We start from the raw sequence: 56,452 nt of genomic DNA on the forward strand, positions 1-56,452 counted from the left end.
CATTTCCCTTGCACGTCCGGGCAAGGAGAGGCAATAGTCCGAATCGTACTAAATAATAACAGGCGCTCTCATGACCTTAGCAATTTTCTTCTGGCTGGCGGTGTTCGCACCGGCCGCGGCAATCCCCAACGGAATGCTGATCTCGATCCCGATCGTCATCCTGATCCTTATCTTCGTAAAGCGAACCCGCGGGCCGACATTCGCCGCCGTTTTTCGCAGCGTACCCGTTTCCCTCGCCATCGGCATCGCCGCGGGCGCCGTGATGCATTTCGCACTGAATCCTCTCTTCGGTTTTCTTGCCGAGCAGGCCACCGGTGAGGCTGCGGACCTTTCGTCGCTCGCCGGAATCGAGGGCAATCTGGGCAATTATCTGGCGATGCTGGCGCTGGGGGTGCTCTTTGGCGGCGTTATCGAAGAGGTCATCGACCGCGGCTTCCTGATCGGCTGGGGCACCGCCGAGTTCGGCGCCAAATGGGCCGTCCCGCTGCTATTGATTACGTCATTGGGCTTTGGCCTTGCCCACGCCTGGCAGGGGATGAGCGGCATGATAACGACCGGGCTGAGCGGCCTTTGTTACGGCACAGTCTATCTGCTGTGCGACCGGAAACTGCTTCCGGCGATCATGATGCATGCCACAAGCAATGCGATCGCGATCACGGCAATCTATCTTTACGGAATGTAGCCGCCGATCGGTGGCACATCCGGCTTCCTGAAAAAACTGCCGGCAGCGGCAGAGGGGAGGTTGGGACCGCTGCCGGCAGGTGCAGCTCCTAGCGCGCCGCCTGACGCGCGGCCGCGGCTTCGCGGAGGGCTGCCATCTCTTCCTGGTCGATCACGCCATTGCGATCCTTATCGCCATAATCGAACAGGATATTGGGGCCGTTGACGACTTCGTCGCGGGTCACGCGGCCGTCGCCATTGCTGTCCAGATGTTCGGCCAGCTGTTTGAACTTGTCGCCGCCACGGCGCATCATGCGACGCTTAGGCGCGTCCTCCTTGTCGATGACGCCGTCCTGGTTGCGATCCATCTTGTCGAACATGCGCGCGCGCATTTCGGTATGTTCGGCGCGGGTAATCTGGCCATCGCCGTTGAGGTCGGCGCGTTCCAGCATTTGCGTGGGATCGCGCTGGCCTTGCGCAAGCGCCGGGGCCGATGCGGCGACGGCGCCGACCGCCGCCACGATGAGAGTGAATTTGCGATTCATGTTGTCAAACCTTGCTTATTGAGGGCGCGGATAGGTGCGCGAGCTGCTGACGCTGCGGCCCGAATTGGTCGTGGCGTTGCGGTTGATCTGGACGCTGTCGTCGGAAACCGAGACGTCACGCGTCGCGGTATAGCCCCGCCCTTGCGACGTCGACGCGCCGCGCGAACGCTGATAGCCGTCGTCGGTGCGATAGATGGTGCTCCAGCTGTTCTGGCTGTTGCCCGACGCGCCCGTGCGGCTGCGCTCGCGGCTGACCGAGCCATCGCCATTGCGGGTCACCGAACCGTTCCGTTCGACCGTCTTGCCGTTGCGGTACTGGCGTTCGACATGGTTCGACACGGTGCCGTCGCCGCGCTGGGTCGTGCGTTGTTGCACATAACCGCGGCCATTGGCGTTCGCGCGACCGCGCGTCACGGTCGCCGAGCCGGGCTCACGCGAAACGTGACGGCCGGCAATGAAGCCACCGCCTGGACCGTGGCCGCGAACGATGCGCCCATGATCGCGGGCCTCGGCGGGCGCCAGATTGGCTGCGGCGACACCCGCGGTTACGATGGCAGCTATGCTCATCAGGGATCGAAAGGTCGTCATTTAAAAGCTCCTTGGGGGATATTTGACGACGACAGAAATGCCCGGATCGCGTAAGAGACCAATGACCCGCCGGTAAGCTTTGGCAACGAAATGTAACGCCGCCCGATTAAAGCTTGAGATGGAGGAAGCGCTCGGCTGTCATGCGAGGATGAGCGAAACTGCACAGCGCGCGGCGGCCTTTGTCGCCATCGTCGAGGATGACGAGCATATTGCCGAACTCGTCGCCGAACTTCTCGCGCGCGAGGGATATGAAACCGCCCATTGTCCCTCGGGCACAGAACTCGACCGCCTGCTCGACCGGCGACGGGTCGATCTCGTCCTGCTCGATCTCATGCTTCCCGGCGAGGACGGCCTCAGCATTTGCCGCCGCCTGCACGCGGCCGCGATCCGCGTGCCCGTGATCATGATCACCGCAAAAGGCGACGACATCGACCGCATCCTGGGCCTCGAGTTCGGGGCCGACGACTATCTGCCCAAGCCTTTCAACCCCCGCGAGCTTGTCGCGCGCGTCCGTGCCGTTCTGCGCCGCACCCGCGAGATTCACCGGCCGGCGCCGCTTGCCGGGCAGGTCTATCGGTTCGCCGGCTGGTCGCTCGATGGCGGGTCGCGCGAATTGCGCAGCCCCGAAGGCGAAGCGGTGGAGTTGACGGGCGGGGAATTCGACCTCCTCCTCGCGCTGCTCGACCATCCGCAGCGCGTGCTATCGCGCGACCAGCTGCTCGACTGGACGCGTGGACGCGATGCCGGCCCTTTCGATCGCACGATCGACGTGCAATTGAGCCGGCTGCGGCGCAAGCTTGGCGACGATCCGAAAAAGCCCGCGATGATCCGGACGGTTCGCGGCGGCGGCTATCTGTTCGCGCCCGCCGTCGAACGCGGCCTTTAAGATGCGCCGCTGGATCGGTAGCCTGCGATTCCGGTTTGCCGCACTTTTCATGCTGGGCCTTTTCGCGTTGCAGGCGGCGATCCTTGTTATCGCGCTGTGGCCTGACGGGCGGCCGTTGATCTTTCGGCTGATCGATCCGCAGGACGCGCGCGAGATCGCCGAGGCGATCGAAAGTGCACCGCCGTCACTGCGCCCGGCGATCGCGGCGGCCGCCAGCACCAGCGGAACGACGGTCGAAATCCTCGAGGGCTTCCCCGTTGACGATGCGGCCCCTTCCGCGCCCGCGGCCCGCCCTGCGCCGCATCTCGAGGAACGCTTCCGGCGCTTCGCCGAAGAATTGCAAGGACGCCCGCTGCATGTCCAGACACGCGAAGGAACGCTCTTCGCAGGTCCGCTGCGCAAGGGCGATCCGCCGCGCGGGCCAATTCGCGTCCTGATCGGGCTGCAAACCGGCGAGGTGGTGGCGATCGAACGCGCGCCGCTGCTGCTGCAGATTCTCGCCGAACGGTATGTCTTCGTCGCCGGGGTCGGCGCCGCGGTCCTGCTCAGCATTCTCTTCATGCTGTCGCGGCAGATATTACGGCCGGTCGAACGCTTGGCCAAGGCGACGCAGATATTGGAACGCGACGCGAGCGTGCCCGACGTTACGCCCAGCGGCGCGCGCGAACTGCGCGCGCTGGCAACCGCGTTCAATTCGATGAAAGCGCGCATCGGCGGCCTGATCGGCGAACGCACGCATATGCTGGCGGCGATCGCGCATGATCTGCGCACCTATTTGACGCGGCTGCGGCTGCGCGCCGAACAGATTGGCGACGACCGCCACCGCGCCCGCGCGATCGACGATATTCGGGAAATGGGCCAACTGCTCGACGACATCCTGTTGTTCGCGCAGAGCGACAGCAACCGCACGGAGACGGCGGTCACGATCGACGCGCGCAGGGAGGCCGCCGACTATGTTGCGCTTCGTCAGGAGGCGGGCGATCCGGTCGCGATCTCAACCCCCACCGTGCCCGTTCCATGCAGCATCGCGCCGATCGCCTTCCGGCGCATCATGGGCAATCTGATCGACAACGCGATACGCTACGGCACCTACGCACGCGCCACGCTGCGCCAGGAAGACGGCGGGGTGATACTAGAAGTGATCGACAATGGGCCGGGCATTCCGGCGGAATTGCTCGATCGGCTGACGGCGCCGTTCGAACGGCTCGAATCGTCGCGCACGCGCAGCACCGGCGGCGCCGGGCTGGGGCTTTCGATCGTCAAGGCGCTGGCGGAGGCGAACGGCGGAAACCTTACGCTCGGCAACCGCGATACGGGCGGGCTGCGCGCGACCGTCAGGCTTCCTGCGCCACCGACCACCTGACCGTACTCCACCGATTCCGCTCACCTCGTTCTTCGCTTTGCGATCGTGCGAAGCACGTCCCCGATTGACCTTGTCCAAAAATTTTTACATTGAGTATGTATAAATGGGAAAGGATGCGGGCACATGAGCTGGAATTGGAAATCGGGGACGGTCGTCGTCACGGGCGCCGGGAATGGCATTGGCGCGGCGGTCGCGCTGGAACTTGCCACACGCGGCGCATCGCTCGCGCTGGTCGATGTCGATGCCGCGGCGCTGGAAGTGACCAAGGCGCGCGTCGAGAGCCATGGCGTTCGCGCGCGGACCTATCAGGCCGACCTCGGCCAATCGAACGAAGTCGAAACGCTGGCCGAGCGCCTGCTCGCCGATCATGGCGATATCATATGCCTGATAAACAATGCCGGCGTCGCAATGGTCGGGACAATCGAACAGGTCGATCCCGCCGAATTCGAATGGCTTTTCAACATCAATTTCTGGGCACCGGTGCGGTTGACGCGGGCGCTGCTTCCCGAACTCCGTCGCCGCGAGTCCGCGCGCATTGCGAACGTGTCGAGCATTTTGGGAATCATTGCGGCCCCCGGCCAAGGGCCCTATGTCGCGTCGAAATTCGCGCTGCGCGGTTACAGCGAAACCTTGTCGATCGAGCTGGCCGACAGCGGGATCGCGCTCAGCACCGTCTATCCGGGCGGCATCGCGACCGACATTGCGCGCTCCGCCAAGATGGCGTCGGGCGTCGATCAGGACGTCGCAAAGGACGACCTCGCGCGTTATGAAAAGGGGCTGACGACCAGCCCCGCCGATGCGGCCAGGATCATCGCCGACGGGATCGAACGGCGCGATTCGCGCATCCTGATCGGCAGTGACGCCCGGCGCGCGGACATCATCCAACGCATCTGGCCGTCGCGTTATATGAAGATTATTGCGCGCAAGATGGCGCGTCCCTGAACGTTCGCCGGGGGCCGGACTTCAATAGGGGCAGAGAGGGTGCGAAACCGCGCCGAGACGGCTGAGGTCGGCCGGTAACAAGGTCCGCTTGCCGTCGTCGGCAAACACATGCTGGACGAAAAGACGCGCCCCCCCGGCAAACGGATATGTGCCGACCATATTGTGGAGCAGCCGGAACCGTCGGCTGCGTCCCGCCCCGAACTGCATATGCACGCGGAAATCCGGCCCCTGTTCGGACAGGGCAGCGCCGCGCCGCGCCCAGTCCACCGGAATGCCGGGCAATGACAATATCGAACGGAGGGTACGGCTTGCCGCGGCATTCTGGCCGACCAGCGCTTCCTGTTGCAGCGCGGTGAGCAACAGGCTGGCGACGTCGCGCCAGCCCGGCACGAAACGCCGCCAGCCATCTTCGTGCAGAAAGAGCATCAGCGCGTTGAGATCGTCGCCCTCGGCGATCCCGCCCAGATGGCGGCGGTGCGTCGCGACCCACGCCTTGTTGACGAGGCGGATCCGGCCGCACGGTGCAAATATACAGGCCGGCTCGGGATCGGCCTGCCGGAGGAGCAGCGCAAGCGTATCGTCAAGGTCTGCCCCCGGCGTCGCAGCGAGCGCGAGCGGCGAAGGAGCGTGGCCGGCCGCCAGCAGAAAGGTGGCGGTGTCCTGCGCCCCCAACCCCAACGCGCGCGCAAGGCCGTGCGTTACATCTTTTCCCGCGCGGGTCCGCCCATTTTCCAGGAAGCTGACATGACGCGGCGAAATTCCCGCCCGTTCGGCCAGTTCCTCCTGACTCAGCGCGAAAGAGGTGCGCCAGAAGCGCAGCATCGAACCGAAGCCCGGCCCCTGTCCGTTTTCAGGACGGGGCCGGGCCGTGGCGGCGCCGGCATATTTGACCGGCGTCACTGACCCTCGATCGGTTCGACCGCCGGCGGCATCCATTGGTGCTCGAGCATTGCCTTTTCGGGCCAATAGGCGCGGAGCGACAGCGCCAGCTGACCATCGCGCGGCGACGGCAACCAGTTCGAACGAAGCGCCTCACCCGGATCTTCCGGCTGGATCAGGATTTCGAGCGATCCGTCGGCGCCGAGTTTGAGTTTGTCGAATTGCCGGATGGCATAACGATTGTAGGGATTGGCGATCAGATAGCCTTCGCGGTCGTAGAGCGTGACCGACCAGAAGCCCTTGACCGGCGGAAACTGCCCCGGCGCAAAGCGGATGCGATAGCGCTTCCCGCCAAGCAGCGGCTGACCTTTGCCGTCGACGCTCGCGTTCAGATAAACGGCATCTTCGGGCAGGTTCGCGCCGAGGCCAAAGGCCGCCACACCGGCGCGGATCTTATAATCGGTGCCATAGCTGCCGATCTTGTCCACCGCCTCGAACCCGGCCCAGCCCGTCGGGGTGCGCGACCGTTCGACATCGGCGCGCGCAGTCAATACTTCCCACACGCTGTCCATCCCGCGCTGAAGCGCCGACTGCTCGCCCGACGAGCGGGCGTCCCAGGCGCGGATCTTCGAGGGCGCCAGACCCAGGGGGGCAAGCGTGGTGCGGATGAAAGGTTCGTCAGCCTTGGCCGGCGGGTTCTTCTCGATCAGCTTTGCAAAGCGCGCATAGAAGGTCTTTGCGTCCATCTTGCGAACGATTTCCAGCGGCTCGGTGCGTTTGCCGTCGCGGCCGCTCGGATCGGGCATGGCGGGGAGGAAGGTCTCGTCACCGACCCGGCTGAGCGGGCGAAGGTCGATCCGCCGCTGGAAAACTTGCGCCGGATACAGATCGTCGTCACCGCGAGCATGAATGCGCCCCAGAACCCATACCATGTCGGTCGGCGCGTCGATGCGTTCCATCCCTTCGGGCGTCGGCCCCGAATAATCGGGTCCTGCGATCAGGAAAGTCCGCGGCTTATTCCCGATCGTGCGAATGCCGGGCGCGGCAAAGACGTTCGTCCACGCGTCCATGAACTGGATGACATGATAGCGCCCGTCGTTTTCGGGGATGGTGAGGACCATCGGCTCTTTCCCCAGCGACAGCCACGCCGTCGAATAGAGCGTATCGACGTTGGGGCGGATGACGGTGCGGAAGCGCGCGTCGGCCAGGATGGGGATCGTGTAGAAGCGGTTCGGTTCGGCGTTGACCGCCGCCGGATGCTTGAAGGTTTCCTCGCGCGTGACATCCATCAGCACGAGCGGCATCGCATAAAGATAGGCCTCCGCAGCCGCGGTGATCTCCGCTTTACGCTGCTGATAGCGATACGCGGCGAATCCGCCGATACCGAGGGCCAGAATGACCAGTCCGATTATGATCTTCATGCGGCGCGTCATGGCTCGCTCCTTCCTGGATATTATCCGTAAATCTCTAGCAGCGCGTTGCGCAGCGTGCGTTCTTCTTCGGAGATGCGGCGCAGCCGGTCCTTTAAGAAGATAACGCCATGCAGCCCGCTTTCGCGGTCGACCCACGGATAGGTGCCGTAAAGTCCCGGGCTGGTTTCAAAGGTGCAGCGATCCTCGATCCGCCGTTCGCACCAATGGGCGAGCAGATAATCGACGTCTTTCCCCTGCGCACCGGGGGCGGTAAAACCTTTTCGCAGACCTAGCGTCATCACGCGGCCCATGCGTGCGACCGCATCGGCCGACAGGACCTGCCGTCCCTGAACACGCCCGTTCTGCGCGATCATCGTCAGAAATACCGCGTAATCGCTTGCCGTGGTCCAGGCCCCGCCCTGCAGCATCGGATTGGCGGGCACATTATCGCGCGCGGGCGCCTGAAACGCCCCGCCCCACAGCGTGTTCACCATGCCGGTTGGCACCGCGATGCGTTCGTCGAAAATCTGCTGCCAGCGCTTGCCTGTGACCTGTTCGGCCGCTGCGCCAAGAAACTGGAGGTTGGCGCCGCCATAATCGAACTGGGTGCCCGGCTGCGAGGCCAGCGGAACCTGCGCGGCGAGCTGCGCCGAGCGCGTCAGCGAAATCGTCGGCGGCTGCTTGAATTCGACAAATTTCGTCAGGCTGGGAAGACCGGCGGTATAAGACAGAAGCTGCGAGAGGCGCAGCGCGCCATATTCGGGCGGCAGATCGGGCACGTAGCGCGAAATCGGCGCTTCGAGATCGAGCAATCCGTCGTCCACCAGCGACATGATCGTCGCGCCGACGAGCCACTTCGACGCCGACGCGATCGGCAATATTGTCCGGTCGTCGAAACCGCCGTGGTGGTGGTTGAGCAGCTTGTCTTCGCCGCGCATGACGACGACGGTGAACTGTTCCACCCCGCTCGCGCGCGCGAACGCCGCGATGGCGGCGTCCGCGCGCGTATCCCCCGTCGCTGGCGCCGGTCGAGAGGGCGACGCCAGCGACGGCACGCTGTCGCGGGCGGCAATGCCGCACCCTGCGAGCAGCGCGGCGACCGCGATGGAAAAGATCATTTGCCGGGTCATGACCGCTCCTTCGGCGGCTGCGAGAAGGGGATCAAAACTTCACCATCGCATCGAGACCGATCACGCGCCCCTGACTCCAATAGGCGTTTCCGCCGATCTCGTTCAGCAGATAGCGCTTGTCGGTGAGGTTCTTGACGAAAGCCGTGAGCCGCCATTTTTCGTTGCGAACGCCGATACGCCCATCGACAAGCGCATAGCCTTCATAATCCTGCGTCGCGAACGGGTTCTGCAATCCACCGTCGGCGAGCTGCACGCTGCCGCTGATGAAGCCGTCGAGCCCGCTGCCGATCGGATGCTGATAGGCAAGGTTCAGCCCGACCTGATAGTCGCGCAGCCGCGGCACTTCATTTCCGCTGATGTCGACGATCTCGCCGTTCGCCGGGACCTTCGAACCATCGTGGAACTTGCCGTCCTGAGTCGAGAAGCTCACGCTTGCGATCAGATCGCCCGCGCCGATCGGCTGCCGACGGCTCACCGTGGCTTCGAAGCCATAAGTATGCGCATCGCCTGCATTGACGAGCAGGAAGCCGCGCGCCGCGGCCGCGGTGATCGTCGCGACCTGGACGTCGGTGGTCAGCTCGTAGAAAAGCGCCGCTTCGGCTTTGAGGAAACCGCCGAAAAGCGATCCTTTCCAGCCAATTTCGCCCGAATAGGCATATTCGGGATCATAGAGCAGCAGCGTTTCCAGCGCCTGGCGCGTCGCGCCAGCGAGCAGCGCGGTGTTGAAGCCGCCCGGCCGATAGCCGGTCGCAAAGCGCAGATAGATATTCTGTCCCGCCGACGGTTCCCAGCGCAACGTCGCCGCGGGCGTGACGAACGACCATTTACGCTCGGCATCGATCCGAACCGTTTCGAGGCCAGGCGCGCACGCGGGCGCTTTAAGCGTCGGCGGACAGAATTGCGCCGGCGCGGCGGGCAGCGGCCCGGCACCGTCGGGGTCGACCACGACGGGCGCCATCAGACCTGCAGGCACGGGTCCGGTGCCGAAATAAACGAGCGGGTCGAGCGAATAGCGCTGAAAGTCAAACCGCTTGCGGTCGAACTGCGCACGCATCTCGGCGCCAAAGGTCAAGCGTTCTGCGATCGGAAATTCCAGCGAGCCGAAGATCGAGAAGGAGGTCAGCCGCTCGCTGAAATCATCCTTGCGCATCGACAGGCGCGCGGTGGTCCGGGCCGCGTTGGAAAGGACCGATGCCGGAGAGGTCGCCGGTAGAAAGGCACCCGCCGCCCCCACGATGCAACCCGACCGCTGTTGCTGCGCTGCGCCCGTATATGCGGGGCAGTTGTCGGGGGACGACGAAACGTCGCTGTCGGTGTCGAGCACTTCGGCGCCGATCAGCCATGAAACCGCCGATCCCTTGGGCGAGGCGAGATAGATTTGCCCGCCGGTACGGCGATAGCGTTCGGTCTGGCCGCCGCTGTAATCGAGGAAGAGCTGCGGGGTGCCGGGCGCGACGTCGATACCAGTCACGCCGTCGAAATGGTCGCCATCGTCGCCGGAGCGACCGCCGTCACGCACACCGTGCAGCACACGAACCGACAGATCCGCAAAAGCCAGGTTGGCGTCGGCCGCAAACTGGACCGTGCTGTCCTTGATCCTGGCATAACCGATCGTGTTCAGCTCGACCCGCTCATAGGGGGACGGGTCAAGCGGCCTGTTATCAAGCCGCGAAACGCGCTGCCCGATCGCGGTAAAGGACGGCGACAGGCTGTTGTAATGTTCGAAACGCAGGTCGAAACGCAGCCAGTCGGCGGGCTCGGCCATCGCGCTGACGCGGACGCCCTTGAAATTCTGCGTGTCGATGGCTTTGCCAGTGTCGAGATTGGTGATGAAACCATCATTCTGGTCGCTGTAAACCCCGCCGACCCGCACACCGGCGTGGGCACCGAGCGGCACGTTGAGCACGCCCTCGATCTCGACCTTTTCGGGATCGGAATAGCGCGCCATCAACTGGCCGCCGAGTTCGCTTTCGGGACGGTTCGAAATGATGTTGATCGCACCGCCGACCGAATTGCGGCCGAACAGCGCGCCCTGCGGCCCGCGCAAAATCTCGATCCGCTCCATGTCGAACAGGTCCATCCGGCTGAGCGTGCGCCCGCCGAAACCACCGCCCGCGCTGAACACGCCGTCGCGGAAAATGCCGGTCGCGGTTTCCGAAAAGCCAAGGCGCCCACCGCCCTGCCCGCGGATCGTGATGTCGTTGAGGAAATCGGGGCCCGAGGTGACGAGCGTCGCGCTCGGAACCTGGCGGAGATAATCGTCGACGTCGTCGAGGACGAGCAGTTCGCGCTCAGCCTCGCCCAGCGCGGTTATCGCGGCGGGCACGTCGGAGAGGCTTTCGGCACGCCGCCGCGCGGTGACCAAGATTTCGGCGTCGCCGGCGGTGCTGGCGCCGCTTTCCGACTGCGCCAGCGCGGGCGTTGCCAATGATGCCAGCCCCAGGCCGAACAGGCTGCCTGCCAGACAAGCGCCAAACCGTCGATCCATGCTCAATCCTCCCCATCTCAGCGCGCAGCTTGCCGGAGGCAAAAGGCCCCCTGCCGCGACTCTGTTTCTTCACGGTGTGGCTATGCGACGGACCGACCCGGCGTCAACAATTTTTTTACTTCAAGTATGTCTCACACTGTCGGCGCGCCCTGGCGCAACGCCCGACTTGCCAATGTCCGGTCGGGCAGTATGGTACGGCGCCACAGGACTGATGATGGCCACGTTGATCGAAAACCCTGCCGCCGCGAGGCGCACACCCGCCCCGGCGCGAAGCTCCCGGCCCACGCGTTATACGCCGCGCAAGCACGACCGGCGGCGCGACGAGCTGGTGGCGATCGCCAGTGCGGAACTCAACGAACATGGGGTGCGCGGACTGGTCATGGCCGACGTCGCGGCGAAGGCCGGGATGAGCAAAGCCAATCTGACCTATTATTTCCGCCGCAAGGAAGATCTGGCCGAACGCTGTTTCGACGCTGCGATCGACGCCTATCGCGGCATGATCGCGGGCGCCTCGGAATCCCCCTCCCCGCGCGAGCGCGTCACCTCCCTGATCGCGCGCTACATCGACAGGGCCTCGGCCGCGATTACCGAAAAACTGCCGCCGCTCGCGATCCTCAGCGACATTCGCGCGCTGGAGGATGCGTATCAGACGCGCGCCGTCGAACGTTATCGCGAGATGCTCCACGAGGCCGCGGCGCTGATCGAGCGCTCCGACAGCGAAGCGCCCCATATTTACCGCACCGTGCCGCGTGCGCAGCTGATGCTCGTCCAGCTTTTCTGGTCGGCGGCCTGGCTTCCCAACTACGCGCCCTCCGATCACCTTGGCGTCGCGCGCCGGATGACCGACATCGTTCTGGGGGGCATCAGCCGCGGCGAACCCAAGTGGGAAAGCGAATGGAGCCGCGACGCCGCGCGCGTCGCCAGCCGCGATCATTCGGACGGCGATCGGCCGGAATTTTTCCGCACCGCGACGCGCCTCATCAACCAGCTGGGCTATCACGGCGCCTCGGTCGATCGCATCGCCGCCGAAATGCAGCAGACCAAGGGTGCAATCTATCATCACTTCGAATCGAAGGATGCGTTGCTGCTCGCCTGCTTCGAGCGCTCCTTTGCCCAGATGTGGGGCGTGATCGGCGACGTGGCGGCGATCAGCGACGATCCGAAGCGCCGCCTTCACACCACCGTCGCCGCGCTGATCGCCTTTCAGGTCGGCGAGCACGGTCCTTTCCTGCGCGACACCGCGCTGACCGCGCTGCCCATGGATACGCGCCTTCAGATGCTGGCCGAATGGAACCGCATCACGCTGCACCTCGCCTCGCTCGTCACCGACGCGATTGCCGCCGGCTGCGGCCGGCCGGTCGACGCGCTTCTCGCCGCGCAGGCGATCGCCGCGGGCATCAACGCCGCCGAAGAAATCAACCGCTTCATTCCCGAAGGCATCGTGGTTGACGTGGCCGAACTGTGCGCCCGCCCGCTCCTCTTCGGACTGTTGTTCGACGACCCCACTGCCGCCGGCTGACATTTCCTTACCTGTCAGATCATGGTGCGGCGACGCTGCGCGCGCGAAAACTCCCGATCGGTAATCATCACCGCAAAGGAGTTTTTCATGTCCGCATTCGATCGCGACATTCTGGTCCAGGGGCCGTTCGACGACGACACGGTCCGCCTGATGCCCCCGTTTTTCGGCGGCCTTCCCTATCCGCTGCCGCCCGCGCACTATCATGATACGAGCAATCTGACTTTCACCTACCAGACCGACGGCGACGCGCTGGCCGCACTGCTTCCTCCGCCCTTCCGGCTCGCCGAGCCGAAGCTGATGATATCGCTCATCAACAACCGCCGCGTCGACTGGCTGGCGGGCGCCGATTACAACCTGCTCGCGGTCAACGTTCCCGTCGTCTTCGAAGGCACCGGGGGGCCCATCGAAGGGGTCTTCGGGCTGGTCGTGTGGGAAAACAAGACCGCGCCGATCCTGATGGGCCGCGATGTTCAGGGCGTCCCGAAACTTTTCGCCAGCATCGACAATCTGCGCGAATTTCCCGCAACCATCCTGTCGGCGAACGCCCATCTCGAAGGATCGCGCTTTGCGCGCGTCATCATGGGGGTAAGCGAGACGCTGGAAGGCGAAGCGCTCGATGCGATAAAGCGCGATAATGCGACGACCAACTGGTTCGGCTGGCGCCATATCCCCAACGTCGGCGCACCGGGCGCGGCGCTCAGCCATCCCGTCCTGTTCCCGCAGGAGTTCGAGATTCACGCGGCGCGCGTCGGCAGCGCCAGCATCGAGTGGACCGTTCCCGACTGGACGAGCAATCCGACGCAGTGCCGCATCATCGAAGCGCTTGCGAACCTGCCCAATCTGGGCGGCGGCGAAGCGATCTTCATGCATTGCGCGAATATCCTGCGCGCCGATCTGGCGCATATTCCGCGATAAAAAAAGGCGGCGGGCTTTTTGGGCCCGCCGCATCGGCACCAGGGAATGGTCAGCCGGAGGAGTTTGGTCAGCCGGACGGTCAAGCGATCGTCCGGCCAAACCCGTTCGGGTCACGCCCGCATTTTCGCGGTGACCGACTGAAACTGCAGCGCGACTGTCATGTCGCCATCGACCTTCAGCTTGCCCTGCATGAACGCCATCGCGCCGTTGAGCTTGCCGTCGGCCATCGCCAGAAAATTGGCCAACGACACGCGGATCGTCGCGTCGGCCGGGCCGTCTTCGTTGTTGATCACATTGTCGCGCCCGTCGAGCATGATGATCCCTTCATCGCCAAAGTCGAGCTTCACCCGCTTGCCCGGAACCAGCGCGCCCTTTTCGGACATCACGCGCGTTACATCGCCCACATCTGCCAATTTTCCAGCCTCCTTCGCCATGTTGCCGACCGACTATCGCACCGCCTTGTAGCGCGAGTGTTGGCGATCGTGACGATTTGTAACGCCGAAGGGTCGGCAGGTCGCTTCACGCGCCCGCGTTGAATTCGGCAACAAGGTCGAAACGGTCGCCGCGGAACAATTGCCGGACATGCGTCACGACGCGCCCCGCGCGCCAGGTCGTGCGGTCGAGTTCGAGGCAGGCGGCGCGTGTGCCGAGGCCGAGCTGCGCCGCCTCGCCCCGCGCCGGCGTTACCGCGCGGATGACGTGGCGCGCCTCGGTCCACGGAATATGGCCGAGCAGCCAGGTGCCTGGCGCCTCGGCCCGGAAGTCGGCATGTGCGGCATCGGGCACTTCGCCGAGCGCGATGAAGCGCGTTTCGAGGGCGAAGGGTTCGCCCGCCGCAAAATGGACACCCTCGACGCGCAGCGTGGGGCCAGGGCACAATGGATCGCCATCGGCTTCGATCCGCGTCGTTTTCAGCGCCCAGCGATAGGCCTCACCGCGCGCCGCGATCAGTTCGGCGAGGTCGGGCACCGTCATCACCGCCGAATGGACGGGCGGGTGCGCCACGAACGTGCCCGCCTTGCGCCGGCGCTCGACCAGTCCCGAGGCCGCGAGTTCGCCGAGCGCCTTGCTGACCGTCGCGCGCGCGCAACCATAGCGCGCGGCGAGTTCCTGTTCGGTCGGCACACGGTCGCCGGGGCGCCACTCGCCCGAACGGATCGCGGTGGCAATTTCGTCGCGAATACGCCGCGCGGGGTTCATGCGAGCAGCCGGTCGAGACAAGCGCGATAGGCAGCGGCGATGGCGTCGGCGGCAAGATGGCGTCCCTTCTCAACGCGCTTTTCGCCCGCGCGCCACACGCAATCGATCGCCCCGCCGCGCGCGGCGAAGATCCAGCGGTCGAGCAGGGTCGCATCGTCGGCTCCGGCGAAGGAAGAATGGTCGAGGTCGAGCGACACGATGTCGGCGGCATGGCCGGCCGTGAGCCCCGGGGACACGCCCAGCGCCTGCGCACCGCCGACGATCGCGCGGCCGAACAGGTTGGCACCGACGAAGGGCGCGGCGTCATTCGCCAGCAGCGCCCGCGCGCGCTGCGCCAGCCGCTGCGAATATTCGAGCGCGCGCAATTCGCCCGCCGCGTCGATCAATATATTGCTGTCGGTGCCAACCCCGAAACGGCCACCCGCCGTCAGATAATCGACCGCCGGAAAGATGCCGTCGCCGAGGTTGGCTTCGGTGACCGGGCACAGCCCCGCCACCGCGCCGCTCGCCGCGAGGTGCTGGGCTTCGCTGTCGTCGAGGTGCGTCGAGTGGATCAGGCACCAGCGTTCGTCGACCCCGGCGTGGTCGAGCAGCCACTCGACCGGCCGCGCGCCGCTCCATGTCACACAGTCGGCGACTTCCTTTTCCTGTTCGGCGGCGTGGATATGGACCGGGCCGGTGGGCGACAGCTCCAGCAGCGCCGCCAGTTCATCGGGCGTCACCGCGCGGAGCGAATGCGGCGCAATGCCGATATTGGCATCGCCGACGAGCTTCGCGCGCGCGGAGTCGAGCAGCGCGGCAAAGCCGTCGAGGTCATTGAGGAAGCGGCGTTGTCCGGCGCTCGGCGGCACGGCGCCGAAATTGCCGTGCGCGTAAAAGACCGGCAGCAGCGTCAGGCCGATGCCCGTTGCCGCGCTTGCCTCGACAATCGCCGCCGCCATTTCGGCCCTGTCGGCATAGGGTGCGCCCGCCGGGTCATGGTGGAGATAGTGAAATTCGCCGACGCGGGTGAAGCCGCCCTCGAGCATTTCGGCGTAGGCCTGCGCGGTGATCGCCGCGACATCCTCGGGCGTCAGCCGGTCGAGGAAGCGATACATGATCTCGCGCCAGCTCCAGAAATTATCGTCGGAGCGGCTGCGGCGTTCGGACAGCCCCGCCATACCCCGCTGAAAACCGTGGCTGTGGACGTTGCACAGACCAGGAATGCCTGTGCAATGACGCTCGTCGCCGGGCGCCGCATCGACATCGGTTTCAAGCGCAAAAATCTTCCCGTCCGCGATCTTCAGGCGCACGTGGTGCTGCCACCGATTGCCGATCCACGCGCGTTCGAACCAGAGCGAAGCCATCATCCGTCCTCATATTATGTCTAGACATAATGACGCAGCGGCGCGAGACTGTCCAGATGGAGAGAAGCTGGACGAACGCCCGACTCGCGACAATGGCCGGGGACGACCTCGGCCTGATCGACGATGGCGTGGTGGCGGCAAGGGATGGCCGGATCGTCTATGCGGGCGCCGCCGACGGTGCGCCTGCAACGCAAGGTGCGGTGCATGACTGCGGGGGACGGCTGATCACCCCCGGCCTGATCGACTGCCACACGCATCTGGTCCACGGCGGCAACCGCGCGAACGAATGGGCGATGCGGCTCGAAGGTGCGAGCTATGAGGAGATCGCGCGCGCGGGCGGCGGGATCGTCTCGACGATGCGCGCAACGCGCGACGCGAGCGAGGCCGAACTGGTCGCAAGCGCCCTCCCCCGCCTCGACGCGCTGATTGCCGAGGGGGTCACGACGATCGAGATCAAGTCGGGTTACGGCCTCTCGACCGACGATGAATTGAAGATGCTGCGCGCCGCGCGGGCGCTCGGCGAGCATCGCGCGATCCGCGTCGAGCCGACCTTCCTCGGCGCGCACGCGCTGCCCCCCGAATATAAGGGCGACAGCGACGCCTATATCGACCTCGTTGTGGCGGAGATGATTCCCGCCGCTGCGCCGCTCGCCACCGCGGTCGATGCCTTCTGCGAAGGCATCGGCTTTTCGCCAGCGCAATGCGAGCGGGTCTTTGCCGCCGCGCAGGCACATGGGCTCAAGGTCAAGGTTCACGCCGAGCAACTGTCGGCGCTCCACGGCAGCGCACTCGCGGCGCGGCACGGCGCGCTGTCGGCCGACCATCTCGAACATGCGACCGACGAGGACGTCCGGTCGATGGCGGAGGCGGGTACGGTCGCGGTGCTCCTCCCCGGCGCCTATTATTTCATGCGCGAGACGAAACTGCCGCCGGTGAACGCGATGCGCCGCCACGGCGTGCGCATCGCGCTCGCGACCGACAACAACCCCGGCACCTCGCCGACGAGCTCGCTGTTGCTGATGCTCAACATGGGCGCGACCCTGTTCGGGCTGACGGTGGTCGAGGCGCTGCGCGGCGTGACGGTCAACGCCGCCGCCGCGCTCGGCCTGTCGCACGAGATCGGTACGCTCGAAACCGGCAAGGCGTGCGACCTCGCGATCTGGGACGTCGGCGACCCCGCCGAGCTCGTCTATCGCATCGGCTTCAACCCGCTTCACCAACGCATCAAGGACGGACGATGATCATCAACGCCGGCGCCATGACGCTCGCCGACTGGCGCGCGATTTACGAAGGCGCCAGCGCCAAGCTGGACGTCGGCGCGTGGGATGCGATCGATGCGAGCGCGGCAGCCGTGGCGCGCATCGTCGCCAAGGGCGCGCCCGTCTACGGCATCAACACCGGTTTCGGAAAGCTGGCGAGCGTCCGGATCGCGAGCGACGATCTGGCGACGCTCCAGCGCAACATCGTGCTTAGCCATGCCGCGGGCACCGGCGCGCCGTCGCCCGTTCCCGTCGTCCGGCTGATGATGGCATTGAAGCTCGCGAGCTTTGGCGTCGGCGCATCGGGCGTGCGGCGCGAGACGGTCGCGATGCTCGAAACGATGCTCGCGAAAGGCCTGACCCCTGTTGTGCCGTCGCAGGGATCGGTCGGTGCGAGCGGCGACCTCGCCCCGCTGTCGCACATGGCTGCGGCGATGATCGGCGTCGGCGAAATCGAGGTCGGCGGCAAGGCGCTGCCCGCCGCTGAGGCGCTGGCGCAGGCGGGCCTCGCGCCCCTCGACCTCGGCCCGAAGGAAGGGCTCGCCTTACTCAATGGCACGCAGTTTTCGACCGCCAATGCGCTCGCGGGCCTGTTCCGCGCCGAGACCCTGTTCCAGTCGGCGCTGATCACGGGTGCGCTGTCGACCGAGGCGGCTAAGGGCTCCGACGCGCCGTTCGATGCGCGCATCCACGCGCTGCGCGGCCACGCCGGACAGCGCGCGGTCGGCGATGCCCTGCGCGCGCTGATGGCGGGATCGGCGATCCGCGCGTCGCACGCGGTCGACGATCCGCGTGTACAGGATCCTTACTGCCTGCGTTGTCAGCCGCAGGTGATGGGCGCCGTGCTCGATCTGCTGCGGCAGGCGGGAACGACACTCGGCGTCGAGGCGAATGGCGTGTCGGACAATCCGCTGATCTTCGCCGACACCGATGAGGCGCTCTCGGGAGGCAATTTCCATGCCGAACCCGTCGCCTTTGCCGCCGACATGATCGGATTAGCGCTCTGCGAAATCGGCTCGATTGCCGAGCGCCGCATTGCGATGCTCGTCGATCCGGCGCTGTCGGGCCTCCCCGCTTTCCTCACCCCGCGCCCCGGGCTCAACTCGGGCTTCATGATCCCGCAGGTCACCGCCGCCGCGCTGGTCAGCGAAAACAAGCAGCGCGCCTATCCTGCGAGCGTCGATTCGATCCCGACCAGCGCCAATCAGGAAGACCATGTGTCGATGGCCGCGCATGGCGCGCGCCGCCTGCTCGACATGGCCGACAACGCCAGCGCGGTGATCGGCATCGAGCTGCTCGCGGCGTGCCAGGGCATCGACTTCCACGCCCCGCTCAAATCAAGCGACGCGCTGGAGGCCGCGCACCAGCATCTCCGCGCCGCCGTTCCGACGCTTGAGGACGACCGGCATTTCCATCCCGACATGGAAGCCGCGACCGCGCTGATCCATTCGGGCAGCCTGGTTGCCGCGGTTCCCGCCAGCCTGCCGGGCGTCGGCTGATGGACTGGCTGCGCGTCCACCGCGGCGACGCGCCGCTCGTCATCGCCTTCCCGCACGGCGGCACAGGTCTTGCGGGGCTCGACGAGCAGTTCGTGTCGCCCTGGCACGCGCAGATCGACACCGACTGGTGGATCGCTGACCTCTACGCCTTCGCCGCCGACATGGGAGCGACGCTGGTGGCGACCGACATCTCGCGCAGCGTGATCGACATGAACCGCGACCCGTCGGGCGCCTCGCTCTATCCCGGACAGGCGACGACCGAGCTGTGCCCGACGACGACCTTCGATGGTGAGCCGCTTTACCGTTTCGACCCGCCCGACGAGGCCGAGATCGTGCAGCGGCTCAACCTCTATCACCGCCCCTATCACGACACGCTGACCGCCGAACTCGACCGGCTGCGGGCGGCGCATGGCAAGGTCGTCCTTTACGACGCGCATTCGATCCGCAGCCATGTCCCGCGCCTGATCGACGGCGAATTGCCGCAATTCAACATCGGCACCAATGGCGGCGCGACCGCGGCCCCCGAACTCGAAACGATTGTCGCGAATATCTGCGCCGCGAGCGGCCACAGCCATGTCGTCAACGGCCGCTTTAAGGGCGGCTGGACGACGCGCCATTACGGCCGCCCCGACGATGGCGTTCACGCGATCCAGATGGAACTCGCGCAGCGCGGTTATATGGCCGAACCCGACGCGATCACCCACGCCAACTGGCCCTCCCCCCTCGACCTCCATACCGCGATCCGGCCCGTGCTGGAGCAAGTGATCGCTGCGACCCTCGATTTTGCGAAAGGACGTTCATGACTCGTCTCGACAACGGCCGTGTGATCCGGCCGGCGACCGGCCCCCAAATCACCGCAAGGAGCTGGCTCACCGAAGCGCCGATGCGGATGCTGATGAACAACCTGCACCCCGATGTCGCCGAGGCGCCGCACGAGCTGGTCGTTTACGGCGGCATCGGCCGAGCGGCGCGCGACTGGGAAAGCTATGACCGGATCGTCGAGACGCTGAAGCGGCTGGAGAATGACGAAACCTTGCTCATCCAGTCGGGCAAGCCGGTCGGCGTGTTCCGGACCCACGAGAACGCCCCGCGCGTGCTGCTCGCCAATTCGAACCTCGTCCCCCAATGGGCGAATTGGGATCATTTCCATGAGCTCGATAAAAAGGGCCTCATGATGTACGGTCAGATGACCGCGGGCAGCTGGATCTATATCGGCAGCCAGGGCATCGTTCAGGGTACCTACGAAACCTTCGTCGAAATGGGCCGCCAGCATTATGGCGGCGACCTCAAGGGCCGCTGGCTGCTCACCGCCGGGCTCGGCGGCATGGGCGGCGCGCAGCCGCTCGCAGCGGTGATGGCTGGTGCAAGCTGTCTCGCGATCGAGTGCCAGCCGAGCCGTATCGAAATGCGCCTGCGCACCGGCTATCTCGACAGGCAGGCGGGCAGCATCGACGAGGCGCTGGCGATGATCGAAGCGAGTCATGCGCAAGGAAAGCCGGTATCGGTCGGCCTGCTCAGCAACGCCGCCGAGATCCTGCCCGAAATGGTCGGCCGCGGCATCCGCCCCGACCTGCTCACCGATCAGACCTCGGCGCACGACCCGGTGAACGGCTACCTCCCCGCCGGCTGGACCCTCGATCAATGGTTTGCGAAGCGTGAGAGCGATCCCGCTGCGGTCGCTAGAGCCGCCAAGACATCGATGGCGGTGCATGTCCGGGCGATGCTCGATATGCAGGCGTCGGGCGTACCGACGACTGATTATGGCAATAATATCCGTCAGATGGCGAAGGATGAGGGCGTCGAAAACGCTTTCGACTTTCCGGGCTTCGTCCCCGCCTATGTCCGCCCGCTCTTCTGCCGCGGCATCGGCCCGTTCCGCTGGGCGGCGCTGTCGGGCGATCCCGAGGATATTTACAAGACCGATGCCAAAGTGAAGGAGCTGCTTCCCGACAATGCGCACTTGCACAACTGGCTCGACATGGCGCGCGAGCGCATTCGGTTCCAGGGCCTGCCAGCGCGGATTTGCTGGGTCGGGCTCGGCGACCGCCATCGGCTCGGCCTTGCGTTCAACGAGATGGTCGCGTCGGGCGAGCTGCAAGCCCCCCTCGTGATCGGCCGCGACCATCTCGATTCGGGATCGGTCGCCTCGCCGAACCGCGAGACCGAGGCGATGCGCGACGGGTCGGACGCCGTTTCGGATTGGCCGCTCCTCAACGCGCTGCTCAACACCGCGTCTGGCGCAACCTGGGTGTCGCTCCACCATGGCGGCGGCGTCGGGATGGGTTATTCGCAGCACGCCGGCATGGTGATCGTCGCCGACGGCACGCCCGAAGCGGCAAAGCGGATCGAGCGCGCGCTGTGGAACGATCCAGGTACGGGCGTGATGCGTCACGCCGATGCGGGCTATCCCGACGCAATCGCCTGCGCGCGCGACATGGGCCTCGACCTTCCGGGCATCTGACTCACATCGCTATACTCAATCCGCTCGTGCTGAGCTTGTCGAAGCACCGTTTTTCCGCAACGCTGAAAGAAAAGGGCGGCCCTTCGACAAGCTCAGGGCGAACGGATTGAAAGGGGCGCGATAGGGCTTGGCGCCCAAAACTTCGCATCCTAAGGCTGTCCCCAACGATCAGGGGAGAGCCAGAGGCCGATGTCCGAAGTTCAGCCGCAAAGTTACCCCGAAATCCGCGAGGCGGTGCGCCGCCTGTGCGCGGATTTTCCCGGCGAATATTGGCAAAGGCTCGACCGCGACCGCATCTATCCGACCGAGTTCGTGCGCACGCTGACCGAAGCGGGCTTCCTGTCGGTGCTCATTCCCGAACAATATGGCGGCTCGGGGCTTGGCCTCGGCGCCGCGACCGCGGTGCTCGAGGAAATCCACCGGTCGGGCTGCAACGGCGGCGCGTGCCATGCGCAAATGTATACGATGGGGACGCTGCTGAAACATGGGTCGGAGGCGCAGAAACAATCCTACCTGCCCGCGATCGCGGCCGGCGACCTCCGCCTGCAGGCGTTCGGCGTCACCGAACCGACCGCGGGCACCGATACCACGCGCATCCGCACCTTCGCAAAACGGGTCGGCGACAAATATGTCGTCAACGGGCAGAAAATCTGGATCAGCCGCGCCGAACATTCGGACCTGATGATCCTGCTGTGCCGCACCACGCCGCGCGACGAATGCGCCAAGCCCTCGGACGGGATGAGCGTGCTGCTCGTCGACATGCGCGACGCGGTGGGCAAGGGTCTGACCGTCCGCCCGGTGCGAACGATGCTCAACCATGCGACGACCGAGCTGTTCTTCGACGATCTCGAAGTCCCCGCGGCAAACCTGGTCGGCGAAGAGGGGAAGGGTTTCCGCTACATCCTCTCGGGCATGAACGCCGAACGCATCCTCATTGCGTCCGAATGCATCGGCGACGGCCGCTTCTTCGTCGACCGCGCGGCCGCCTATGCCAAGGACCGTTCGGTCTTCGGCCGCGCGATCGGCGAGAATCAGGGCGTCCAGTTCCCGATCGCACGCGCCTGGGTCCAGATCGCCGCCGCCGCCGAGATGGTCGACAAGGCGGCGCGGCTGTTCGATGCGGGCGCCGACTGCGGGACCGAGGCGAATATGGCGAAGATGCTGGCGTCCGAAGCAAGCTGGTACGCCGCCGACATGTGCGTCCAGACGCACGGCGGCTTCGGCTTTGCCGAGGAATATGACATAGAGCGCAAGTTTCGCGAAACGCGCCTCTATCAGGTCGCGCCGATCAGCACGAATTTGATCCTCAGCCATGTCGCGACGCACGCGCTCGGCCTGCCCAAGAGCTTCTGATGGAGGACTATTCCACCTGGGTTGGCCGCAGCGAAACGCGCGAGGATGTCGCGAGCGCAGCGCCGCTCGCCAGCCTGGCCGCGCTGCTCGATCACGATGTCTCGCCATGGGCGCCGGGCATGGTCCCGCCGCTCGGCCACTGGCTCTATTTCCTGCCGACCGCACGCCAGTCGGCGATCGGCGAAGACGGTCATCCGCGCCGCGACGCGCACGGCCTGTTGCCGCCCGTGCCGCTGTCCCGCCGCATGTGGGCAGGCAGCCGGATCGACTTTCTGGCCCCCGTTCCGCTCGGCGCTGCGCTGGCGCGCGTGACGACGATCGACGCGATCAAGCCCAAGCGCGGCGCGAGCGGCGACTTGTTGTTCGTGACCCTGTGCCACGAGATTTCGGCGGATGGCGCCCCCGCGATCCGCGAAGAACAGGACATTGTGTTTCGCGGGGCGGCGGGCGCGGCGCCTGTCCCCGGAGCGGCACCTGCCGCCGTCGTCACCCCCGAACCGGCCGACGCCGTCCGCAGCATCACACCCGACCCGGTGTTGCTTTTCCGCTACTCGGCGCTGACCTTCAACGCGCACCGCATCCATTACGACCGCGATTATGCGCGCGATGTCGAAGGTTACGCCGGCCTCGTCGTCCACGGCCCGCTGATCGCGACGCTGCTGATGGATCACGCCTTGCGCGCCGGACTGAGCCCCCGCCACTTCGCTTTCCGCGCCGAAGCGCCGCTCATCGACGGTGCACCATTCGACCTCTGCCTCGCGCACGATGCCGAAGGTGCGCGGCTATGGGCACGCGATGCCGCCGGACGCACGACAATGCGCGCAACGCTGGTGTGAGCCGACTGATCGTCGCGGTTGCCGCCCTCCCCAACCCGCTCGCGAACTGGACAAGGATATCAAAGAGCGACCGAAACTATCCGTTGCCCCCGCGAAGTCGGGGGCCGCAATCGGCCTTTTCCTGCGTCGCTGCGTAAACCGACAGCGGCCCCCGCCTTCGCGGGGGCGACGGCCGATTGGAACGGCCGCCAACCACCCAATTCCGGACTTCAAAAAACGCTGTCCTACATGACCTAACTGTGCCAGCTTTCGTCTGGCTCTTTCAGACATATGGAAAATCGTCGCCGACAGATTGCCGACGCGGGCAAGAACCCGAACATGGAATTGTCCACCGGACACGCCAAACCGGGCGCCGCGTAGGGCTGACTTTTCCTGACCTTTGGAAAAATGGTGCACCCGACTGGATTCGAACCAGTGGCCCCCAGATTAGGAATCTGATGCTCTATCCTGCTGAGCTACGGGTGCATCGGCGTGCGTGTAGCGGGGCAGCGCGCGCAGCGTCAATCGGCTTGGGTCAATTAGCGGCTTCGGGCGGCACAATAGGGACGAGCAGCGGCATGGCAGCGATGCCGTCATCGCGAAGCGCTTCGGCTTCCTCGGGTGACGCCTGGCCGTGAATCAGGTCCTCGGGTGCGCGCCCTTCGTGCATCGCGCGCGCTGCGGCGGCGAAATCGCGGCCGACCCAGCGCGAATGCGGCAGCATTTCGGCCTGTTTCGCCGCGATTTCGGCGATCGCTCTGCGCACAAGGTCGGGCGATGGATCATTGTCGATGGGTGTAGCAGCAGCAGGTTTCGTCACCACCAGCTGATTCGATTTGGCCCCTACGCGCGGAGCCATGACGGCTTTCTGGACGTTGCTGTCACCGCAGATCGGACACGCAATCAGGCCGCGCGCCTGCTGGTCGGCAAAGCTCTCGCTGCTGGCAAACCACGCTTCAAACCGGTGCCCCCCGGCGGCGCAGCAAAGGTCGAAAACGATCAACGGCGTGGCTCCTATGCCGATCCGATCAGCGCGTCGAGCTCACCCTTTGCCTCGAGCGCAGCGAGGTCGTCGCTGCCGCCGACGTGCCGGCCGTCGATAAACACCTGCGGCACCGTCCGCCGCCCACCCGCGCGCGCCACCATGGCGTCGAAGCCAGCGCGATCCATCGTCACGTCGATTTCGCTGAAATCGGCGCCCTTGCGGTCGAGCAGCATCTTTGCCCGCGTGCAATAGGGGCAGAACGCCTTGGTATATACTTCGATCTTGGCCATTCGCCTATCCTGTCATCCTTTGGTCCATATCGGAATCCAACGAGGCAATGTCAATTTCGTTGCCGGTTACCACATCGGGCACAACGCGCGCCCAGGTCAGCGCCGACACGCGCGCCGCGCCGCTGCGGCGCAGCGCCCGCGCCGCAGCCCGCAGCGTTGCGCCGCTCGCATGGACGTCATCGACCAGCACCAGGTGGCGACCTGCCGCGCGCACCTTGGCATCGGCGGCCAGCGCGAACGCCCCCGCCACGACGCGCTCGCGTTCGCTTCGTCCCTTGCCGCGCAGCGAGGCGGTCGCCTTGACGCGCCGTAGCAGATGATGATCGCGCGGCGCTCCGGTCAGCCGTGCGAGTTCGTCGGCGACCAGCCCCGCCTGATTGAAACCGCGCGACCAGAGCCGCCAGCGGTGGAGGGGCACCGGGACGAGCAGCATCGCCTCACTCGGTCCCAAAGCCGCCAGCTGCCGCGCCATCAGCCGCGCCATCAACCGCGCGTGCCCTGTGCGCCGCCCATATTTGAGCCGCAGCGCCACTGTTCGCGCCACCGGACCATATGCGACGGCCGCTGGCGCCCCGTCAAACGGCGGCGGCTCGGCCAGGCAGGCGCCGCACCGGATGCGCTCGCCCAGCATCGCAGAGGGCAGCGGCAGCGAGCAGGACGCGCAGCAGGGACCATCCAGAAAATCGAGCGACGACCAGCAGGCGAGGCAGAACTGGCGATCCTCGCCGACGACCGTCCCGCAACCGGGGCAGCGCGGCGGCAGCGCATAGTCGACGACCGCGCGCGCGGCGGCCTGAACCAGCCGAGGCGCGGCACGGCGCGGCGTGCCTGTTTTTTCCCTATTCCCCATCGCGCCCACCATCGCCCGCTTGTGAAGCATCGCCGGGGACGGCACAAGCGGCGCATGTCGCAGCCTCCCCGCCCGCTATTTTCCTCCGCTCGTCACCGTGCCCAGCGCGATCGTCTGGCGCACATGCCCGAACATGCCAATTTCCTCGCGCCCATCATCGCCGAAACGCTGCTCGACCGGCTGGCGATGGTCACGCGCCGCTTTTCACGCACGCTCGTCGTCGGAGCGCACGACGCGGCGCTCCTCCGCGACCTGCGCGCGACCGGGACCGACCTCAGCATTGTCGAGGCGGCGCCACGGCTCGCCGCACGAACCGGCGCAATCGCAGTCGAAGCCGATGCGATCGACCTGCCGTTCGAGAGCTTCGACCTCATCGTCTGGCCGGGGGGGCTCGACAACGTCAACGATGTGCCCGGCGCGCTGCTGCGGCTGCGCGCGCTTCTCGCGCCCGACGGGCTTCTGCTCGGCGCCTTCGTCGGCGACGGCAGCCTGTCGCGGCTGCGCCGTGCCGTCGTGGCCGATCGCGTGCGCCCGGTCGCGAGGATGCACCCGCAGATCGACCTCGCCGCAATGGGCAATCTGCTTCAGCGCGTCGGCTTTGCGCTCCCCGTCGTCGATGTCGAGGCTTTGAGCGTGCGCTATGGTGATTGGCGCACGCTCGTGCGCGACCTACGCGCCGCGGGCCTGTCGAACCGCCTCGATCCCGCGCCGCCGCCGCTGACGCGCGAGGAGGCGGCGCGCATTGCCGCCGCCTTCGCCGCGGGCGCAGACCCCGATGGACGCACTGCAGAAACCTTCCGCATCGTCCACTTCAGCGGCTGGGCGCCGCACCCCGATCAGCCGCAACCCGCGCGGCGCGGCAGCGGTACGGCCTCGCTGGCCGACGCGTTGAAACCGCGGGAATGAACGTCAACCGCGCGCGGAGGCGGGGCGACGCCCTGTTCAGATCAGCGCCTCAAGCAAGCCGATTAACGGCTTGTCGGCGGGCGGCATGGCAAGGCCGTGAAGCTCGACCGGCCCCACCCAGCGCAGCGCGCTCGCATGGTGCGCAACCGGGGTCCCGCGCCATTTGCGGCAGACGTAGAGGAGGAGCAGCAGGTGCCGGTCGCCGAGCATGTCGCTCGCAAAGCAGGCGGGAGCGAGACACGCCTGATCGACGTCGATCCCCAGCTCCTCGTCGAGCTCGCGAATCAGCGCCGCCTCGGGTGTCTCGCCGGGTTCAACCTTGCCCCCCGGAAATTCCCATAATCCCGCCATTGCCGTTCCTTCCGGCCGCTGTTGGACTAGCAATCTGCCGTCGCGGTCAACAAGCGTTGCCGCGACCACGACAAGCGATGTTTTTGGCGGTTTTTCGGGGATAAACTCGGGCAAATTGTTAACCTTCCTGTGCAAGTGTCGGCATCTCGGGAACTATATGCCAGTCAGGGGCGGAACAATGCGCACTCTTTGCAGGCTGATGCGGTCGACCAGAGCCGCAACAGCCGTCGAATACGGGTTGATCCTGGCCCTAGTCTTCTTGGCGGCCGTCGTCGCCGTAGGCAATGTCGCCGACGCTACCAATATGATGTGGGGCAATGTGTCAGCGGCGGCCGAAGCGAATATGTAGCGTCGCGGTCGGCGTCCCATATTGGGCCGTGGCAAGCGCCGGATCGCTCAGCACCATTAAGCTTTTCAAAACCTATAGGCCCTAAACCGCCAATGTTGACCCAGACCAGACCGTCAACAGGGTAAGTGAAATCAGGAGACCAGTCATGAAGTTCATCAAGAAGTTCGTCCGCGACACCAAAGCCGCCACCGCCATCGAATATGGCCTGATCGCGGCGCTCATCGCCGTCGCCGGCATCACCGCGATGAGCGCGGTTGGCGACAGCGTCGGTAATACCTTCAACGACGTTGCTGAAAACCTCGACAACTAATATCCGATCGAGAATCGCTTGCCGCTTCGCGGCAAGTAGTCAAATCGGAAAGGGCGGTGGGTCCCCCACCGCCCTTTTTTGTGCGCGACCTTCTACCGCCCGGAATAGACGACGATTTTTACCTTTTGCCCCGGCATCAGGCGGCTCGACGCGCTCAGCCGGTTGAGAACCTGGAACCGTTCGGCCTGGTAATTGTTGTACGCCATCCTTCGAGCGAGGCTGGCGACCGTGTCGCCGCTGCTTACCGTGACAACATCGACGCGCCGCGGCCGGATCGCGGTCGCTTCCGCAGTGCTCAGCCGCCGCACGCTGCTGAACATCGAATTGAACACGCTGCTACGCCCGGCCTGGGTCAGCGTGACGAAATGAAACGCCTGGCTGCGCGAAAATTCATAGGCGAAGACGGTGACGTCAACTTGGCCCGACTGGCTGTTGACGCGCGCGGTCGAATAGGAGGCCGGGATTCCGTTCACGGTCGTACGCTGGATCGTTCCGGGGCTGATCGCAGTGTTGCCCGCCACTGCACGGAAAACCGACGCGATATAGGCATTCATGTCGCCGCTGTAGGGCGCGGTGGAAAACTGCGCCTGCCCGCCGTTGCCGCTGATCGACACTGCGTCGGTCCCGTTCTGCATTCCATAACCGCTCGGGACCGTGAAGCGAAGGCGAAGGTCGGGATGCAGGAAATCGCGTCCCTCGACGACGCCCTGCGCGGGATCGTCGCCGTAAAGCACGCCATCGACCGAAGCGAGAAAGGCGGCTGCGTTTCGATTGCCACCCGCGCCGCCGGCCCGGCTTGCCAGCGCCTCGGCATTGCGCACGCGCGAAGCCGGGTCGGGGTGTGTACTCGCCCATTCCGGAAGCGAGCGCGCGTCGCCGCCGGAAAGGCGCGCGTCGAGGCTGGTCTGGTTGGCGAGGCTCGCAAGCATGGTCGACAATGCCATCGGATCATAGCCCGCGCTGCGCAGATATTGAACGCCGAGCTGGTCAGCTTCCAGTTCCTGGCTGCGCGAGAATCCGAGCGTCGCCAACTGAGCGACACGCATCGCATTATTCTGGAGCAGCCCGCCGAGCCCCCCCAAAAGCCCGCCACTGTCCCCAATCGCGCTGCCCAGCACCGCGCCAAGTACGCCGAGGATCGAGTTGCGCGTCGCCGCCGATTGACGCTTCTTGCTGTGCTGCGCGGCGACGTGGCCGACCTCGTGACCCAGCACACCGGCCAGTTCGGCCTCGTCGTTCATTAGCGCCATCAGCTGGCGCGTCACATAGACATAACCGCCGGGGATCGCGAAGGCATTGTTCACCGGCGAATTGAGCAATGTCACCGTGAAGTCACTTGGCGAGCGCGAGAGACCCGACTGGACCGCGATATTCTGTCCGACGCGGTTCACATAGGACGCCTGCGGTCCGTTATAGGCGCCGCCAAATTCCCGCAGCAGCTGCGGATGTGCCTCGTCGCCCTGTTTGCGCTCGGCAGCTGAAATGCTGGTGGCGGTCTGGATCGGTTTAGTCCGGGCGTCGGCGGTGTCGTTCATCCCGCCGCCGCCAGCCGCCGCGCAGCCTGCCAAAATCGCCGCAATTGCCGTCACCGTCGTCAACCGACCCATGATCGCGCCTCCCATTATTGTCATGTCCAGAATATACCAATCTTTTCAGAGGGCACACGGCGAGCGCGACGCTGCGCCGACCGGTGTTCTGAAAAGGGAACGCTGTCAGGAAGGATGGGGTTCCAAGGGTATTAAGCGCGTCCCATCGCCAAGAATTTTTCCTCGCGCGACGCCAGCAAGGTGTCGCGCGGCAGGCCCGTCAAGGCGCCCAGCTCCTGCTCGATGGCATCGCTGAGCGCCGCAATGGCGACTTCAGGCGCGCGGTGCGCGCCGCCAACGGGTTCGGGAACGATGCGGTCGATGATCTTCAGCCCCAGCAGATCCTGCGCCGACATCTTCATCGCCGCCGCCGCATCGGCCGCCTTGTCCGACGTGCGCCAAAGGATCGACGCGCAGCCTTCGGGCGAGATCACCGAATAGACGGCGTGTTCGAACATCAGCACGCGATTCGCTGCGGCCAGCGCGATCGCACCGCCCGAACCGCCCTCGCCGACCACCGCGGCGACCATCGGCACACCCAATGCGAGGCATTGCTCAGTCGAGCGCGCGATCGCTTCGGCCTGTCCGCGCTCCTCGGCCTGGATGCCGGGAAAGGCGCCCGATGTATCGACGAGCGTCACCACCGGCAGGCCGAAGCGGTCGGCAAGCTGCATCAGACGGATCGCCTTGCGATAGCCCTCGGGCTTCGCCATGCCGAAATTATGCTTCATCCGCGACGGAATATCGTCACCCTTTTCATGGCCGATCACCATCACGCGGCGTCCGCGGAAGCGGGCCAGCCCGCCGAGGATCGCCTGGTCGTCGCCAAAGTTGCGATCGCCCGCCAGCGGCATCCAGTCGTCGAACAATCCCGCGACATAATGTTTGAAATGCGGCCGGTCGGGATGGCGTGCAACCTGCGTCTTCTGCCACGGCGTGAGCCGGGCATAGATGTCGCGGAGCAGTTTGGCGGACTTGTCCTCCAGTCGGGCAATATCCGCATCGATATTGAGGGTGGGGTCGTCCCCCATTTCGCGCAATTCGGCGATCTGCCGATCGAGCGCCGCGACCTGTTTTTCGAAGTCCAGAAAGGCTGTCATAGGGGGACCGCTAGGCGGATGGCGCTTCGACGTCAACGTCCGGGTCATTCGCCCCCATCCGCGCAAGCGGGTGCCGCCGATTGACCAGTTCGACGAGGCGACGGCTGTCGACATGCGTGTAGATTTCGGTTGTCGCGATGTCGGCGTGACCGAGCATGAGTTGCAGAGCGCGCAGATCGGCCCCGCCTTCGAGCAGGTGGGTCGCGAATGCATGGCGCAGGACGTGCGGGCTGACCATCGCCGGATCGATGCCCGCCCGCGCGGCGAGGTCGCGCAGCATCTGGAACAGCCGCACGCGCGAGATATGCGCCTTACCCGACGGAAACAGCCATGGCGATCCATCGCCAACCATAGGCAACCAGCGATCGAACGTTGCGCGCGCGCGCGCCGACAGCGGCACCAGCCGCTCCTTGTCGCCCTTGCCGCGGACGATCAGATATTCACGCTCAGCCGCGACAGCGCGGCGTGGAAGCGACACCAATTCACTCGCGCGCAGCCCCGATCCATAGAGGAGTTCGAGGAACAGCAGCATCCGCACCGCACCCGCAGGCGGCACTTCGCCCGCAGCCTCGGTCGCCGCCTGCTCGAACAACCGCGCGACATCGCCATGCGTCAAAATGCGTGGCAACGGACGTCGCGTCGTCGGGCGCGCAACGTCGAGCGCCGGATTGTCGGAACGCTCGCCTTCATCGAGGAGGAAGGCGAAAAACTGCCGCAGCGCTGACAGCTTGCGCGCCGCGCTGCTCGCCGCCAGCGAGCGATAATCGGCCATCAGTTGGCGCAGCGCCGCCGCATCGACCGTGGCGAGCGGCCCTTTGAGCCATTCGGCCGCCTGCTCCAGATCGCGGCGATAGGCCGCAAGCGTGTTGCGCGAGGCGCCGCGCTCGGCCGCCATCATCTCCAGAAAGCGGTCGATCAGGCCTGCGTCAGACACGCACCAGCGCTTCGGCGGCGATCATCCGCGCTTCGGCCGTCAGGCCCACTTCGCGCAGCGCGCGAACAATATGATAGAGGTGATAAGGCGGCACTTTCGACCATTCGCCCTGCATCCCGGCCGCGGCGAGCAAGGCCACCATTCCCGGTTCGCGCCGCTCGGCAGCCGCCATGATCCCGCGCGTCCAACGCGTCTGCCGTGCCAGATCTACGTCAAGGTCACCCGCCGCAGCGGCCGCGGCATTGGCGTCAAGCCGCCCGAGACCGGCAAGACCCGCAAGCAGAAATTTCGATCGCAGATAATCGCTACTGTCGTCATTCTCGGCAAAACGCCCGACAGCGCCGGCGCCCATGCCGCTCAGCGTCCGCGGTGCTCCGACCGCAAGCACACCCCACGCACGGCTCCCTGCCGTCACGGTGGGCACCCAGGCGCGCGCGTTCATGTCATAGCCCGCCGCGAGCATCGAACCCACAAGTTGCCACGGATCGCCGCCGACTTCGGTATCGGGCGGCAGGGCCGCGGCCGCCCGTGCGGTCGCCACCATTGTCGCATAGGCTTCCGTGGGCGTCCTCGCCGCACTCCAAAGTTCCTCCATCGCCGCATAGCGATCGGCCCCCGCGGCCGCGCTGAATGCGATGCGCAGCTGCTCCGTCCGCGCTGCAAGCGACTCGCCGGGCTCTTCCTCGCCCGCCGCAGCGCTCAGCAGCGACACATAGGCCTCGCTCGACAGCACACCGCGTGCTGCCGCTTCGGGGGCAGCGGCCACTCGCGGCGTCATGTCGGTCATCGGCGCGAGCACGGTCCAACCCTTCATATATGGGGGCGCAGCCGTGCGCAGCGCCTCGGGCACCTCAATCGCCGTCGCGGTCGCCATGCCGAAGCGCCAGCTGGTCAGCCGGTCGATATTGTCCCATTCGATCGTCGTCGATCGCCTCCCGGCGCCCGTCGCGCCCAGTACGCGCTCGGCGAGCAGGATGTCGAAGTTCGACAACCGCCCACTCGAGCGCACGCGGCCGATCGCCCAGCCCGCCGGACCCGCCTCGCCCGACAGTCCCGCACAAATTGCCGACGCGAGGCGCCAGCTTTGCTGGTCGCCATGCGCCAGCCCGGCGGGCACATAAGGGCAAAGCCCAGCCGGATCGGCGTTCGCGAGATAAGTCTGCTGCGCCGCCGCGACGAGCTGCGGACTCGCGCGGTCATAGTCGACCGACTGGACGATCCGCCGCGCCGTGGTCGATTCGCCCATGCGAAGCAGGAGCGACGCGCGTTCGGCCGCCAGGTCGGCGCCATTGATCGTTTCGGGCGTATCGATCGCCGAAGCCAGCGCGCGGCGCAGCAATATCTGCCCCCAGCGCGAGGCGAGCTGACCGTTCGTGCTGCGCATGATCGCCGCGGCATATTGTCCGCGGACGCCAAAGGCATCGGGCGCAAGCCCGCCGGTTTCGGGCGTCAGCGGCCCGATGCGCGTCAGAAGGCGGCGCGCGCCAGGGGGCAGGTCATATTTCAGCCCGCCTGATTCGACCTCTTCTTCGCCATCTTCTCCATCGTCGCCTGCCTCCGCATCGCTCGCCGCGCCGCCGACCGTCGGGACGACCGCAGGCGGGGCGCTGCCGTTCACGGGCGGTGAACCCGGCGTCGGCGAAGGCGCAGGTGTGGGAGCGGGCCGCGGCGCGGGCGTGTCGGCGGGGTTGCCGAAGCCTTCGGGCAACAGCGATTCCTGCGCGATCGCCGGCAGCACGAGCACGGCCGCCGAGAGCCCCAGCGCCAACGTGAATGTCGTCCGCTTCATCGCAGCGCCCTTTCGGCCATCTTGTCGTTCACATCCACCTCAATCACCGGACATAGCCCCGTCGGCAGGGCTTTTCCCCATCCCGGCGCCGTTCGCAATATCGCGCGCGCACCGCTCGTCCCATTTGCCCCGCAGCAAAACCATTGTTCCCTCCGGTCCGCGCGGTATAGCCGCGCGCACCATGTCGCGAAACCCGAAAAGCCCGGCCCGATCGTCGCCCGACGCCATTCCCGCGTCGATCCGCGACCGGTCGATCGTGCTCGTCGGCCTGATGGGGTCGGGAAAGTCGACCGTCGGCCGCCGTCTCGCTCAGCGGCTGGGTATGCGGTTCGCCGATGCCGACGACGAGATCGAGCGCGCCGCGGGCATGACGATCGCCGATATTTTCGCGCGTTTCGGAGAGGCGCATTTCCGCGACGGCGAGCGCCGCGTCATCGCACGCTTGCTCGGTGGCAAACCGATGGTGCTCGCAACCGGGGGCGGCGCTTTTATCAATAACGAGACGCGCGCGCTGATCTTGAAAGACAGCCTGTGCGTCTGGCTGGACGCCGACATTCCGACGCTCGTCGAGCGTGTCGGCAGGCGCAGTCACCGCCCACTGCTGAAGGACCGCGACCCCGGCGAGGTGCTGCGCGAACTGGCGGCGGTCCGCAATCCGATCTATGCCGAGGCGCACATCCGCGTCAGCTCGGCAAGTACGCCGCATGAGAATACGGTGCGCGCGATATTGGAGGCACTCGCTACATGGAAAAGCTGACCGTCGAACTGGGCGACCGCAGCTATCCGATCCTGATCGGCGACGGGCTGATCCGCGACATCGGCGCGCATGTCGCGCCGCTGCTGCGGCGCCCCCGGACAATGATCGTTACCGACGCGCACGTCGCCGAACATTATCTGATTCCGCTCGGCACTGCGCTGGCGATGGAGAATATCTCCTTCTCCTCCTTCGTCCTCGATCCGGGCGAGGCAACGAAGAGCTGGGCGGGGCTCGCGCGCCTGACCGAGTGGCTGATCGGCGAAGGCATCGAACGCAGCGACCATGTCATCGCGCTCGGTGGCGGCGTGATCGGCGATCTCGTCGGTTTCGCGTGCAGCATTGTAAAGCGCGGCTGCAATTTCATTCAGGTGCCGACGACCCTGCTCGCGCAGGTCGACAGCAGCGTCGGCGGCAAGACCGCGATCAACGTCCCCGCGGGCAAGAATTTGATCGGCGCCTTTCACCAGCCGGCGATGGTCGTGATAGACCCGACGACGCTCGAAACGCTCGCGCGACGCGAACTCGGTGCGGGCTATGCCGAGGTCGTAAAATATGGGCTGATCGACGACGCCGACTTCTTTAGCTGGTGCGAAACTAACGGCGCCGCGCTCCTCGCTGGCGACAGCGCCGCGCGCGCCCACGCCATTGCGCATAGCGTCGCCGCGAAGGCGCGCATCGTCGCCGCCGATGAGCGCGAGACGCAGGATATTCGCGCGCTGCTCAACCTCGGCCACAGCTTCGGTCACGCGCTCGAGGCGGAGACGGGTTATTCGGATCGGTTGCTCCACGGCGAGGCGGTTGCGGCGGGAATGGTTCTGGCACACCAGTTTTCGGCCGCAAACGGCCTCTGTCCTGTCGCCGACGCCGCGCGCGTGCGCGATCACCTCGCCAGCGTCGACCTGCCGTACAGCCTGGCCAGCGCGGGCATCAACAGCGGCGGCGCCGCGCTAGCGGCGCATATGGCGCACGACAAGAAGGTGCGCGGCGGCAAACTGCCGCTGATACTGACCCGCGGCATCGGGCAAAGCTTCGTTACCGACGAATATGGTCTGGATGCGGTGGCGGCCTTCCTCGACGGGCATCGCGGCGCGTAATCGCATACCCGTGGCGATCAGACCGGCGCTGCATCCTCTTCACGCGCCGCTTTCGCCGCGCGGCGGCGCTGGCGGAATGTTTCGATCACGCTGTCGGCCTCGCGTCCGCCGCCGGGCTTGAAACGATGATCCATTCCCGCACTCAGGTCGCCTTCGTCGATCTGCGCTGCCAGCCGCGTTTCGTCGAGCTGTCGGAAGGCCGATTCGACATCCTCCATCTCGCGGGGATCAACGTCGAGTTCGGCGAGCGCCTTCAGACCTAGCGCGACCGAGCTTTCGAACACCTCGCGGACCGCGCCTGCGATGCCCGCGCCGTCGATCGCGATCAGCTGGCGGCGATCGAACACACGCGCGAGCACCCGCGCGTGTGGAAAGGCCTCGACGATCGGACGCATCGTCGCGGCGTCGAACGCCGCATCGTCGATGCAATAGATAATAAGCTTTGCATCGTCTGCGCCGGCGCGCCGCAGCAAGTCGAGGCGCAGCCCGTCGCCATAATAGACTTTTGTGTCGAAGCGCCCCGATCGCTCGATCTGGCTGGGTTTCTTGTCGATGAGCGTGACCGAGCAATCGACCGCGTGGAGCATCTGCGCCACGGTCTGGCCGACGCGGCCATAACCGATCACCAGCGCCGATCCGCGCGGCGCATGTTCGGGACCGTCCATTTCGGGGCCTTCGGGGTCAGGCGAGAATTCCAGATTGCGCGCGAACAGCATTAGGAAAGGCGTCGAGACCATCGACAGCGTCACGACAGCGCTGAAAAGGCTCGCCGCCTCGGGCAAGATCAGCTGCGCTTCGGCCGCCTGAGCGAAGAGCAGAAACCCGAACTCGCCGCCCTGACTTAGCAGTAGCCCGAGGCCAAGCGCAGCCTTCCAGGGTTTCCCGAAAGCACGGACGATCAGGGTCAGTACCGCGAGTTTGACGATGACGAGCCCCGCCGCCAGCCCAAAGATGCGCAGCGGATCCGACAGCACGACATTGATGTCGAGCACCATCCCGACCGCAAGAAAAAACAGGCCGAGCAGGATCAGGCGAAACGGCTCGACGTCGGCCTCGATCTCGTGCCGATAAGGGGAGTCGGCGAGCATCACGCCCGCGATGAAGGCGCCGAGCGCGGTCGACAGGTGCAGGCTGTGCATCAGCGCCGCGCTCGCGAGCACCGCGAGCAGCCCGACGACCACAAATAATTCGCGCTCGCCGTAACGGCCGATGAGCCGCAGCAGCGGGTTGACGATGAACCGCCCTGCCAGCACGAGTCCGATGATCGCGCCTACCGTGTAGAACGCGAGCATCCAGCCGGGCGGCGCTGACGGGTCGGCAGGAGCGCGCGACAGCGCGGCAACGATCGTAATCATCGGCACGATCGCGAGATCCTGAAACAGCAGGATCGAAAAGGCTTTTTCGCCGAACGGCGAGTTGATGCGCCCCGAATTTTTGAGGCCCGGTAACACCTGCGCGGTCGACGAAAGCGCGAGCGGCAGTCCAAGCGCGATCGCCGCCGCGAGGCTGAAACCCAGCAAGAGGTAGATAAGTCCGGCGAGGATCAGCCCTGTGACAACCACTTGGGTCATGCCGAGCCCAAAGATCGCGCGGCGCAGCTGCCACAGCCGCCGCGGGTGGAGTTCGAGCCCGACGAGGAACAGCAGGAACGCGATGCCGAGTTCGGCAATCGCCAGCTTCGATTCACCGCCGCCGACGAGCGCCAGCCCGTGCGGTCCGACGATCGCGCCCGCGATCAGATAGCCGAGCACCGCCCCCAAACCGAGGCGGCGGAAGATCAGCACGAAGAGCGTTGCGACGCCCAGCAGGATCGCGCCTTCGAGCAGCGCGGTGTCGGTCGCGGCCTCGGCCGCTTTCTCGGCCGCCTCGGCTGTCGCGGCCGAAAGCGCCAGCAAGATCATGCCGCCGCCGCCCGCCGTTCGAGCGCAGCGATCGCGGCGTCGAAGGGCAAGAGGATCGCGCCGTGGCGCGCCGGATAGTCGCGCGCCGGAGCGAGCAGGTCGAACCCCGGCCAGTCGGGTTGCTCGCCGGTGCCCGCGAACCAGCCCGCGATGCCGTCGCGCGCCTGCCGCAGGTCGGCAAGGCTGCGACCCGGCGCATGACGCGCGAGCAGCGCCGCCGACGCCTGCCCCAGCGCGCACGCCTCGACATGCAGGCCGACGCGCGCCACGCGCCCGCCCTCGTCGGTGTCCAGGTCGAGGATGATCGCGCTCCCGCACAGCGGCGCGCGCTTGCTTGTCCGGAATTGGGCTTCAGGATTCGGCAGATAATCGGCCGTGGCAATCGCCAGCGCCAATATGTCGCGATTATAAAGCGGCGCGCTCATATATCGCCCGCCTTCGCCTGAGCATCGCGCGCCTCGGCGCGGCGGTCGGCAATCACCTTGCTCATCGCCGCGCCGCTTGCACTCAATGCGGGGTAGGTGCGGCTGGCCGTCATCCATTCGGGGCGCGGCGCGGTCCCGTAACCGATGTCGTAAAGCAAGGTCAGCAGCATGAAGCCGATCGTCGCGACCAGCAACCCCTTGATCGCGCCGAACCCAGCGCCTAGTCCGCGATCGAACCCGCCAACGATCGACGCGCGGCTGCGCCGTCCCATCGCACGTGAGCCCCATTTTGCGATTGCAAAGACGCCGCCGAACAGCAAGACGAATCCGAGGACCGCGGCGCCGCCGCCCGAGCCGACCCAGCCGCTGGCGAAATCGGTCACGGGCGCGTGGAAAAAATACACCGCCGCAATCGCCAGCACCCATGCGAGCAGCGTCGTCACTTCCTGCACCAGGCCGCGCATGAAACCCAGCACCGCGCCGCCGCCGACGAACGTCAGCACGATAATATCCAGAGCCGTCAGACTTCCCATTCTGGCGGGGCTAGTCGCGCCCGAGCATCAGGTCAACGAGTTCGCCCAGCCGGGCAAAGCCCGTGACGCCGATACCGTTCACGCGCTTCATGCCCTTCGGCCCCCAGCCGCTTGAAAAACCCAGCTTTGCCGCTTCGCGCAGACGCAGCGCGTCGTGCGATACAGGTCGCACTTCGCCCGACAACGACAGTTCGCCAAAGACGATCGCTTCGGCGGGCACCGGCCGCTCGCTGAACGCCGAGATCAGCGCCGCGGCGACCGCAAGGTCGGCGGCAGGATCGGTGAGCCGGTATCCACCGGCGATGTTCAAATAGACTTCGGCCGCGCCCATTTGCAGCCCGCAGCGCGCCTCTAGCACCGCAAGCACCATTGCGAGCCGCCCGCTGTCCCACCCGACGACAGCCCTGCGAGGAGTGGCCCCGCTCGCCAGCCGCACGGTCAGCGCCTGCACTTCGACCAGCACGGGCCGCGTGCCTTCCAGCGCAGGGAATACCACCGACCCGGGCACGTCGCGGCTGCGGTCGGTGAGGAACAGGCTCGACGGGTTCGAAACCTCGCCCAACCCTTCCTCACCCATTGCGAAAACGCCGATCTCGTCGGTGCCCCCAAAGCGGTTCTTCACCGCGCGCAGGATGCGATATTGATGGCTGCGCTCACCCTCGAATGCCAGCACGGTGTCAACCATATGTTCCAGCACACGCGGCCCGGCGATCGTCCCGTCCTTCGTCACATGGCCGACGAGTACGATCGCGGCGCCGCTGTCCTTCGCATAGCGGATCAGTTCCTGCGCGCTCGCGCGCACCTGGCTCACAGTTCCCGGCGCGCTGTCGATCAGGTCGCTGTGCATCGTCTGGATCGAATCGATGACGACAAAATCGGCGGTCCGGCTGTCGAGCGTGGCGAGGATGTCGCGCACCGATGTCGCGCTGGCGAGCGCAACCGGCGCATCGCCCAGCCCCAGTCGCTGCGCGCGCAGCCGCACTTGCGCTGCCGCCTCCTCACCGCTGATATAAACGACCGACTTGCCTGCCTTGGCCAGCCGCCCCGCCGCTTGCAACAGCAGGGTCGATTTGCCGATTCCGGGATCGCCGCCGATCAGGGTCGCTGATCCGGCGACGAAACCGCCACCCAATGCGCGGTCGAATTCGGCGATCCCGCACAGCATCCGCTCGGGCATCGCGCTCGCGGCATCGAGCGTTTCAAGCGCCAGCGTCCGCCCGCCTTTGCTGAGGTCGTGCTTGGCGGAAAACGCGGTTTCGGCAGCCTCCTCGACCAGCGTGTTCCACTCGCCGCAATCGGCGCACTGACCCTGCCAACGGTAAGAGACGCCCCCGCAATTCTGGCAAACATATTGACGCTTTGCTTTGGCCATGATCAGCGCTTAACGTGAACAAAGGACGAACGCCAGCCTCTTTCCACATTCGTCACCCCGGACTTGATCCGGGGTCCATTCAGCGCCGCGGCTATGGATGCCGGATCAAGTCCGGCATGACGAAAAGGCGAGCACGGTTCATATTTGACGTTCATTGCTCTAGGGCGATGACCAAGCCGAATCACCTGCCCGCAAGAAAGCCCATCCCATGAAATTCTTTGCCGACACCGCCGAAATCGACGCCATTCAGGAGCTCGCCGCGACCGGTCTGCTCGACGGGGTCACCACCAACCCGTCGCTGATCGCGAAGTCGGGCCGCGATTTCAAGGAAGTTACGCGCGAGATTTGCGCGCTGACCACCGGCCCCGTCTCGGCCGAAGTCGTCGCGCTCGACCATGACACGATGATGAAAGAGGCCGAAATCCTCCGCAAGATTGCCGACAATGTCTGCATCAAGGTGCCATTGACGATCGACGGGCTGAAAACCTGCAAGGCGCTGACCAGCGACGGCACGATGGTCAATGTGACGCTCTGCTTCTCGGCGGCGCAGGCGCTGCTCGCCGCCAAGGCGGGCGCGACCTTCGTCTCGCCCTTCGTCGGTCGTCATGACGACAATGGGTTCGACGGGATGCAGCTGATCTCCGATATTCGGCTGATCTACGACAATTACGGCTATGAGACCGAAATCCTCGTCGCGAGCGTGCGCCACGGCATCCATGTGCTCGAAGCCGCGAAGATCGGCGCCGACGTGATGACCGCACCGCCGTCGGTGATCAAAGGACTGTTCAAGCATATCCTCACCGAAAAGGGTATTGAAGGCTTCCTCGCCGACTGGGCGAAGACCGGGCAGTCGATTTAACCGACTTCGTCATTGCGAGGAGCCTAAGGCGACGCGGCAATCTCCAGCTATCGGCGTCGCCTAAGGCCGATGCCTGGAGATTGCTTCGCTGCAGCCGCAATGACGGTGAGAGCGGCTGCACCCTTTACAGTTGACGTAAACGTCAACCACCCGCGATACTCCGCCAAAGGGAGAGATTCGAGATGACCGACACCACCATCCTCACGACACGCCAAGGTCACATACTGATCGTCACGATCAACCGGCCCGAGGCGCGCAACGCAGTCAACGCCGCGGTCCATGTCGGCATCGGCACCGCGCTCGAAGAGGCGGAAAACGATCCCGAAATCCGCGCGGTCGTCATCACCGGCGCGGGCGACAAGAGCTTCTGCGCCGGCGCCGATCTGGTGGCGCTGTCGCGCGGCGAAAGCCTGGCCCCTTCCGATCCAGCGCAGCAGGCGTGGGGCTTCGCCGGCATGGTCGCGCACCCGATCTCGAAACCGATCATCGCCGCGGTCAATGGTTTCGCGTTCGGCGGCGGGTGCGAGATCGCCTTGATGAGCGACATCATCGTCGCCGCCGACCACGCGCAATTCGGGCTGCCGGAGGTCAAGGTCGGGCTGTTCGCCGCGGCGGGCGGCGCCTTCCGGCTGGCGCAGCAGCTGCCGCGCAAGCTGGCGATGGAATATATGCTGACGGGCGACCCGATCCCGGCGGCGCGTGCCGCCGAATTTGGGCTCGTCAATCATGTCGTGCCGCTCGCCGAGCTGATGCCGACTGCGATCGCGCTAGCCGGAAAGATCGCCGCCAACGCCCCATTGTCGGTGCAGGCTTCGAAGCGCGTTGCGCTCGGCATTCAGGACGGCCGCATTGCATCGGATGCCCCCTTTTGGGAGCATAACACGCTCGAGCGGAGCGCGCTGATGCGGAGCGAAGATGCGCGCGAAGGCCCGCTCGCCTTCGCGCAGAAGCGCAAGCCCGAATGGAAGGCGCGCTAGGATGACCGATGCCGAGCGTATTCCGGTCATTATCGGCGTCGGACAAATCAACGACCGCCCCGGAGATCCCGATCAGGGACTGGATTCGCTCGGGCTGATGGTCGCCGCGCTCAAGATCGCCGCGGACGACGCGGGCGTCCCGCTCGCTGACATCGACAGCCTCGCGATCGTCGACCAGATCAGTTTCCATCACCTCGGCAAACTCTGCGAACCCCTGGCGGCGGCGATCGGCGCCACGCCGCCAATCAATTACCAGTCCGCCGCGCCGCACGGCGACACCCCCGTCCGCTTGCTGAACGAGGCCGCGAACCGCATCGGCGCTGGCGAGGTCAGGCTCGCCGCCATCGTTGGCGGCGAAGCCTTGCGCACCGCCGCGGCCCGCGCCGCCAAGGCTGCGAGCGGCGAGGACAAGAGCTATAATGCGGTGCGCAAGGTCGCCACCCGCCATGAGCCGACCTATGCGCAGAAACACGGCCTGGCGGCGCCGGTCGATGTCTATCCGCTCTACGAAAACGCGACGCGTGCCGCCTGGAGGCAAAGCCTTGCCGAAGCTCAGTCCGAAAGCGCCGAGATATGGTCGCGCTTTTCGGAGGTGGCCGCCGCAAACGACAACGCATGGATCCGCAAGCCCGCGACCCCCGAAGACATCCTGCACATCGACGAACGCAACCGCCCGATCGCCTTTCCCTATTCAAAGCTGATGGTCGCGAATTCATCGGTCAATCAGGGCGCGGGCTTCCTCGTTGCCAGCCTCGCCGAAGCGCGGCGGCGCGGCATTGCCGAGGATCGCCTCATATATGTCGGCATGGGCGCGGCGGCGAAGGAGCCGCCCAGCATCCTCGCCCGCGATCGCTACGATCACAGCGCCGGTATGGAAACGTCGATCGCCCGCACGCTCGCGTTGAACAGCATGACGGCCGACGATTTCGATTGCGTCGAGCTGTACAGCTGCTTCCCTTGCGTGCCCAAGATGGCGCGCCGCATTCTCGGCTGGCCGTGGGACCGTCCCGCGACCGTGTTCGGCGGGCTGACCTTCGGCGGCGGGCCGATCGCCAATTATATGAGCCACGCGATCGTCTCGATGGTCCTAAAACTGCGGAACGAGGGCCGTTATGGTTTTCTCTTCGCCAACGGCGGCTTTGCAACCGACAATCATTGTATCGTGCTGGGCAAGGAGCCGATTGCCGCCGCCAGTTTCCCCCAGGATTTCGACTATCAAGCCGAGGCCGATGCAAAGCGCGGCCCGGTGCCCAAACTCGTCGAGGATTATACCGGGCCGGCGACGATCGAAAGCTACACGGTGTTTTACGGGCGCGACGGCGCGCCGAAGGGGGGTGTCGTCGTGGCGCGCACGCCCGAAGGCAAGCGCACGCTCGCGCATGTCGATGCGAGCGATGCGACGATGCTGGCGTTTTTGACCGATGGAGAGGTGGAGCCGGTGGGGACCGCGGGAGAAGTCGTGGCGCTCGACCAAGGTTTCGGCTGGCGGCCCGACTGACGCAGCCCTCCCTGTTCCGTTCGCAGCGAGCGAAGTCGAGATGACCATCGGGCGTATACGGCTCCATGGTGTCTCGACTTCGCTCGACACGAACGGGATTTTGAGTGGCCGCTCGCCATTAGAGTTCGAAACTCACCCCCTGCGCGAGCGGCAGCGCGTCCGAATAATTCACTGTATTCGTCGCGCGCCGCATATATTGACGCCACGCATCCGACCCGCTTTCGCGCCCGCCGCCGGTTTCCTTCTCGCCGCCGAATGCTCCGCCGATCTCGGCCCCGCTGGTTCCGAGATTGACGTTTGCAATGCCGCAATCGCTTGCGGCCAGAAAGCGCTCGGCCTCACGCATGTCGGTCGTGAAGATCGCCGACGACAGCCCCGCCGCGACGTCGTTGTGCAGCCGGATCGCCGCGTCGAGATCGTCGTAGCGCATCACATAAAGGATCGGCGCAAATGTCTCCTCCAGCACCGGCCCGATCTGTCCCGGCATTTCGACAAGCGCGGGACGGACATAAAAGCTCGCCTCCTCGCCGACGCGCGCGCCCCCATGAACGATGCCGCCTGCCGCTTTTGCCGCTGCCAGCGCCGCTTCCATGGCGTCATAAGCTGCGCCATCGATCAGCGGTCCGACGAGTACGTTGCTGTCCAGCGGATTGCCGATCGCCACGCTGTCATAGGCGGTCTTCAGGCGCGCGATGAAGCCGTCATAGATGCTGTCGTGAAGGAACAGCCGCCGCGTCGTCGTGCATCGCTGCCCCGCCGTCCCCATGGCCCCGAACGCCACGCCGCGCAGCGCGAGGTCGAGGTCGGCCGATGGCGTCACGATCGCCCCGTTGTTGCCTCCAAGTTCCAGAATCGCTCGCGCAAAGCGCTGCGCCAGTCGCGGCGCGACCGCGCGGCCCATCCGCGTCGATCCCGTGGCCGACACCAGCGCGACGCGCGCATCGTCGACCAGCGCCTCGCCCGCCTCGCGCCCGCCGATCACTACGTGTGACAGGCCTGCGGGCGCATTGCCGAAGCGCGCCAGCGCCCGCTCGAAGATCGCCTGCGTCGCGAGCGCGGTCAGCGGCGTCTTCTCTGACGGCTTCCACACCACGCTGTTGCCGCAGACCAAAGCGATCGCCGCATTCCACGCCCATACCGCGACGGGAAAGTTGAACGCGGAAATCACCCCGACGACTCCCAACGGATGCCACACCTCCATCATCCGGTGCCCCGGCCGCTCGGTCGCAATCGTCAGCCCATAAAGCTGGCGCGACAGCCCGACGGCAAAGTCGCAGATGTCGATCATCTCCTGCACCTCGCCCGCGCCCTCGGACGCGATCTTGCCGGCCTCGATCGTCACCAGTTTCGCCAGATCCTCCTTCGCGGCGCGCAGTTCCTCTCCGAACAACCGCACTAACTCGCCCCGCCGCGGCGCCGGAACATGGCGCCACGCGCGAAACGCCGCCGTTGCCTTGTCCAAGGTATCCTCGATGGCAGCGGTATCGCCGACGCGCACCATGCCCAGTTGCTCACCCGTCAAAGGCGTCACCGCAGGCATCGATCCTTGGGTCCACAGCGCGCGATCGACCCCCAGCCGGTCCAGCAACTGCCCAACCTGTCCATCGATCCCGGCCATTGCTTATCCTTTCGCTCTCGTGACAATGCTGCCCACTAATCGCCCCATTCCGTTTGTCGAGCGAAGCCTTCGCCAGAATGGCGATGGATCGCGACACGCGACAGGCGTGCGCGAATGACGGGCATCTCGACTTCGCTCGATACGGAGGGCTAAGGTGAGATCGAAAAGAGGAGAGTCCAACGTGTCCGAATTGCCGCCGTCAGAACCCCTGGTCCCCGTCCCCGCGGACGCCGCGGAAAACACGCATTGCAGTGCTGCCGATTATGACCGGCTCTACCGGCAGAGCGTCGAGGATCCCGATAGCTTCTGGGCCGAGCAGGCGAAGCGGATCGACTGGATCAAGGCGCCGACGAAGATCGCTGGCTGGTCCTACGAGCCGGTATCGATCAAATGGTATGAGGATGGCGTCCTCAACCTCTGCCAAAATGCCGTCGATCGCCATGTCGCCGCGGGGCATGGCGATCGCACCGCGATTATTTTCGAGCCCGACGCCCCCGACGGCGAGACGCGGCATATCAGCTTTGCTGCGCTGCTCGCCGACGTCATCCGCTTCGCGAACACGCTGAAAAAGCTGGGCGTCCAGAAGGGCGACCGCGTCACCATCTATATGCCGATGATCCCCGAGGGCGCGGTCGCGATGCTCGCTTGCGCGCGGATCGGCGCCGTCCACAGCGTCGTCTTCGGCGGCTTTTCGCCCGAAGCGATTCATGGGCGGATCGAGGACTGCGGGAGCGACTGGGTGATCTGCGCCGACGAAGGACTGCGCGGCGGCAAGGTCGTCCCGCTGAAAGCCAATGTCGACAAGGCACTTGAGCGCGTCGATGTGAAGGCGGTCCTCGTCATCGCGCACACGGGCGGCGACGTCACGATGAAAGAGGGGCGCGACCATTGGTACGACGCGCTCTCGGCCGATGTCCCCGCCGATTGTCCGTGCGAGCCGATGAACGCCGAAGACCCGCTGTTCATTCTCTACACTTCGGGCTCGACTGGAAAGCCCAAGGGTGTGCTGCATACGGTCGGCGGCTATTCGGTATGGACGGCCAGCACCTTTTACTATGGGTTCGACTACCGTCCGGGCGAAATCTTCTGGTGCACCGCCGACATCGGCTGGGTCACCGGCCACAGTTACGTTGTCTATGGTCCGCTTCAAAATGGCGCGACGACGGTTATGTTCGAAGGCGTCCCCAACTATCCGGACCACGATCGCTTCTGGCAGGTGGTCGATAAGCATGGGGTCAACATCCTCTACACCGCTCCCACCGCGATCCGCGCGCTGATGCGCGAGGGCGACGATTATGTGATGCGCCACGACCTGTCGTCGATCCGGCTGCTCGGCAGCGTCGGCGAGCCCATCAACCCCGAGGCGTGGCGCTGGTATCACCAAACCGTCGGCAAGGGCCGCGTGCCCGTCATCGACACCTGGTGGCAGACCGAGACCGGCGGCATCATGATCACGACGCTCCCCGGCGCGCATCCGATGCAGCCCGGCAGCGCGGGCAAGCCCTTCTTCGGTGTCCGTCCTGAACTCGTCGATGCCGAGGGCAACAAGCTCCTTTGCGAAGACACCGGCGGCGCGGCGGAGGGCAACCTCTGCATCACGCACAGCTGGCCAGGGCAGGCGCGGACGATCTACGGCGATCACGCCCGCTTCGCCGAAACCTATTTTTCGACCTATAAGGGCAAATATTTCACCGGCGACGGCTGCCGCCGCGATGCCGACGGCTATTGGCGGATCACCGGCCGCGTTGACGATGTCATCAACGTGTCGGGGCACCGCATGGGCACTGCCGAGGTCGAAAGCGCGCTCGTGCTGCACGAATTGGTCGCCGAGGCTGCGGTGGTCGGTTTCCCACACGACATCAAGGGTCAGGGTATCTACGCCTATGTCACGCTCAATGCCGGAGTGGAGCCCAGCGACGAGGTGGCTGCGGCGCTGAAACAACAGGTGCGCAAGGAAATCGGCCCGATCGCGACGCCCGACCATATCCATCTGACCCCGGGGCTACCCAAGACGCGCTCGGGCAAGATCATGCGGCGCATTTTGCGCAAGATCGCGGAGAATGATTTTGGGTCATTGGGCGACACATCAACGCTTGCCGACCCGAGCCTGGTCGACGGGTTGATCGAGGGGCGGAGGAATCGGTAAGCCATCTTCGTCATCCCGGATTTGATCCGGGATCCACTGCGACGCTGAAGTCATGCACCCCCGATCAAGTCCGGGGTGACGATGAGGGGGAGGCCATCGCAGGATCAGAACCGAAAGTCGGGCAGTTCCGCCAGCGCAATCCCCAGGGCCTCGGCCCAGCCCTCCGACACGCGGCGGAAATAGACGTCGTCCCGCTCGAACCGGCGTTCGCGCACGGTGGTGAAATCGTCGCGTTCATGGATCTTGAGGTCGATCGGCAGGTCGACCCCTGCGTTCGCACGGATCGTCGAGTCGAACGAGACGCAGAGCAGTTTCACCGCATCTTCGAACGACATCGCAGGGTCATATGACCGCACGATGATCGGCCGCCCATATTTGGTCTCGCCGATCTGGAAAAAGGGATTGTCCTCGCCCGCCTCGATAAAATTACCCTCAGGATAGATCAGGAACAGCCGCGGTTCGGCGCCCTTGATCTGCCCGCCGACGATCAGCGACGCGCGGAACAGCGATTCCGCTGCCGGCCCTTCTTCGCTGTGGCGCATCACGATGCTGCGCAGCGTTTCGCCGACGATATTTGCCACCGTGAACATCGACGGCGCCTCAAGGATCGAGGGATGCCGGTCCTCGGGTGCCTTGGTTCGCTCATCGAGCAGGCTGACCACGGCTTGTGTCGTGGCGAGGTTGCCCGCCGACATCAGCGTGATGACACGCTCGCCCGGCACATGCCAGCTGCGCATCTTGCGCACCTGCGAAATATCGTCAACGCCCGCGTTGGTGCGGGTGTCCGACATAAACACCAACCCTTTGTTGAGCCGCATACCAACGCAATAAGTCATCGAATCCCGTTATCCCCGCCCCGGTCGTCCTGAATTGCCCCGCCCGCTTATTGCTGGACCTGCAACTGGACAACCAGATTTTCCTGCGCCGCACCATAGCGCATCCCGCGCACCGGCGCGGCGTCGTGATAATCGAGCCCCGTCGCGACGCGGATATAGCGCTGGTCGGGTGACTGGCCGTTGCTGACGTCAAAGCCGATCCAGCCGATATGGTCGAAATGCGCCTCGGCCCAGCCGTGCGTCGCATCCTGATGCGTGCGGTCGTTCATCATCAGATACCCCGACACATAACGCGCCGGGTGCCCCAGATGCCGCATCGCGGTGATGAAGATATGCGCATGGTCCTGGCAAACCCCGCCCTCGCCGCTCAGCGCCTGTTCGGCGGTCGTGTCCGCATCGGTGACGCCGATCTGATAGGGCAGCCTTTCGAGGATCAGCGCCGACAGCGCGTGTGCGCGTTCGATATCGGTGGCATGATCGCGGCCCAGCTCGGCAGTCAGCGACCGCACTCCGCGCCCCGCGCGCGTCAGCGGCGTTGGACGCAGAAAGGTCCACAGCGGCATCGCGCCGCGGTGCGCGCCGATCACTCCGTCCCAGGTGATCAGTTCGACCTCGCCGGTGCAGCGGATGACGAGCTCGCTTGCCCCCCCGTCCACCGCGATCAGATCGACGCCATTGCCGTGATGGTCGGTGTAATGAAGCTGCTGCGCGCCGCCCTCGATGTCGATCCGCCAGTCATGGATCAATTGCTGCCCCGGCCGCTCCTTCGGGGTCAGCTTGACCTGCTGGAGCGCATAGCGAACCGGGCTGTCATATTGATAGCGGGTGATATGTTCGACGCGCAATTTCATCGTCATTCCACAAAGCGATAATCGCGCTCGATCTGCCGCGCGAGCGCGGCGTTGGCGCGGAGAAAATCGGTAATGAATTCGTGGAGCCCGCCGTCGAAGATCGACGCGATCGGCCGCGACAGCCGTTCGTTGCAGATCGACGCCCCCATCCGCACCGCATCGGTTTCATCGTCATAGGTGCGCGCCAGCCAGCCGAGATTGTCGTTCATCTTGTCGCAGCAAAAGGCCAGGCTGCGCGGCATCTGTTTATAGAGGATCAGAAATTCGGCGATCTTCAGCGCGCTGATTTCGGCACCGTACAGCCAGTGATAGGCGCGGTGCGCAGACACCGATCGCAGTATGGTTTCCCACTGTACATTGTCAATCGACGTCCCGATATGCGCGACCGAGGGCAGCAGCAGATAATATTTGACGTCGAGGATGCGCGCGGTGTTGTCGGCGCGTTCGAGAAAGGTGCCGAGGCGCGAGAAATTATAGCCGTCGTTGCGCAGCATCGTGCCCGCAAAGGCGCCGCGCACCAGCCCGCTCTGCTGACGGATCGCCGCGAGCACGTCGGGCAGATCGTCCTCACGCACCTGCCGCTTCAAGAGCGCTCCGAGCGTCATCCAGCTGGTATTGATCGCTTCCCACGCTTCGCGGGTCAGATAGGTGCGCGCGGTGCGGGCATTGTCGCGCGCCTGCTTGATGACCGACATAATGCTCGACGGATTGGCCGGATCGCGCAGCATGAAATCGACGACGCGCTGCGACGTATAATCCTGCTGCGTCTGGCGAAAGGCATAATCCTGCCCCGCGGTCACGAGCACCGATCGCCACTCGGCTGCCGCGGTGCTCGATCGGGTGAGCGCGATGCGGAACCCCGCATCGATCAGCCGCGCGTTGTTTTCGCTGCGCTCGAGATAGCGCGCCATCCAGTAAAGGGCACCCGCGGTTTTCCCTAGCATGGGCGGATTCCCGTCGCCCCCGCGAAGGCGGGGGCCGCTGGCGGTTTACGCAGCAACGAAGGGTCAGGCTGCCGGCGGCCCCGCCTTCGCGGGGGCGACAACCACTTTTCGAAGCGCCGCCCATCCCCATCAATCCTCCAGCACCCACGTATCCTTGGTTCCGCCGCCCTGGCTCGAATTGACGACCAGAGATCCCCTCGTCATCGCGACGCGCGTCAGCCCGCCCGGCGTGATGCGAATGCCCTGTGGCGACATCAGCACAAAGGGGCGCAGATCGACGTGGCGCGGCGCGAGCCCTGCCTTGGTAAAAATCGGCACCGTCGACAGCGACAGCGTCGGCTGCGCGATATAACCCCGCGGATTGGCCTCAAGCTTTGCGCGGAAGGCCGCAATCTCCTTCTTCGTCGCCGCCGGGCCGACGAGCATCCCGTATCCGCCCGACCCATGAACTTCCTTGACGACAAGTTCGGGCAGGCGATCGAGCACCTCCTTCAGCTGGTCGGGCTCGCTGCACCGCCATGTCGGCACATTGGGCAGCAGCGCCTTTTCGCCTGTATAAAATTCGATGATGTCGGGCATATAGCTGTAGAGCGCCTTGTCGTCGGCGATGCCCGTCCCCGGCGCGTTGGCGATCGTGATCCGGCCGGCGCGATAGACGTCCCAGATGCCGGGGACGCCGAGCAGCGAGTCCGGCCGGAAATTGAGCGGATCGAGAAAATCGTCATCAACGCGGCGATAGAGGACGTCGATCGGCGTATACCCCTGCGTCGTGCGCATCGCGACGCGCCCGTCGACGACGCGCAGGTCGTGCCCCTCGACCAGTTCGGCGCCCATCTGGTCAGCCAGGAAGCTATGTTCGAAATAAGCGCTGTTGTGGATGCCCGGCGTCAGCACCGCGACCGTCGGCGTCCCCCCGCACGCGGGGGGCGCGCAGGCGGCGAGCGATTTGAGCAAATTTAGTGGATAATCGCTGACCTCGCGCACCGAAATCTTCGCGAACAGCTCGGGAAACATCTGGAGCATCGTCTCGCGGTTTTCGAGCATGTAGGACACGCCCGACGGCGTCCGCGCATTATCCTCGAGCACGTAAAATTCGTCGGCGCCCGTGCGCACGATGTCGGTTCCGCTGATGTGCGTATAGATGCCGCCCGGCGGGTCCATGCCCATCATCATCGGCAGGAACGCCTCGTTGCGCGAAATCAGCTCGGTCGGCACGCGCCCGGCGCGCAAAATCTCCTGCCGGTGATAAATGTCGTGGAGAAAGGCGTTGAGGGCGCGCACGCGCTGTTCGATGCCACGCGACAGGCGGCGCCACTCGCTCGCCGAGATGATGCGCGGGACGACGTCGAAGGGGATCAGCCGTTCGTCGGCCTCATCCTGGCCATAGACGTTGAAGGTAATCCCCGTGGTACGAAAAAAAGCCTCGGCCTGCTGCGCCTTGCGCTGGATGCGCGCCGCGTCCTCGCGGCCGAACCAGTCCGAATAATCGCGATAGGGCGCGCGGACCGCGCCCTCCTGTCCCGTCATCTCGTCGAAAAAGGAAATGCCCCAGCCCTTTCCACGCAACATGCCACCGGCCCTGCCGCGCGCGATGGTCGGCGTGCGCGGCCCCGAAAATCCTGCCTGCTGCATCGCTTGTCTGGCTACGCGGCCGCCAAGCTTATGCGCAGGATGCTAATCGCGGCCATCCGCCTTGGCAAGCGGACTCATGGCGCCGATTGCTGCGGCAACATCAAGGAGTTACTCCAGAACGTCGTCCCGCGAAGGGGAAGGCCTCTGGCAGCATTGCGCCAAGCCGACAGCGGCCCCCGCCTTCGCGGGGGCGACGGTTCTCGAATCAAATCGCGCCGTGGCAATGCTTGTATTTGCGACCCGAACCGCAGGGGCACGGCGCGTTGCGGCTGATCTCCAAGGCGGCGTAGGGGTTCTCGCCCTGAGCAATGTCATGTTTGGGCACCTGCATCGGCGGCAAGGTGTTCGCGATCAAGCCCAGCGATCCCGCATCGATGTCGGCGCTGTTGTCCTCTCCCGTAAACGGGTCGATATGCGTCGTCAGGAAATCGGGCAGCTCGGGCAGCGGCATCGGCTCGGGCTCGTCGAAGCGCAGGTCGATGCGGGCGACGGTGCGCGTCACATCCTCGCGGATGTTCGACAGCATACGCTCGAACAGCGCGAACGCCTCCTGCTTATACTCGTTGATCGGCTGTTTCTGCGCATAGGCGCGCAGGAAGACAACCTGGCGCAGCGCGTCGAGCGTCGAGAGATGCTCTTTCCAATGATGATCGAGCGTTTGAAGCAGGATCGATTTTTCGATCCCCTTCCACGTGTCGGCATCGACCAGCGCCGCCTTTTCGGCGGCGGTCGCGTCGGCCATCTGTTGCAGCCGTTCCTCGAACACCTCCGGATCGACGGCGTCTTCCTGCATCCAGTCGTCGATCGGCGGGTTGAGGTCGAGGATGTTGGCGACCCGGTCCTTCATCGCCTCGACATTCCACTGTTCGGGATAGCTGCCCGGCGGGCACGCGTCGGCGACGATCGCGTTCACCGTTTCGGCGCGCATGGCCGCCATCACATCATCGACGGTTTCGCTGTCGATGATCTCGCCGCGCTGTTCATAGATGACCTTGCGCTGGTCGTTCATGACGTTGTCATATTCGACGACCTGCTTGCGGATGTCGTAATTGCGCGCCTCGACCTTCTTCTGCGCGGTCTCGATCGCCTTCGACAGCCACTTCGACCCGATCGCCTCGCCATCCTCCAGATTCTTGTTCATCATCTTGGCGAACAGCGTGTCGGGGCCGAAGATGCGCAGCAGGTCATCATCGAGGCAGAGGTAGAATTTCGACAGGCCGGGGTCGCCCTGACGTCCCGAGCGGCCGCGCAGCTGATTGTCGATGCGTCGGCTTTCGTGGCGTTCGGTCGCGAGCACGAACAGCCCGCCGGCGGCCTTCACCGCCTCGCGCTCGGCGGCGACTTCGGCCTTGATCCGCTCGATTGCGGCGTCGCGTTCGGGGCCTTCGGGCAGATCCTTCAGCTCGTCCTCGATGCGGAATTCCTCGTTACCGCCGAGTTTGATGTCGGTGCCGCGACCCGCCATGTTGGTCGCGATCGTCACCGCGCCGGTGCGCCCCGCCTGTGCGACGATATGCGCTTCGCTTTCGTGGAAACGCGCGTTCAAGACGCTGTGCGCGACGCCTTCTTTCTCGAGGAAGGAGGAAAGCAGCTCGGACTTTTCGATCGACACGGTGCCGACGAGTACCGGCTGGCCACGCTCCTGCGCCTCGCGGATCGTGCGGGCGATCGCGCCGAACTTGTCGGTGATATTCTTGTAGAACTCGTCTTCCTCATCGATGCGTGCGATCGGCCGGTTGGTCGGGATGGTGACGACGTTCATCTTGTAGATGTCGAAAAACTCGGCCGCCTCGGTCGCCGCGGTGCCGGTCATGCCGCTGAGCTTAGGATACATGCGGAAATAATTCTGGAAGGTGATCGACGCGAGTGTCTGGTTCTCGGGCTCGATCTGCACGCCTTCCTTCGCTTCGACCGCCTGGTGCAGGCCGTCGGACCAGCGGCGTCCGTCCATCATGCGGCCGGTAAATTCGTCGATGATGACGACCTTGCCGTCCTTGACGATATAGTCGGTGTCGATGCGGAACATCTGGATCGCCTTCAGCGCCTGATTGACGTGGTGGACGACCTGGGTATTCTCGATGTCGTAAAGGTTGCTGCCCTGCAGCAGCCCCGCGGCTTCGAGCAGCCGCTCGACATGCTCGGTGCCTTCTTCGGTCAGGGTAATCGCCTTGGACTTTTCGTCCTTCTCATAATCCTCGTCGGTCAGCTGAAGCACGACTTCGTTGACGCGGATGTAGAGTTCGGACTTGTCGTCGGTCGGGCCCGAAATGATAAGCGGCGTGCGCGCTTCGTCGATCAGGATCGAATCGACCTCATCGACGATGCCGAAATTGAACGGGCGGTGGACCATCTGCTGCCGGTCGAACTTCATATTGTCGCGCAGATAATCGAAACCCAGCTCGTTGTTCGTCGCATAGGTGATGTCGCAGTTGTAGGCTTCGCGGCGCTGCATCTCGTTGAGGTTCGGGACGATCACGCCGGTGGTCAGCCCAAGGAAGCCGTAAACGGTGCCCATCCATTCGGCGTCGCGGCGCGCCAGATAGTCATTGACGGTGACGACATGCACGCCCTTGCCGTCAAGCGCGTTGAGGTAGCAGGGCAAGGTCGCCATCAGCGTCTTACCCTCACCGGTCGCCATTTCGGCGATCTCGCCGCGGTGGAGGACGACGCCGCCGATCATCTGGACGTCGAAATGGCGCATCCCCAAGGTGCGCACCGCCGCCTCGCGCACTGTGGCAAAGGCTTCGGGCAGGATGTCGTCGAGCGTTTCGCCCGCGCTCAACCGCTCACGGAACTTCGCCGTCTGCGCTTGCAATCCGGCATCATCGAGCGCCTGCATCGCGGGTTCGAAGGCATTGATCTTGTCGACGATCTTGCGGATCGAATTGACATAACGGTCGTTGGACGAGCCGAACAGGCTCTTGGCAAGGCCAGCAAACATGGAATTTCCCTTGGAATATCAGTAAATTTGGCGGCATCCTGAGACGCGCGCATATCAAAAGAATGGATGCCCGACGCCGGGCGGCGGCCCTTTTCAGGGCACGGCGAACGGCGCGCTATTCGAGCGCGCGGTCGCTGCCCGTAAGGAGTCCGGGAAGGTGCGGCGGAGCCGCCTTGCGCGGCTTGGTGCAGTTGGTTGTGTTGCGCGGCGCGCGCGCATTGGTTGCGGGGCGGCGCACGCTGTCGTTCGCCTCCGCCTTCGTCGCGCTTTCGGCGAGCAGCACGAGCGACCCCATCGCCGCCGGCATGGCGGGCGCGGCAACCGCCCGGTCGGCACTCGCCAGACCGGTCAGCAACGCCAATAGGGTCAGCAATAACCGCAAGAATCGCCCCTCGTTTTCGTGACGGAGCGGAAACTATTGCGCCCCGTTCGCTGAACATAGGGTGAAAGCGGGATGGCGTCTAGGTCTTGTCTTAATGCGCGCGCGGTTTGGTGGCCGTCCCAATCGGTCCAAAGGTCAGGAAAGGTCAGCCTTGCGCGCACTCCCGATTTGTCGCCCCCGGCGGGTATGGCACGCCCGGGCCGTGCGCCGCGTCCATAAGCAGGTCGACGACCGTCTTTATCCATATATTGCATGAGCTGCGATGAAAGCTGGCACAACCGGGCGATGTAGGACAGCGTTTTTTGGTGTCTGCTTGGAGCGGGGAGCTGTCGTTAAATCCTCCCTGTCGCGCAGCGATGGGAAGGTGGCAGCGCGAAGCGCTGACGGAGGGGTTTTGGCGCTACCGTCACGGCCCCTCCACCACGCCCTTCGGGCGCGGTCCCCCTCCCCACCGCTTCGCGGCAGGGAGGATTTTATGTCTGCGACCGATCGAAAGCAGCCATCATCGCAGCGCGGGATTCAGTTCTTTCACTTCCTGCAAAAAACTCTTCGGCTTTTTGAACAGCTTGCTCTTGCGATTGACCTTCAGCCCCACGACCTCGGCGAGTTCCATCACGAAATGGACGCAGTTGCGCTTGTTCAGGCTGTAACTCGGCTGCTCGCGATCGCGCCATTCGGCGACCTTCGCCAAAATCCGCGCATAGGTCGCATCATCGACGACGACATCGAACTGGCGATCGCTGCTGGCGATATAGTCGGGCTTCGACGATTCAACCTTCCCCTTCACCGACCCGAACAGGATCGCGGGGCTGACAGACACCGCGGTAAAGCCGTAGTTGGCGTCGACCACCGCGCCCGTCGCATCGAGCTTCCCCTTCATCACGATGAAGGCGTGCGGAAAGCGATCGCCGAAATCATGGCTGTAGAAGCTCACCGTCACCGCGGCCTGCGCCGACGCGAAACAGAGCAGCAGGAACGAAGCGAGCATCAGGGGAAAGCGCAGCATCGCTAAGCTGATACCGGCCGCACCGCCCCCCGCCAAGCCGCGATTGCCGCTTGACGGACAGGCCGGCTTCGCATCTTGTGCAACTGACACGAATGTAAGGAGAGGGCCGATGGCGCGGAAGGCGATTTTCATTACCGGCGGCGGTTCGGGCATCGGCCGCGCGGTCGCGCTTCATTTCGCGGGCCAGGGCTGGTTCGTCGGCATCGCCGACGTCAACGCGCAGGGGATCGACGAAACCGCCGCGCTGTTTCCCGACGGCGCTGCGTCGCGGCACGTCATGGATGTGCGCGACCGCGACCAGTGGAAAGCCGCGCTCGACGACTTCGCGCGCGCCAGCGGCGGCCGCCTCGACGTGCTGTTCAACAACGCCGGCATCGGTTCGGGCGGTCAGTTCATCGATATGGCGCCCGAGGAGGCCGACCGCCTGATCGCGATCAATTTCGGCGGCGTCGTCAACGGCATCTATATGGCGCTGCCCTTGCTGCGTGCAACGCCTGGATCGGCGATCCTCAACGCTGGATCGGCGGCGGGTTTTTACGGCGTCGGCGGACTTGCCGTCTATTCGGCGACCAAATTTGCGGTGCGCGGGCTGACCGAGGGACTGGAGATCGAATTTGCCAAGCATGGCATCAAGGTGCGCTCGCTGATGCCGGGATTCATCGACACCCCGCTGCTCGACCAGGTTAGTGCCGACAGCAACGAACCCGCGCGCAGCCGACTGGCAGCGAGCGGGTTCGAGATTTCGCCGGTCGAGGATGTCGCGCGCGCGGCATGGGACGCAGTCCACGGCACGCGCATCCACACGCCCGTCGGCAAGATGGCCCGCCGCCTGTCGCGCCTCGCCCGCTGGTTCCCTGGCCTGATCGCGCGCCAGTCGAAGAAGGTCGATGGCCTGGGTACGGCGGGGGGTTGATGGGGGATGATGATAATGTCCTCCCTGTGGCGAAGCCATGGGGAGGTGGCAGCGCGAAGCGCTGACGGAGGGGCTTTGGCGCAACGTCGCCGCCCCTCCACCACGCCCTTCGGGCGCGGTCCCCCTCCCCATGGCCTGCGGCCACAGGGAGGATTTTTTATGGCAGCCCCCCGCCGAAACCCACAGCCAGAAACCTATTCCCCCGCCCCGCAGGACACCGATCCGCTCCCGACGTTGCGTACGGTACAGACCGGCCGGCCCAACACGACCGTCCGGCCGATCCCGCGCGCAGTGACCGCGGCGCTTTTGACGGCGCGGAAGCGGTGATCGCCCGCGCCCTCGCTGTCGCTGACGAGCTCATCGACCGCCAAGTCCGACGCATCGACCATGCCCGCGCCCGACAGCGTCATTTGCGCATTCTTGGCCTTGCCGCCGAGCGTCATCGTGCCGTTGCCGATCATTGCGACCTGTAGCCGGTCGGTGTCGAGCGCCCCGACGGTCAGCCGCCCCGGCCCGCGCAGGCCGATCGTCGCGCGCTGCCCCGCCAGCCGGTCGATGGCGAGCGAGCCCGCGCCTGCCAGCGTCGCCGAGCGCAGATTGGCGGCATTCACGCGCACCGTCACCGGCCCACGCGGTCGCCCGCGCTTTTCATCGCCCGCAAATTGCCGTTCGCTGATCACCAGCCGACCGTCGCGCGCCTCGACGCTCAGCCGGTCGAGCGCATCCTGCGGACCCGTCGCCACCGCGCCGACCGGCGCGCGGTTCACGACCTCGACCGTCACATCGGCCTGGACCTCGATCGCCTCGAAGCTGGTGAGGCCATAGCGTTTCTCGGCGGCCGACGCGGGGCCGACAAGAAGCAGGGTGGTCGCCAAAAATACGGCCCATCGCAGTAGGATGCTGGTCATGGCGCCGTCCTACCGCGTTCGGCGGGGCGGCGCCATAGCTGCATCATTTGCAGATCGCGTCGCCCGAGCCCAGCGAGCGTGTCGAGCATTTCGCCCCGCCGCCGATCGTCGCGTCGCCCGAACCCAGAATCGATATGTCGGCGCTGTCG

The 56,452-nt window shown here is 65.3% G+C and carries 52 protein-coding genes and 1 tRNA gene (1 of these 53 running past the window's edge); 21 read left to right on the forward strand and 32 right to left on the reverse strand.

Annotated elements, in window-relative coordinates; translation table 11 throughout:
- Nucleotides 1–70 precede the first annotated feature (70 nt).
- Nucleotides 71–682: a CPBP family intramembrane glutamic endopeptidase gene (locus VSX77_RS03540; protein ID WP_338426290.1), complete on the forward strand. Its 612-nt coding sequence runs from the start codon at nt 71–73 to the stop codon at nt 680–682.
- Nucleotides 683–770: 88 nt separating this feature from the next.
- Here VSX77_RS03540 and VSX77_RS03545 read toward each other — a convergent pair whose 3' ends face one another.
- Nucleotides 771–1,205, reverse strand: a complete 435-nt coding sequence (locus tag VSX77_RS03545) for an EF-hand domain-containing protein (RefSeq protein WP_338426291.1) — start codon at nt 1,203–1,205, stop codon at nt 771–773.
- Nucleotides 1,206–1,220: 15 nt separating this feature from the next.
- Nucleotides 1,221–1,772: a hypothetical protein gene (locus VSX77_RS03550; protein ID WP_338426292.1), complete on the reverse strand. Its 552-nt coding sequence runs from the start codon at nt 1,770–1,772 to the stop codon at nt 1,221–1,223.
- Between the two features lie 169 nt (nt 1,773–1,941).
- On the opposite strand from VSX77_RS03550, the gene VSX77_RS03555 reads away from it, so the two are divergent.
- The 3 genes from VSX77_RS03555 (at nt 1,942) to VSX77_RS03565 (ending at nt 4,984) form a co-directional block, all read left to right on the forward strand.
- A complete protein-coding gene (locus VSX77_RS03555) occupies nt 1,942–2,679 on the forward strand; it encodes a response regulator (protein WP_338426293.1) in 738 nt (245 codons plus the stop codon).
- Nucleotide 2,680: 1 nt separating this feature from the next.
- The gene (locus VSX77_RS03560; protein WP_338426294.1) at nt 2,681–4,042 is read left to right on the forward strand and encodes an ATP-binding protein; all 1,362 of its coding nucleotides are present in this window, start codon (nt 2,681–2,683) and stop codon (nt 4,040–4,042) included.
- A 123-nt stretch (nt 4,043–4,165) separates the two neighbouring features.
- Nucleotides 4,166–4,984, forward strand: coding sequence for an SDR family NAD(P)-dependent oxidoreductase (locus tag VSX77_RS03565; RefSeq protein WP_338426295.1), 819 nt, complete (start codon nt 4,166–4,168; stop codon nt 4,982–4,984).
- A 21-nt stretch (nt 4,985–5,005) separates the two neighbouring features.
- Here VSX77_RS03565 and VSX77_RS03570 read toward each other — a convergent pair whose 3' ends face one another.
- From VSX77_RS03570 to VSX77_RS03585, 4 genes are read right to left on the reverse strand one after another with little or no spacing between them, the layout of a single operon-like run.
- Nucleotides 5,006–5,884 (reverse strand): helix-turn-helix domain-containing protein, encoded by an 879-nt coding sequence (locus tag VSX77_RS03570; RefSeq protein WP_338426296.1) that lies wholly within the window; start codon nt 5,882–5,884, stop codon nt 5,006–5,008.
- Nucleotides 5,881–7,296: a DUF1254 domain-containing protein gene (locus VSX77_RS03575; protein WP_338426297.1), complete on the reverse strand. Its 1,416-nt coding sequence runs from the start codon at nt 7,294–7,296 to the stop codon at nt 5,881–5,883. Before VSX77_RS03575 ends, VSX77_RS03570 begins: the two co-directional genes overlap by 4 nt.
- Before the next feature lie 20 nt (nt 7,297–7,316).
- Nucleotides 7,317–8,405 (reverse strand): serine hydrolase domain-containing protein, encoded by a 1,089-nt coding sequence (locus VSX77_RS03580; RefSeq protein ID WP_338426298.1) that lies wholly within the window; start codon nt 8,403–8,405, stop codon nt 7,317–7,319.
- A gap of 31 nt (nt 8,406–8,436) precedes the next feature.
- Complete coding sequence (locus tag VSX77_RS03585) at nt 8,437–10,893, reverse strand: TonB-dependent receptor (protein ID WP_338426299.1); 2,457 nt, start codon at nt 10,891–10,893, stop codon at nt 8,437–8,439.
- 214 nt (nt 10,894–11,107) lie between these two features.
- On the opposite strand from VSX77_RS03585, the gene VSX77_RS03590 reads away from it, so the two are divergent.
- Complete coding sequence (locus VSX77_RS03590; protein WP_338426300.1) at nt 11,108–12,412, forward strand: TetR/AcrR family transcriptional regulator; 1,305 nt, start codon at nt 11,108–11,110, stop codon at nt 12,410–12,412.
- 87 nt (nt 12,413–12,499) lie between these two features.
- A complete protein-coding gene (locus VSX77_RS03595; protein ID WP_338426301.1) occupies nt 12,500–13,327 on the forward strand; it encodes an acetoacetate decarboxylase family protein in 828 nt (275 codons plus the stop codon).
- Nucleotides 13,328–13,437: 110 nt separating this feature from the next.
- Here VSX77_RS03595 and VSX77_RS03600 read toward each other — a convergent pair whose 3' ends face one another.
- From VSX77_RS03600 to VSX77_RS03610, 3 genes are all read right to left on the reverse strand, one after another.
- Nucleotides 13,438–13,731, reverse strand: coding sequence for an SCP2 sterol-binding domain-containing protein (locus VSX77_RS03600; protein WP_338427204.1), 294 nt, complete (start codon nt 13,729–13,731; stop codon nt 13,438–13,440).
- A gap of 115 nt (nt 13,732–13,846) precedes the next feature.
- The gene (locus VSX77_RS03605; RefSeq protein ID WP_338426302.1) at nt 13,847–14,527 is read right to left on the reverse strand and encodes a UTRA domain-containing protein; all 681 of its coding nucleotides are present in this window, start codon (nt 14,525–14,527) and stop codon (nt 13,847–13,849) included.
- Nucleotides 14,524–15,873 carry a formimidoylglutamate deiminase gene (locus VSX77_RS03610; RefSeq protein ID WP_338427205.1) on the reverse strand — a complete coding sequence of 450 codons (1,350 nt, stop codon included), beginning with the start codon at nt 15,871–15,873 and terminating at the stop codon, nt 14,524–14,526. Before VSX77_RS03610 ends, VSX77_RS03605 begins: the two co-directional genes overlap by 4 nt.
- Before the next feature lie 29 nt (nt 15,874–15,902).
- Between VSX77_RS03610 and hutI the strand changes: the two genes are divergently transcribed.
- The 6 genes from hutI to VSX77_RS03640 all read left to right on the forward strand — a co-directional run bounded on the left by hutI (nt 15,903) and on the right by VSX77_RS03640 (nt 23,281).
- The gene (gene hutI, locus VSX77_RS03615; protein ID WP_338426303.1) at nt 15,903–17,114 is read left to right on the forward strand and encodes an imidazolonepropionase; all 1,212 of its coding nucleotides are present in this window, start codon (nt 15,903–15,905) and stop codon (nt 17,112–17,114) included.
- On the forward strand, nt 17,111–18,631 hold the full coding sequence (gene hutH, locus VSX77_RS03620; RefSeq protein ID WP_338426304.1) for a histidine ammonia-lyase: 1,521 nt from the start codon (nt 17,111–17,113) through the stop codon (nt 18,629–18,631). The genes hutI and hutH overlap by 4 nt, the downstream gene beginning before the upstream one ends.
- The gene (gene hutG, locus VSX77_RS03625) at nt 18,631–19,434 is read left to right on the forward strand and encodes an N-formylglutamate deformylase (RefSeq protein WP_338426305.1); all 804 of its coding nucleotides are present in this window, start codon (nt 18,631–18,633) and stop codon (nt 19,432–19,434) included. Before hutH ends, hutG begins: the two co-directional genes overlap by 1 nt.
- Complete coding sequence (gene hutU, locus VSX77_RS03630) at nt 19,431–21,092, forward strand: urocanate hydratase (protein WP_338426306.1); 1,662 nt, start codon at nt 19,431–19,433, stop codon at nt 21,090–21,092. The genes hutG and hutU overlap by 4 nt, the downstream gene beginning before the upstream one ends.
- 189 nt (nt 21,093–21,281) lie before the next feature.
- Entirely contained in the window at nt 21,282–22,445 is a 1,164-nt protein-coding gene (locus tag VSX77_RS03635) for an acyl-CoA dehydrogenase family protein (RefSeq protein WP_338426307.1), read from the forward strand.
- The gene (locus VSX77_RS03640; RefSeq protein WP_338426308.1) at nt 22,445–23,281 is read left to right on the forward strand and encodes an FAS1-like dehydratase domain-containing protein; all 837 of its coding nucleotides are present in this window, start codon (nt 22,445–22,447) and stop codon (nt 23,279–23,281) included. Before VSX77_RS03635 ends, VSX77_RS03640 begins: the two co-directional genes overlap by 1 nt.
- 388 nt (nt 23,282–23,669) lie before the next feature.
- Here VSX77_RS03640 and VSX77_RS03645 read toward each other — a convergent pair.
- The 4 genes from VSX77_RS03645 to VSX77_RS03660 form a co-directional block, all read right to left on the reverse strand.
- Nucleotides 23,670–23,746: transfer RNA gene (locus VSX77_RS03645), tRNA-Arg, on the reverse strand.
- A gap of 49 nt (nt 23,747–23,795) precedes the next feature.
- Nucleotides 23,796–24,263, reverse strand: coding sequence for a DUF1178 family protein (locus tag VSX77_RS03650; protein WP_338426309.1), 468 nt, complete (start codon nt 24,261–24,263; stop codon nt 23,796–23,798).
- An 11-nt stretch (nt 24,264–24,274) separates the two neighbouring features.
- A complete protein-coding gene (gene grxC, locus VSX77_RS03655) occupies nt 24,275–24,535 on the reverse strand; it encodes a glutaredoxin 3 (protein ID WP_338426310.1) in 261 nt (86 codons plus the stop codon).
- 4 nt (nt 24,536–24,539) lie between these two features.
- Entirely contained in the window at nt 24,540–25,385 is an 846-nt protein-coding gene (locus VSX77_RS03660) for a double zinc ribbon domain-containing protein (protein WP_338426311.1), read from the reverse strand.
- Nucleotides 25,386–25,508: 123 nt separating this feature from the next.
- On the opposite strand from VSX77_RS03660, the gene VSX77_RS03665 reads away from it, so the two are divergent.
- Nucleotides 25,509–26,291, forward strand: coding sequence for a class I SAM-dependent methyltransferase (locus tag VSX77_RS03665; RefSeq protein WP_338426312.1), 783 nt, complete (start codon nt 25,509–25,511; stop codon nt 26,289–26,291).
- Between the two features lie 36 nt (nt 26,292–26,327).
- Here VSX77_RS03665 and VSX77_RS03670 read toward each other — a convergent pair whose 3' ends face one another.
- The gene (locus VSX77_RS03670) at nt 26,328–26,744 is read right to left on the reverse strand and encodes a (deoxy)nucleoside triphosphate pyrophosphohydrolase (protein ID WP_338427206.1); all 417 of its coding nucleotides are present in this window, start codon (nt 26,742–26,744) and stop codon (nt 26,328–26,330) included.
- A 392-nt stretch (nt 26,745–27,136) separates the two neighbouring features.
- Between VSX77_RS03670 and VSX77_RS03675 the strand changes: the two genes are divergently transcribed.
- Complete coding sequence (locus VSX77_RS03675) at nt 27,137–27,301, forward strand: Flp family type IVb pilin (RefSeq protein WP_338426313.1); 165 nt, start codon at nt 27,137–27,139, stop codon at nt 27,299–27,301.
- A gap of 92 nt (nt 27,302–27,393) precedes the next feature.
- Here VSX77_RS03675 and VSX77_RS03680 read toward each other — a convergent pair whose 3' ends face one another.
- From VSX77_RS03680 to VSX77_RS03695, 4 genes are all read right to left on the reverse strand, one after another.
- Complete coding sequence (locus VSX77_RS03680; protein ID WP_422397273.1) at nt 27,394–28,908, reverse strand: M48 family metalloprotease; 1,515 nt, start codon at nt 28,906–28,908, stop codon at nt 27,394–27,396.
- 131 nt (nt 28,909–29,039) lie between these two features.
- The gene (locus VSX77_RS03685; protein ID WP_338426314.1) at nt 29,040–29,987 is read right to left on the reverse strand and encodes an acetyl-CoA carboxylase carboxyltransferase subunit alpha; all 948 of its coding nucleotides are present in this window, start codon (nt 29,985–29,987) and stop codon (nt 29,040–29,042) included.
- Nucleotides 29,988–29,997: 10 nt separating this feature from the next.
- The gene (locus VSX77_RS03690; protein ID WP_422397275.1) at nt 29,998–30,921 is read right to left on the reverse strand and encodes a tyrosine recombinase; all 924 of its coding nucleotides are present in this window, start codon (nt 30,919–30,921) and stop codon (nt 29,998–30,000) included.
- The gene (locus VSX77_RS03695; RefSeq protein WP_338426315.1) at nt 30,914–32,710 is read right to left on the reverse strand and encodes a hypothetical protein; all 1,797 of its coding nucleotides are present in this window, start codon (nt 32,708–32,710) and stop codon (nt 30,914–30,916) included. The genes VSX77_RS03690 and VSX77_RS03695 overlap by 8 nt, the downstream gene beginning before the upstream one ends.
- A 181-nt stretch (nt 32,711–32,891) precedes the next feature.
- Between VSX77_RS03695 and VSX77_RS03700 the strand changes: the two genes are divergently transcribed.
- Both VSX77_RS03700 and aroB read left to right on the forward strand, forming a co-directional pair.
- The gene (locus VSX77_RS03700) at nt 32,892–33,467 is read left to right on the forward strand and encodes a shikimate kinase (protein WP_338426316.1); all 576 of its coding nucleotides are present in this window, start codon (nt 32,892–32,894) and stop codon (nt 33,465–33,467) included.
- Nucleotides 33,455–34,561, forward strand: a complete 1,107-nt coding sequence (gene aroB, locus VSX77_RS03705; protein WP_338426317.1) for a 3-dehydroquinate synthase — start codon at nt 33,455–33,457, stop codon at nt 34,559–34,561. Before VSX77_RS03700 ends, aroB begins: the two co-directional genes overlap by 13 nt.
- A 17-nt stretch (nt 34,562–34,578) precedes the next feature.
- Here the strand turns inward: aroB and VSX77_RS03710 are convergent, their stop codons facing one another.
- The 4 genes from VSX77_RS03710 to radA are packed head-to-tail and all read right to left on the reverse strand — an operon-like array spanning nt 34,579 to nt 38,792.
- Nucleotides 34,579–36,462 (reverse strand): cation:proton antiporter, encoded by a 1,884-nt coding sequence (locus tag VSX77_RS03710; protein ID WP_338426318.1) that lies wholly within the window; start codon nt 36,460–36,462, stop codon nt 34,579–34,581.
- Nucleotides 36,459–36,887 (reverse strand): iron-sulfur cluster assembly scaffold protein, encoded by a 429-nt coding sequence (locus VSX77_RS03715; RefSeq protein ID WP_338426319.1) that lies wholly within the window; start codon nt 36,885–36,887, stop codon nt 36,459–36,461. Before VSX77_RS03715 ends, VSX77_RS03710 begins: the two co-directional genes overlap by 4 nt.
- Nucleotides 36,884–37,420 (reverse strand): CvpA family protein, encoded by a 537-nt coding sequence (locus VSX77_RS03720; protein WP_338426320.1) that lies wholly within the window; start codon nt 37,418–37,420, stop codon nt 36,884–36,886. Before VSX77_RS03720 ends, VSX77_RS03715 begins: the two co-directional genes overlap by 4 nt.
- Before the next feature lie 10 nt (nt 37,421–37,430).
- A complete protein-coding gene (gene radA, locus VSX77_RS03725; protein ID WP_338426321.1) occupies nt 37,431–38,792 on the reverse strand; it encodes a DNA repair protein RadA in 1,362 nt (453 codons plus the stop codon).
- Nucleotides 38,793–39,000: 208 nt separating this feature from the next.
- On the opposite strand from radA, the gene fsa reads away from it, so the two are divergent.
- The 3 genes from fsa (at nt 39,001) to VSX77_RS03740 (ending at nt 42,126) form a co-directional block, all read left to right on the forward strand.
- A complete protein-coding gene (gene fsa / locus VSX77_RS03730) occupies nt 39,001–39,651 on the forward strand; it encodes a fructose-6-phosphate aldolase (RefSeq protein WP_338426322.1) in 651 nt (216 codons plus the stop codon).
- Between the two features lie 182 nt (nt 39,652–39,833).
- Nucleotides 39,834–40,628 (forward strand): enoyl-CoA hydratase-related protein, encoded by a 795-nt coding sequence (locus VSX77_RS03735; RefSeq protein WP_338426323.1) that lies wholly within the window; start codon nt 39,834–39,836, stop codon nt 40,626–40,628.
- A gap of 1 nt (nt 40,629) precedes the next feature.
- Entirely contained in the window at nt 40,630–42,126 is a 1,497-nt protein-coding gene (locus VSX77_RS03740; protein ID WP_338426324.1) for an acetyl-CoA acetyltransferase, read from the forward strand.
- 118 nt (nt 42,127–42,244) lie between these two features.
- On the opposite strand, the gene VSX77_RS03745 is transcribed toward VSX77_RS03740, so the two are convergent.
- Entirely contained in the window at nt 42,245–43,744 is a 1,500-nt protein-coding gene (locus tag VSX77_RS03745) for an aldehyde dehydrogenase family protein (RefSeq protein WP_338426325.1), read from the reverse strand.
- A 181-nt stretch (nt 43,745–43,925) separates the two neighbouring features.
- Between VSX77_RS03745 and acs the strand changes: the two genes are divergently transcribed.
- The gene (gene acs / locus VSX77_RS03750) at nt 43,926–45,890 is read left to right on the forward strand and encodes an acetate--CoA ligase (RefSeq protein WP_338426326.1); all 1,965 of its coding nucleotides are present in this window, start codon (nt 43,926–43,928) and stop codon (nt 45,888–45,890) included.
- A gap of 104 nt (nt 45,891–45,994) precedes the next feature.
- On the opposite strand, the gene VSX77_RS03755 is transcribed toward acs, so the two are convergent.
- From VSX77_RS03755 to VSX77_RS03785, 7 genes are all read right to left on the reverse strand, one after another.
- A complete protein-coding gene (locus VSX77_RS03755) occupies nt 45,995–46,726 on the reverse strand; it encodes a peptidase (protein ID WP_338426327.1) in 732 nt (243 codons plus the stop codon).
- A 47-nt stretch (nt 46,727–46,773) separates the two neighbouring features.
- On the reverse strand, nt 46,774–47,577 hold the full coding sequence (locus VSX77_RS03760; protein WP_338426328.1) for a transglutaminase family protein: 804 nt from the start codon (nt 47,575–47,577) through the stop codon (nt 46,774–46,776).
- A gap of 2 nt (nt 47,578–47,579) precedes the next feature.
- Complete coding sequence (locus tag VSX77_RS03765) at nt 47,580–48,521, reverse strand: alpha-E domain-containing protein (protein WP_338426329.1); 942 nt, start codon at nt 48,519–48,521, stop codon at nt 47,580–47,582.
- A 129-nt stretch (nt 48,522–48,650) separates the two neighbouring features.
- Nucleotides 48,651–50,090 carry a circularly permuted type 2 ATP-grasp protein gene (locus tag VSX77_RS03770; RefSeq protein ID WP_338426330.1) on the reverse strand — a complete coding sequence of 480 codons (1,440 nt, stop codon included), beginning with the start codon at nt 50,088–50,090 and terminating at the stop codon, nt 48,651–48,653.
- Nucleotides 50,091–50,358: 268 nt separating this feature from the next.
- Nucleotides 50,359–53,094: a preprotein translocase subunit SecA gene (gene secA / locus VSX77_RS03775; RefSeq protein WP_338426331.1), complete on the reverse strand. Its 2,736-nt coding sequence runs from the start codon at nt 53,092–53,094 to the stop codon at nt 50,359–50,361.
- Between the two features lie 115 nt (nt 53,095–53,209).
- The gene (locus VSX77_RS03780; RefSeq protein ID WP_338426332.1) at nt 53,210–53,476 is read right to left on the reverse strand and encodes a hypothetical protein; all 267 of its coding nucleotides are present in this window, start codon (nt 53,474–53,476) and stop codon (nt 53,210–53,212) included.
- Between the two features lie 502 nt (nt 53,477–53,978).
- Nucleotides 53,979–54,482, reverse strand: coding sequence for a hypothetical protein (locus VSX77_RS03785; protein WP_338426333.1), 504 nt, complete (start codon nt 54,480–54,482; stop codon nt 53,979–53,981).
- Nucleotides 54,483–54,591: 109 nt separating this feature from the next.
- On the opposite strand from VSX77_RS03785, the gene VSX77_RS03790 reads away from it, so the two are divergent.
- Nucleotides 54,592–55,395: an SDR family oxidoreductase gene (locus VSX77_RS03790; protein ID WP_338426334.1), complete on the forward strand. Its 804-nt coding sequence runs from the start codon at nt 54,592–54,594 to the stop codon at nt 55,393–55,395.
- A gap of 194 nt (nt 55,396–55,589) precedes the next feature.
- On the opposite strand, the gene VSX77_RS03795 is transcribed toward VSX77_RS03790, so the two are convergent.
- Both VSX77_RS03795 and VSX77_RS03800 read right to left on the reverse strand, forming a co-directional pair.
- Nucleotides 55,590–56,303, reverse strand: coding sequence for a head GIN domain-containing protein (locus VSX77_RS03795; RefSeq protein WP_338426335.1), 714 nt, complete (start codon nt 56,301–56,303; stop codon nt 55,590–55,592).
- 43 nt (nt 56,304–56,346) lie between these two features.
- Nucleotides 56,347–56,452 carry the 3' end of a head GIN domain-containing protein gene (locus VSX77_RS03800; RefSeq protein WP_338426336.1) on the reverse strand. Its footprint extends 641 nt past the window's final position, so 106 of the gene's 747 nt are visible here — the last part of the coding sequence; the start codon falls outside the window, past its right edge; the stop codon is at nt 56,347–56,349.

This window comes from Sphingopyxis sp. TUF1 (assembly GCF_036687315.1).
GTDB classification, from domain to species: Bacteria; Pseudomonadota; Alphaproteobacteria; order Sphingomonadales; family Sphingomonadaceae; genus Sphingopyxis; species Sphingopyxis kveilinensis.

What these genes read in the sequence shown, in the direction of transcription:
- VSX77_RS03675 (WP_338426313.1), top strand. Translation starts at nt 27,137, where the DNA reads ATGAAGTTCATCAAGAAGTTCGTCCGCGACACCAAAGCCGCCACCGCC.
- grxC (WP_338426310.1), bottom strand. Translation starts at nt 24,535, where the DNA reads ATGGCCAAGATCGAAGTATATACCAAGGCGTTCTGCCCCTATTGCACG.
- hutH (WP_338426304.1), top strand. Translation starts at nt 17,111, where the DNA reads ATGATCATCAACGCCGGCGCCATGACGCTCGCCGACTGGCGCGCGATT.
- VSX77_RS03585 (WP_338426299.1), bottom strand. Translation starts at nt 10,893, where the DNA reads ATGGATCGACGGTTTGGCGCTTGTCTGGCAGGCAGCCTGTTCGGCCTG.
- VSX77_RS03635 (WP_338426307.1), top strand. Translation starts at nt 21,282, where the DNA reads ATGTCCGAAGTTCAGCCGCAAAGTTACCCCGAAATCCGCGAGGCGGTG.
- VSX77_RS03700 (WP_338426316.1), top strand. Translation starts at nt 32,892, where the DNA reads ATGTCGCGAAACCCGAAAAGCCCGGCCCGATCGTCGCCCGACGCCATT.
- VSX77_RS03770 (WP_338426330.1), bottom strand. Translation starts at nt 50,090, where the DNA reads ATGTTGCGTGGAAAGGGCTGGGGCATTTCCTTTTTCGACGAGATGACG.
- VSX77_RS03595 (WP_338426301.1), top strand. Translation starts at nt 12,500, where the DNA reads ATGTCCGCATTCGATCGCGACATTCTGGTCCAGGGGCCGTTCGACGAC.
- VSX77_RS03695 (WP_338426315.1), bottom strand. Translation starts at nt 32,710, where the DNA reads ATGAAGCGGACGACATTCACGTTGGCGCTGGGGCTCTCGGCGGCCGTG.
- VSX77_RS03665 (WP_338426312.1), top strand. Translation starts at nt 25,509, where the DNA reads ATGCCCGAACATGCCAATTTCCTCGCGCCCATCATCGCCGAAACGCTG.
- VSX77_RS03640 (WP_338426308.1), top strand. Translation starts at nt 22,445, where the DNA reads ATGGAGGACTATTCCACCTGGGTTGGCCGCAGCGAAACGCGCGAGGAT.
- hutI (WP_338426303.1), top strand. Translation starts at nt 15,903, where the DNA reads ATGACGCAGCGGCGCGAGACTGTCCAGATGGAGAGAAGCTGGACGAAC.
- VSX77_RS03715 (WP_338426319.1), bottom strand. Translation starts at nt 36,887, where the DNA reads ATGAGCGCGCCGCTTTATAATCGCGACATATTGGCGCTGGCGATTGCC.
- hutU (WP_338426306.1), top strand. Translation starts at nt 19,431, where the DNA reads ATGACTCGTCTCGACAACGGCCGTGTGATCCGGCCGGCGACCGGCCCC.
- VSX77_RS03685 (WP_338426314.1), bottom strand. Translation starts at nt 29,987, where the DNA reads ATGACAGCCTTTCTGGACTTCGAAAAACAGGTCGCGGCGCTCGATCGG.
- fsa (WP_338426322.1), top strand. Translation starts at nt 39,001, where the DNA reads ATGAAATTCTTTGCCGACACCGCCGAAATCGACGCCATTCAGGAGCTC.
- VSX77_RS03790 (WP_338426334.1), top strand. Translation starts at nt 54,592, where the DNA reads ATGGCGCGGAAGGCGATTTTCATTACCGGCGGCGGTTCGGGCATCGGC.
- VSX77_RS03785 (WP_338426333.1), bottom strand. Translation starts at nt 54,482, where the DNA reads ATGCTGCGCTTTCCCCTGATGCTCGCTTCGTTCCTGCTGCTCTGTTTC.
- VSX77_RS03580 (WP_338426298.1), bottom strand. Translation starts at nt 8,405, where the DNA reads ATGACCCGGCAAATGATCTTTTCCATCGCGGTCGCCGCGCTGCTCGCA.
- VSX77_RS03555 (WP_338426293.1), top strand. Translation starts at nt 1,942, where the DNA reads ATGAGCGAAACTGCACAGCGCGCGGCGGCCTTTGTCGCCATCGTCGAG.
- VSX77_RS03540 (WP_338426290.1), top strand. Translation starts at nt 71, where the DNA reads ATGACCTTAGCAATTTTCTTCTGGCTGGCGGTGTTCGCACCGGCCGCG.
- VSX77_RS03545 (WP_338426291.1), bottom strand. Translation starts at nt 1,205, where the DNA reads ATGAATCGCAAATTCACTCTCATCGTGGCGGCGGTCGGCGCCGTCGCC.
- VSX77_RS03610 (WP_338427205.1), bottom strand. Translation starts at nt 15,873, where the DNA reads ATGGCTTCGCTCTGGTTCGAACGCGCGTGGATCGGCAATCGGTGGCAG.
- VSX77_RS03560 (WP_338426294.1), top strand. Translation starts at nt 2,681, where the DNA reads ATGCGCCGCTGGATCGGTAGCCTGCGATTCCGGTTTGCCGCACTTTTC.
- VSX77_RS03605 (WP_338426302.1), bottom strand. Translation starts at nt 14,527, where the DNA reads ATGAACCCCGCGCGGCGTATTCGCGACGAAATTGCCACCGCGATCCGT.
- VSX77_RS03575 (WP_338426297.1), bottom strand. Translation starts at nt 7,296, where the DNA reads ATGACGCGCCGCATGAAGATCATAATCGGACTGGTCATTCTGGCCCTC.
- VSX77_RS03735 (WP_338426323.1), top strand. Translation starts at nt 39,834, where the DNA reads ATGACCGACACCACCATCCTCACGACACGCCAAGGTCACATACTGATC.
- VSX77_RS03765 (WP_338426329.1), bottom strand. Translation starts at nt 48,521, where the DNA reads ATGCTAGGGAAAACCGCGGGTGCCCTTTACTGGATGGCGCGCTATCTC.
- VSX77_RS03710 (WP_338426318.1), bottom strand. Translation starts at nt 36,462, where the DNA reads ATGATCTTGCTGGCGCTTTCGGCCGCGACAGCCGAGGCGGCCGAGAAA.
- VSX77_RS03660 (WP_338426311.1), bottom strand. Translation starts at nt 25,385, where the DNA reads ATGGGGAATAGGGAAAAAACAGGCACGCCGCGCCGTGCCGCGCCTCGG.
- VSX77_RS03550 (WP_338426292.1), bottom strand. Translation starts at nt 1,772, where the DNA reads ATGAGCATAGCTGCCATCGTAACCGCGGGTGTCGCCGCAGCCAATCTG.
- hutG (WP_338426305.1), top strand. Translation starts at nt 18,631, where the DNA reads ATGGACTGGCTGCGCGTCCACCGCGGCGACGCGCCGCTCGTCATCGCC.
- radA (WP_338426321.1), bottom strand. Translation starts at nt 38,792, where the DNA reads ATGGCCAAAGCAAAGCGTCAATATGTTTGCCAGAATTGCGGGGGCGTC.
- VSX77_RS03745 (WP_338426325.1), bottom strand. Translation starts at nt 43,744, where the DNA reads ATGGCCGGGATCGATGGACAGGTTGGGCAGTTGCTGGACCGGCTGGGG.
- aroB (WP_338426317.1), top strand. Translation starts at nt 33,455, where the DNA reads ATGGAAAAGCTGACCGTCGAACTGGGCGACCGCAGCTATCCGATCCTG.
- secA (WP_338426331.1), bottom strand. Translation starts at nt 53,094, where the DNA reads ATGTTTGCTGGCCTTGCCAAGAGCCTGTTCGGCTCGTCCAACGACCGT.
- VSX77_RS03720 (WP_338426320.1), bottom strand. Translation starts at nt 37,420, where the DNA reads ATGGGAAGTCTGACGGCTCTGGATATTATCGTGCTGACGTTCGTCGGC.
- VSX77_RS03590 (WP_338426300.1), top strand. Translation starts at nt 11,108, where the DNA reads ATGGCCACGTTGATCGAAAACCCTGCCGCCGCGAGGCGCACACCCGCC.
- VSX77_RS03680 (WP_422397273.1), bottom strand. Translation starts at nt 28,908, where the DNA reads ATGGGTCGGTTGACGACGGTGACGGCAATTGCGGCGATTTTGGCAGGC.
- VSX77_RS03740 (WP_338426324.1), top strand. Translation starts at nt 40,630, where the DNA reads ATGACCGATGCCGAGCGTATTCCGGTCATTATCGGCGTCGGACAAATC.
- VSX77_RS03760 (WP_338426328.1), bottom strand. Translation starts at nt 47,577, where the DNA reads ATGAAATTGCGCGTCGAACATATCACCCGCTATCAATATGACAGCCCG.
- VSX77_RS03755 (WP_338426327.1), bottom strand. Translation starts at nt 46,726, where the DNA reads ATGACTTATTGCGTTGGTATGCGGCTCAACAAAGGGTTGGTGTTTATG.
- VSX77_RS03565 (WP_338426295.1), top strand. Translation starts at nt 4,166, where the DNA reads ATGAGCTGGAATTGGAAATCGGGGACGGTCGTCGTCACGGGCGCCGGG.
- VSX77_RS03795 (WP_338426335.1), bottom strand. Translation starts at nt 56,303, where the DNA reads ATGACCAGCATCCTACTGCGATGGGCCGTATTTTTGGCGACCACCCTG.